The following is a 57,671-nucleotide window of genomic DNA, read 5'->3' as shown; positions in this document are numbered from 1 at the left end:
AAGTGGAGAGGAATGGTTTGGATTAGATGCATGCAGGAACTGTGAATATGAGTATAATCGATGAACTTTCGGAGTATATCACACTTCGCATGAGCTCTTATTTGGAACAAACGCACGAAAGCACTTGGACGGAGCACAAGTCTCATTCCGATTATGATCTGTGGTTCATTACAGCAGGCTCCGTGCAGATTACCATCGATGGAATCGAGCATAAGGCAGAACCGGGTGACGTGGTGTTTTTTTATCCGGATATGCCCTACACTGCTTCCATGACAGGAGAGTTGTGCCGATTCATATACATGCACTTTGATTTTAGCATTGCTGAGCAAAAGCGAATTCTCGGCGAGTTTCAACTCCCGGGCATTGTGCCTGGCAATCTGATTCAAGAGGAATCAACGCTGTTCACTTCGTCCTATCGAAGGTTCAAGCAGAGTAGCGGTGCTTCCGGAAGTCCACTTTACTTGAAAGCCTCTCTGCTTCTCGTCATCGCCAAAATTTTTGAATTACACAGGCAAGGCCTGTATCATGGTGTGTTTCTGAAAGACCGAAAATCGAGGAAAATCGAAGGAAGTTTGGAGGTTCTTCAGAACGTGTTTCCCTACGTGGATGCGAATCTCCATCGTGCCATCCGAGTTAATGAGCTTGCAGACATTGCCGGCGTCTCAGAGAAATATTTTATTTCTTTGTTCAAGAAAATTCTGGGTATTACACCGGGGCAATACATCAATCAGATCAAAATGAACCGGGCCAGAGACTATCTGTACGAAAAAAAATATACGATTCAGCAAATTGCCGGATTTCTGGGTTATCCCGATCCCTTTACGTTCTCCAAAGCATTCAAAAAATTTTACAACGTGCCTCCTTCCAAATTTGAATAACATGCCGCAGACAAACAAAGAGGCAACCGGTCGATCCGGCTGCCTCCACACTCGATGAATCCTTGGTTATTCAGGGTTTGGTTTACGTAAAGGTCCCTTCAGCGTTCCTCATACTCAAAAGGAGCTTCAGTGGAATACATCTCATGGAAAAATCCTTTGTACGGTATATCCTCTTCCAGACATTTAATGAGATACAACAGTTCTTCGTCAGCTTCCGGTTCTTCGCCAGCACGCTGCTTTTCCTCAAATTGACCTAAAATATTCTCCAGGAGGGTGACTTGAATAAATAAAGGCAGCTTCTCCAACATTGCATCTGCGATTCGGGTCTCGGAAGTATAACCGGCAAGTGCGGTTTGGAAATAGTGATCCATGAACACTTTGCGTTTGTCCGCATCCGGCTCAAATTGAACCCAACCAACTCCGTGCGTCCATAGATCAGCCAGATCATACATATACCAACCGAAGCATGAATTATCGAAATCATACACGGTAATCTGACCGGTATCAAAATCGATCGAGTAATTCCCATCGTTATAATCAAAATGGATCATACCGAATGTTTCATTATTTGTATCCAGAGCTTTTAATGTATTCAGAAGCTCGACCATCTTCTGCTTGAGCAAAGAGAATGGTTCAGGTACTACGTTTTCAATATATTTACCGTTGTAATTGTCAATCAAATGATGCCGGCGATGGACGGGAGTATAACTTTTCGATATGTGATGCATTTTCCCCAGGACTTTACCGCTATTATAATAGTATTCGGTAAGTGGAACCCCTTCACGGTACTGATAATGGTTCTCTACCAGCAACTTCCCTGTGGCCTTCACAAACATACAGACAAAGAATGTGTGCTCATCATAAGTGATCTCTTCTAACAAATAGCCCTTTTTCGAGCTAACTACATTCGAGACACTTGCACCGTGCTCAAATAAATACCGGACATACTCCAGTTCGGCAATGTAATCTTCTCGCGTTCTGTCAGGCAAAAAAGACACCCGTAGAATTAGCGATTCACGCCCCTCTTGCTCGCAAGTGTAAACAACATTACGTCCACCCTCATGAGGCGGAATAAGCTGAATGTTGTAACCCTCCAGGTCAAACAGCTCGGATACCAATGCCAGTATATGCGTATTGCTAATGTTAACAGCTTCGTTAAAATTAATAATAATCTCCTCCAGTAAACATTGTTTGGACGGTTTCCCGCACTGCAATGTCCACAAAAGGAATCCCTGTAACGCAAATATCCTTCTGTGAACCTAAAGCACAATCACCTTGTTAGACATTGAATTCACTCCTCTTGTTTGAATATCACAAGTTTACATAATTATCCCTGATTTTACTAGTGTAAAATAAAGAACCGCCCATAGGGGCGGCGTAAGAATTTTGTATAATTACAAGATTTCTCCGTTCGTTTCAATAACTTGTTTGTACCAGTAGAAGGAATCCTTGCGGGTTCTTTCCAATGAACCATTGCCGGCATTGTCTTGATCTACATAAATGAAACCATAACGTTTGCCCATTTCAGAAGTCGAGCAGCTAATGATATCGATAGGTCCCCAGCTAGTGAAACCCATCAATTCAACGCCGTCAGCGACAGCTTCTTTCATCTGTTCAATGTGGCTGCGCAAGTAATTGATGCGATAAGGGTCATGCACTGCCCCGTCCTCTTCCGGTGTGTCGATAGCACCCAGCCCGTTCTCAACGATGAAGAGCGGCATCCGGTAACGATCATACAATCGGTTCAGCGCGACGCGAAGACCAATTGGATCGATAGGCCATCCCCATTCGGTAGCTTTCAGATGCGGGTTTTTGATCTGACTGACCAGCATACCAGAGTTGCTGTTGTCATTGGGATCATATTTTCCGATATACGTCATGTAATAACTGAAAGCAATAAAGTCCACGGTATTGTCCCGGATAATGGCATCGTCCTCAGGAGCTTTAACCAGTTCAATACCGTTTTCCTCAAAATATCTTTGCATATAGGATGGATATTCGCCTCGTGCCTGCACCTCTGGGTAGAACAGGTTCATCTGATCTTCCTTCAGCGTCTGCAGAACGTCCTCCGGTTTACTAGAAGCAGCATACGTTTCCAGACGGCAGATCATACAGCCAATTTGTGCATTCGGCATTTTCTCTTTTCCGCTTTTGACAGCCAGCGCACTAGCTACAAACTGATGATGCGTTGCCTGATAAGCCACTTGCTCCGGGTTTCCCTTGATTTTATCTTCCAGAATGCCGCCGCCAGTATACAGACTTGTCAGCATCATGTTCATTTCATTGAAGGTGATCCAGTATTTCACTTTGTCTTTGTAACGGTCAAACAGCGTATTGGCAAATTTCAGATACAGATCGATCATCTCGCGGCTTTCCCAGCCGTTGTACTTGCGGGTTAACTCTACGGGCATCTCGTAGTGAGAGATCGTTACGAGCGGCTCAATGCCGTATTTCAAGAGTTCGTCAAGCACGTTATCATAGAAGGCAAGACCAGCTTCATTGGGAACTGCTTCTTCTCCTGTTGGGAAGATCCGTGTCCACGCGATCGAAAGACGAAACACTTTGAAACCCATCTCTGCAAACAAGGCAATGTCTTCTTTGTAGCGATGATAGAAATCCACGCCGTTCCGTTTCGGGAAATATACGTTGGTGTTACCGCTCAGATATTCTTCCAATTGAACAGAATCCACGTCGAAGGTAAAATCCTTGCCATTGCGCTCCTCATGTGGAACGAATGGAGCCATGTCTGAGGTAGATAGACCTTTGCCGTCTGCGTCATATGCACCTTCGAGCTGATTGGCAGCGGTAGCTCCACCCCATAAAAATCCTTCAGGAAATGAGTGTTTAATTGTTTTTGTCATGTTATTTCTCTCCTTTTTTTTGTATGTGGTATGCATGAAGCTGTCAACGAACGGTGAGGAGAAGCAATTCATTCATTGGAATCACCCCCTTCACCTGAACAGGTACTACATCGAGGTAATCCGGCGTATTGGTTACAATGACTGGTGTCACAAGATCAATACCCGCACCCTGGATGCCTTCCATATCAAATTCCAGAAGCCAATCACCCTTCTTCACTTCTTGTCCGGCAACAACCTTCACGTCAAAATATTTCCCTTTGAGCGACACACTGTTTAGTCCAACATGAATGAGAATGTCGATTCCACTGGATGATGTCAGCATAATCGCATGTTTACTTTTGGCAACCAACGTGACGGTTCCGTCAAAAGGAGCTGTAACACGTCCATCCTGCGGACGAATGGCAATACCTTTCCCGGTCAATTCCTCGGCAAACGTTTGATCCGGAAGCTCTGCGAGCGGCACCAATTCACCAGTGAGCGGGCTGAACACCTCCCCTTTTTTATCCTCAATGGAATGTACTGTGACAGGTGCCACCGTTTCTTGAGAAAAGGCAGTGGTTGTATCCTGTTCCTGTTCGGTTAATGTTTGTGCTGAGTCGGACATGGCAGAATTGTGTGCATTTGGCTCATCCCACTTGAGCAGCAAAGTCACCACGAAGGAAACGCTAAAGCTGATGCCAATTCCGATTAATGCATACCAGAAATTGGACATGCCACCATTCGGCCCAATGTATAACGGAAGTGAAAGCAATCCTGGTACAGCAAAACCGAAGCATTTCAGACCCACTGCGGTAATAAAGCCACCCCCTGCTGCTCCACCGATGAGTGAAGCGTAAAATGGTTTTTTCAGTTTCAAGGTGACACCGTACAGTGCGGGTTCAGTAATGCCAAGCAAGGCAGATATACCACTGGATAAAGCAATGGATTTCATTCTTTTATCTTTGGTCTTGAGGAAAACAGCCGTGACTGCACCAGCCTGGCTCATATTGGTTATCAGGTTGATCGGCAGCAAAAGTACGTCATATCCGAGTTTGCTCAGATTCTGCAATGTGCCTGGGAAGAACGCATAATGCATTCCCGTCATAACAATCAGAGGCATGAAGCCGCCAAGAATAATGCCGGTTAACGGACCCGAATGGGCAAAGAGCCAGGAAGTGCCCATTTCCAGATAGATGCCCATGTAATTCCCTAGGGGGCCAATCGCAATTAATAGAATCGGCACCGTGATGACTAGTACAATCATCGAGGTAAAGATGACTTTGACCGGACCGGGAATAAAACGATCCACCCAGCGATGTACATAACTCAGAAGCCACACGCCCAGAATAATGGGAATAACGGACTGGGTGTAATTCACAATGGACACGGGCAGCGAGAGAAAACGGATCGGTTCAAGCTGGTTTGCCAGATACGCATTCAGCATCGTAGGATACAATAACGTTCCTGCAAGCGTCAGGGCGATATATTCATTCACTTTGAACTTGCGGGCAGATGATAGAGCCAGAAGAAAAGGCAAGAAATAAAAGGCCGCGTTTGCGATGGAAGACAGAACTTGATACTCACCACTGTTCTCCTGTATCGCTCCAAGTGTAACGAGCAATGCCAGAATCCCCTTTAACATCCCGGTACCTACGATGGCAGGCAGAATCGGAGTGAAAATGCCGGAGATCGTATCCAAAACAGCATTAATCCCTTTAGAGCGTGGCGCGTCTGTTTCGGGCTTCGATATGCCACTCTGCTTCATCTGATCCTCGATCTGCTCATATACGGCTGCAACCTGGTTGCCAATGACCACCTGAAACTGATCGTTTTGAAACTGTGCGCCGAGCACACCATCGAGTGCTTTGATCTGTTCCAATTGAACTTTGTTTTGCTCTCGAACGTTGAAACGAAGCCGTGTGATGCAATGCCAGGCTTGGGTAATATTCTCTTGTCCTCCTGTTAACTGGATAATTTCTTTGGACAACTCCCGATGATTCATGCTGCTTCCTCCTTTTTTGGCGAAAAAAAAACCAAATGTAATACCGGCCCGCCGCAGATGCGGAGTCGGAAACATTTGGTGGTGCCTGATCGAATCAGTAACACTCCATATTCAATTCATATTGATGATGGTATAACTTCAAACAGGTTGTATGGAGATCAATCCGTAGCGGTACGGGATGTCACTCTCTCGATGTGGATCATGAGATATACCATCTCATCGGGAGTAATCACGAATCCGCGTTGCTGCTCCATCGCCTCCTTTATTTTGAGTGCGCATTGGAAACTGACAGGATATCGCTCCGACAATACATCATATAGAAATTGCTGATCTTTAAACGAGAGCACTTCCCGGTTCAACTGACGAACAATAAAGTATCTCAGATGGGTGATGAACCTGGAAAAATCAGCAGATTCCTGATTCAGTGCCATTCCAAAATGTTCTGTCATGATACCTAAAATGTCATTAATCATCTGTGTAATTTTAATCGTTTGGTTCATACTGCCCGAGTCGAATTGTGAGTTCACGAAATGAAGGGCAATAGAGCTTGATTCACCAGATGGCAATGAGACTTGAAAAGCATCATTGATTTTTCGAACTGCCCATTCTCCGGCACGGTATTCGGCAGGATATAGATGGCGAATGTCCCAATGAAGCGGATTTTGCACATCCACGCCTTTTTTGAAACGATCCAGCGCAAAATGAATATGGTCCGCAAGTGTTAACAGGATCGAGTCATTCAGCTTTTTTCCGATTATCGTCTTGCCTTCTTCAATAATCTGATCCGTAATATCGATGACTTGCAGTGGGATATCACTGAGAAATTGTTCAACTCGCTGATATTTATCATTCGAGCCAATTCGGAACATTTTCTGGATCTGGCTCTGCTCAATCGGCTGTCCCTTTACTTTTTTGAAGCCAACACCCGTTCCGATGACAATGACTTCGTAGCCTTCGGCGTCTTCCGCCAGTGCGATGTTGTTATTTAACGATTTTTTAAACCTCATGATGCAATCACCCCCAGTATGCAAAAAGCACCACCAATGTCCAATTCACAAGTAATAAACAAACTTGTGGAATCCAGACTTTGGTGGTGCCTGATCGAATCAGTGACACTCCTTATATAGCTGTATATTATATCAGCTATGTAATCGTTGTCAATACCATTACTCTGGAATTGTTCTGCAGGTGGTTCATCGTGGAACTTTCCCTCTATAAACTGACATCAAAACGAATAACCTATTCATCTGGAGTCTTGTTTTCCCGAGCATCATAATAGTATCGAATCAGAATATCCTGATCATAGTTGCCAAAACCTTTGCCAAACAGGGTAAGTCCGCCTCGGCCAGCTACTCCCTCTTCTGGCTTCAATCCAAAGGTCCAATAGGTGGATGCACCAAGATTCAGGTCTTGAACACGCACGTCCGAGATGCGCTGACCATCCATAAACGTGCCTTCCCCGTTAATACGCAGCATTTTCAATACACCATACTGGTTGACGTCCAATTTCCACCATAGTGGTGTATGTTTACCTTTCCGATCCCCGAAATCGCCAGGGCTTGTCCAAATCCCGAGGTCATTGCCGTTAAGGGTAAAGCGAATATCAGACGGCCAGTTTTCGTTCACCTTTGGCGCTTCCGAGCTTAGTTCAAGGGAAATTTCAATCTCCCGAAGATGCTGTTCTTTATTCAGATAATTGGGAATCTTATATTCAAGAAAACCTCGTGCCATCCAAAGGATTCCCGCGTTCACCCGATCCGGGTCCATAAAGCAGGCAGGTGTGTCGTACTGTCCAATCATCTGCGTAGTTGTCGCAATCCCGCAGGTCGGCGATGCTTCGTAATCTGTATATTGACCTACCGGTATGGATATTTCATGGTAAGGAGCGTCAACAGGTTCTGGTGACAGGTTAATAGTCATGAACTCTCGTACGATAAAACAGTACTTATAGGTTCCGCCGTTCTCCCGTTTCATTCGGCTGCCGACAATTCCGGCTTTTTGCAGCTTGCTGACATGTGTACTTACAATAGCTTTGCTCAGAAAAAGCTCTTGGGCAAGCGCATTGATATGCATTTCTCTGTTTTGTAGCAGCAGGCGCACAATGTTTAAACGGGCTTCACTTCCCAGTGCCTCGTAAATTAGCAATGAAGCTGCATCTGTCCCAAGCATCATGATGTTCACTTCCTTTTTGAGTAAAATCGATCTATTTCAATCTCAGAATTCGTTATTTAGCGAACTCATCAAAATGAACTTGCTCAATATATAAGCATTATGATACATATTAGATAACAAATCAATGAATTGATTTTGCTTTTAAGCGAATTCAATATCGCTGTTACTTCTTTCAAGAATATGAATTCATCCAATGGAGGTACTTACCATGCTTACATCCAAAATGCTTATCGATAAAGACTTTCAGATTGCTGAAGTAGATCCGCGTGTCTATGGTTCATTTATAGAACATCTGGGACGGGCCGTATACGGCGGTATTTATGATCCAGGTCATCCTACTGCAGATGCTCAAGGGTTCCGTCAGGATGCCATTGAAGCGATTAAAGCTTTGAACGTACCCGTCGTTCGTTACCCTGGTGGCAATTTCGTATCCGGTTACAACTGGGAAGACGGTGTGGGCCCGGTAGCGGAGCGCAAACGCAGACTTGAACTCGCTTGGTGGACGATTGAAACGAATGCAGTTGGAACAAACGAATTTGCAGATTGGGCCAAACTCGTTGGAACCGAAGTGATGATGGCTGTAAATCTGGGTACTCGCGGTATTGATGCGGCCAGAAACCTGATCGAATACTGCAACCACCCATCTGGCACATACTGGAGTGATCTGCGTATCTCTCACGGTTACAAGGACCCGCATAAATTCAAAACCTGGTGTCTAGGCAACGAAATGGACGGCCCTTGGCAGATTGGTGCAATGACTGCATATGAATATGGGCGTATTGCCAATGAGACGGCTAAAGCGATGAAATGGGTAGACCCGGATATCGAGCTTGTGGCTTGCGGCAGTTCCAGCCGTGACATGAGTACATTTGCAGATTGGGAAGCAACCGTGCTGGATCTCACCTATGAAAATGTGGACTACTTATCCCTGCATCAGTATTACAACAACAATAAAGAGAACACGTATGACTTCCTGGCGACATCGCTGGATCTGGATCAATTTATTGATAGTGTGGCTTCAATCTGTGATTTTGTACAAGCCAAGAAACGCAGCAAAAAGAAATTAATGCTGTCTCTGGATGAATGGAATGTCTGGAAATCCATCGGCACAAGCCGTATGGAAGAACGTTGGCAGATTGCGCCTCCAGAGTTTGAAGATGTGTATACACATGAAGATGCACTAGCTGTGGGTTGTTATCTGATTACCATACTTAAACACGCCGACCGTGTAAAAATGGCTTGCCTTGCTCAGTTGATTAACACCATTGCACCAATCATGACGGAAAATAACGGAGCGATCTGGTTCCAGACGACCTATTTCCCGTTCATGCATGCATCCAACTTCGGTCGTGGTACGGTGTTGCGATCCATCACAACTTCACCTAAATATGATTCCAAAGACTTTACAGATGTGCCTTATCTCGAAGCAATCAGTGTGCATGATGAAGAAAACGGCACGATCACGATCTTTGCGGTGAACAGACATCTGGATGAGAAGTTGGAACTGAATGTGGATCTGCGCTCCTTCGGAGAAACGACATTTGTGGAACATATCGTATTGGAGAACAACGACTTGAAAGCCACCAATACCAAAGAAAACCCACGTAACGTTGTTCCTCACAACGGCGGATATACAACGGTTGATCAAGGTAAAGTGCAAGCAGTCTTGAACAAAGCATCATGGAACGTCATTCGTCTGAAAACCAAACAGGCTTAAAGGCTTAATAACAGCGGAATAGAATCGGTTTCCACTCTGCAACAACAGCAATGCTTTTCGCACCGCGTGCAGCTCCCAGCGCGCGGTGCTTTTTGCTGTATGACAATGGTCGGTCGAACTACATGGTATCAAATTTAGATGTTAGACGAGTATTTGAAACCTCAGTTTTCATTCCTCGCAACGAAGGAATTTAACGAACACAGGAGAAGTTATGATGCAGAATCAGCCCCTTTTCACCTACATTTTGCAGCAAATAGGGTATGTCTTGTTCGTTAGAATTTTAACGGCTTGATATTGACCCGAATAAGGTTTCTGAAGTTCGTTAGCGCTGAGCAAGCATACTATATTGAGCTGGTTCGAACCTCATATACAGCATAAGCAAATAAGCCACCCTCCGTTTGGCTTACGGAGAGCAGCTTGCAATTAAGCATCTAGCGGAGAAGATAAGGAACAGACCAGATCAGAAAGAAATCAGATCACCCAACATACTAGCAATACTTCCTTCCCAAATGAAAAGAAGGTTGTATTCTATTTCACGATTTTCATTTCAAGTATTATCCTTGTTGTGCTTCCTCTTCACCTTCGGTTTCAGCCTGAGCTGCCTGGCTTGCTGGAGTCATCAGCCCTTGAACTGCCCCCATAAATGGCTGAATCTGCTTAATCATGCCATACCCCATTTTGACCACAGGTGTAAACCGCTGGATCATGCCAAACAACCGCATACCACCGCCTAACATACCTCCAATTGAGCCTGCACCACCAGCTCCGCCGAAGCCACCTAACAACGAGCCTAGCATAGGCATGAAAGAGGATACCTGAGCTGGCCGAGACGTTGAACGAGACATCGACCGGGATCGCACCTGCGACTTACAAGTACTGTTCACCCGTTTACGGTTCCGAGAGGAGGCTGTTTTTCTCTTCACCCCTGCTTTAGGTTTGGTTTTGCGAGCACTGCCTTCAGATGAGGTTGCTGTGATTGCAGCCTGAGTAAGCTTTCCGCCCCCGGTAAGCACTACGCCTTCGCTGTTAACGCCAGAGATGTACCCGACGTACGTTTCGCCATTATGAAGAGTCACGCAGACTGGGCGATCCTTGAGCCGTTTCACCCGGACGTGTATTTCATTGGTTTTAGCCATGGAATTCACCTCACTTGACTTGATCTACTTCAGTCTACGCAATGGGTGGACGACTTGCCTGTGCGATAGTACATCCGTGTGCCGAAATTGAAAAATGACCAGCGCTTTATTGGATAAAGTAAAATCGTTTGAGGGGTCTAACTCTTCCGGTAAGCAACCTTGTGAAAAGCATTGATATAACGAAACAGTGCCTCACCATCGTCAGGCACATGCGTACTTCTATCCAATGGCAGCATCATTGCCTGATATGGTTCTGGCACCATTCTATATTGATGGACATAGGAGGTCAGGATGAACCCGTTGCTTTGCCAGAACTGAATGCGTTCCTGATGAGCCCCCGTTGTCCCGGACTCCGCCTCGATAAGGATCCCTCTGATCTCATGTTCCCTTAACGCCCAGGCTCTGAGCTGCTCCAGCATCCAGGTTCCTATGCCCAACCCGCGCAGCTTCTGATCAACTGCGAGGTAGTCAATGATCAGAATGCGGTCCACAGCCTTCCCCTCTAGTCCAGTAACAGCCATCGCAACCACTTTTCCCTGATGCACGCCCGTGTGTAAATAACCAACCCCTCGGTCCAGCATACTGCGCAGAATCACTTTTGTCTTCGCACCGCTTTGAAAGGCCTCATGATAGATCCGCTCCATCCGTGCCCACATTGCTTCATCCCACTCCTCTATAGTAGTAAACTCTAATTCCAGCATCTCGTTCACCTCCAGAACTTTATTATACCTTCTAATACGAATCGATATAAAATCGGTGCTCAACCTGTTCTCTTTATAACGCCAATTTGGTCAGAAATTGTTCAATCTCGTCCATATACTCAGCGGTGGTAATACTTCTTGGAGCAAACAGGAATCTCAGCCCCATTCTCCATTCCGAGCCTGCAATGGATGCAGGAAGCATCGAATGCTCTGTGTTTTGGAAAATCTTCTCGTGAAGCAAATACGACGGCTTGACTTCCTGACGATATGCACGCTCGGTATCCTTGATATCGACATTGACGTCATCTTCTCCAAGCAATAGCAGGACTGGTGTTTTGAAATTGTGCAAATCCTCCGTTGCATCCACTGTGAAGTTTTTACTCACAAAGTTCCAACGATCCTTGTTCATCTGCTCCTCACCTTGACGTGCAAGCCTAATGTATTCCTCATAAGAACCATGACGTTTCAACACATCATTGATTTTGTTATCGTAATCCACCTGTGCTTGTATCTCAGCCCCCGAAAATCCATCCTTGGCCATTTGACTCCTTGTGTTGTATTCCCCCTGTCTCAGCCAATTGACCGCTGGAGAAACGAGAATACTAAATGCGAGATTTTCCTTGCCTGCAAGCTTGGGAATGACCCACCCCGCCTGACTTGCTCCCCATACACCAATTTTGGAACTATCAATCATCGGTTGCTCTTTCGCCCAAGCGATAGCCTGCTCGGCTTCAACTATCCGATCATCGATGCTTTGATTCAGCCAGTTGCCTTCGGAACCACCTATGCCGCGTTTGTCCAGCGACAACGAAGCGTATCCTATGGAAGCAAGGCGCTCCCACAATGGCTTATATCCATCACTATGTGTCGAATCAATCGGACCATCACCATGGATGAAAAGCACGAGTCCCAGCTTGCCTGATTCGTTCTCAGGCAGAGACAGTGTACCTGTCAGTTTGCCTTGTGGGGTTTGAATTTCGATGTGTTGTTCGACCATACTGTAGTCCTGTTGCACGACAATGTACGTTCCTGTACCAACAATTAATAAAATGAAGACGAGTAGTGAAATCCAAATTCTTTTACGTTGAAGCATGATCGTCTCCTTTGCGGGTCATATAATTCCATTGTTGTTCACCGAGAAGCATGCCGGTCATCCAGCTTTTTGTACTGTTTTGTGTGTGAAACTGCAGACGTTCGTACATCTGAATGGCTTTCAGGTTGTGACTTGCCACATGCAGACTGAGATACGACATCTGCCGGGATTGCAGCATGTATTGCTGCGCCCAGGCGAGTAATTGTCTGCCGATTCCCTTGCTCTGATGTTGTGGGTGCACAACGATATCCTCGATATAACATTCCTGCGTCACAGGTTCGTGTTTCAGCAAATGAATCCCCGTTAACATCAGAAGGCGTCTCCAAGCGCCGATGTGATTGCAAGCGTCCCACACCTGGGAACCTCTCACCTTTCCAGAGATCTGTTCATGAGAGCCTAGCTTCCACTTCAACGACATCGTGCCCACAATGACATCGTCTTCTCGTGCGACCACGCGCAGATTCCCAGTACCTTGGGGAACATGATGCAGCATCTGCTCAAAGGCTGTAGCCAGATCTGACAAGGACATTGCAGTGGATCTCTGGAATTTATGTCCAAATCCATAAGCCATTAGTTCGCTGGCTATTTTGTAACGATCAGGCTGGATGCGCTCAATCTGAACGAGATGTGTCATAAGGCAACCTCCTGTTCTGTTATGATCTGTGACAGTAATTCATAATGAAGCTTGTCGGGTGTGAACAACGATAAATACGATTTTTCCACCATGAGTAGTGGCCCCTGACAGACATATCCCACCTCTTCGGCGTTAGCATAAAAATGCTGAATGTGAGCAGCCAGTTGTTCTTCATTTTCCACAAAAAGATGACAGGACAGATACGTACCCGCTGGCAGCATCAGATGATGCATTCCTTTCTGAGTGGGAGTGTACATGCCTACGATGCCGGACGAATCGTAGACATAATGGAGATCTGCTTCAAACAGATTGGTGATCTTGCCTTTGTGCTGTACAAGTGTCTGCGCATTCAGCGTGGCAGTAGCCTCCATCTCAAACCATAGCGATAGCGGCGTGGCTTCGCACTGAATGATGTTATATGCTGCCTCCATCGGATCGGCAAGATGTGCTTTTTCCTCCAATAACTTCTCCATAAAATGCTTGGTCTCCTGAAGTTTCTTAATCTCGGCTTCGGTATCGGTCAGTGCCTGATGAAAGAGTGGTGTGATCTCTTCGGGAGTCAGACGTGTAAGACATTCTTTGATCACTTGAACGGACAGCCCCATCTTACGCAGCAATAAAATATGGGCAAGCCTGTACACTTCATCCATGCCATACATTCGGTACTGATTATCACCTGTGTAAGCCGGATGCAACACTCCCTTTTCCTCAAAATAACGAATTTGATGTACCGATACGTGCATCAGCTTGGCCAATTCGCTAATTGTAATTTCAGCATTCACTGTCATCTCCACCTTCGCTGTTCTTCCTGTACATAGCATAAACCTTAGGTCCAACCCAAGGTCAAGCCTCGTTTTCAATTCAAATCATTTTTTTCGCAGATGTACAAAAAAAGCAAGTCATATCGCTGACCTGCCAGAAATCTCATGATGAGCCAGTATCTAGCGATGGAAAGAACACCACTTATTTATTACTCAATGATACACAAAACGGGCAAGCCACATATGTGACCTGCCCGTTAGATTCACTCCATCTAGCCTGCAATATTTACAATCACACCGGATCGAGGCTCATCTCTATATACATCTCATTCAAAATATGACCCATACGATATGTGTGCTCTGCCAATTCAGATTTCACATATGATTCAATATCAGTCTTTTCGAGATTGTACATAACCTCCATTTCTCTAGAAAAAAGAAGGTGTCCCTTATCGATTTTCTGCTCCAACGAGGTTATCGGTTTGGGTTTCAGATCACCACCAAGCACCTGCTGAAGTGCTTGCACATATGTTTCAAGAGAACGCGCTCCGACAATTTTCAACCCTTGGTTCTCTTCATTCACAATGACTATTGATGGGAAACCTCTAACTCCCAAACTAGCGACACGCTCAAAGTCTTCCTCTAATAACTCTTGTGCAGATTGCTGGGCAGCCGCCTCAACCACTTCTTTTCCATTCAAGCCCAGTTGATTGACGATATCCGTTAGCACATCATCTTCTCCAATATTTCGATTAAATGCAAACACGGCTTCACGCGCACGTCTTAAAAAGTCATGTTCTTTCCCAGGGTGTGTACTCTGAATGACCTTAAATACGCGAGATGGCGGATAAGAAGAGAGTATTGGATTATCGTGCCATAAGGAACCGTCGATGGGCATGCGTGAATGCTCACCCACTTCCTTACAATGCTCTGCAACGTCCGAAGGTTTCTGAATCCCGTTAGCGCCATCTGAAAAACCATTCCAGTTAGCCAGTAGCCCACCCATTTTGACTTGCAGCGTAAAATAATGGCCGTATTCCTCAACAAACCGATGAAGCACAGGCTCAAGCGCCCAGCAGTGAGAGCAGATCGGATCTGTTGCGTAATAAAGAGTTATCCTTTTCTCAACGTGATTCAGATTGATTTCTTGCATCGCCTCTTCCTCATTCACACCACATACGCCTGTTTCCAGATCACACATCATAGATTCGTTACTCACGTTTATCCCGCCTTTATATTGTCTTATGAATTGATTTTCTTGTGTTAGTTTGATTATAATGTCTACAATCTTCTGAACAAGTACGATTCTTTTTCTGACTTAGTATCAAAAAGTATACTATTGGAGGGTATCAAGTGAAATACGAGTTTAATTTCGATCAGTTATGTCCAGCGACTTATGCATTTCAGGTCATTGGAGGCAAGTGGAATCTTCCGATCCTGGCAATCCTCAGTGAAAATGACTGTATACGTTACAATGAATTAAAAAGAAGACTGCCTGGCATTACCGGAACGATGCTAACGAACTGTTTGAAGGATTTGATTCATTACGGCATCGTGCATCGGGAGCAATATAACGAGGTGCCACCGAGAGTGGAGTATTCGCTCACAGAATCGGGCAAGGAATTGGTTCCCTTAATTGAATCCGTGGTACTGTGGGGTCAGAAAAATATGACAGCAGGCGTGAAGGAACAAGAAATATAACACCTGGCCTAATGTAACCCCTTAGCATAGATGTTCATTTTTGAATCGCTCTGCACACTTTGTTCAACGGCAAAAAGGCTATTTCACTGGACTATCACGTCCTTTGAAATAGCCTTTCATTTATAAATACAAGACGGTCGCTTGTTTACGATGTGTACACATCTAACTATTCAGGTCGTCATCTTCTTCATTTCCTAAATACATAACCGTTTTTTCTCCCTCAACCAATCTAACAATCTGCTTTCGTAATTTTGAAGGAAATAATGGCAGTTGGTTCAACTTATTAATTTCGAGCCACTCATATTCTATCTCGTTTTCGTCCATTGGCAGAATAGAATTGTCATGCTCTATTAAACCTATGTACTCGCACAAAAAAACAAAATCTACACGATGAAGAGCTTCACCGTATACACCTTCAATGACAAATTCCAGTGATAACGGTTCTACATCTATTCCGATTTCTTCCGCAACTTCACGCTTCACAGCATCCGTCAGCGTTTCACCTGCATTCTGGCTCCCACCAGGCAGGATGTAAATGACTTCATCATTATCATCCTGCTTCATTGCAAGCATTTTTCCGTCTTTAATGATCAATGCTTTTGCAGAATTTCTAATCTTTCTCTCCATTGCTAATCCCCCATATATATCTGTCTCAAGTTGTTGAAGGTTAATTCCGTTTAACTTCACGATTTACATGAAGAATATTTTAACATATGCGTCTAAACAAATTCTGAACAATCAAATTAACTCACTCTTGGCAACCTCCATGAAAGCAGCTATGGACGGAGAGATCCATTTTTCCCGATGCCAGAGCATTTGCGCAGAAAAGGACACATCTGATAAATCCCACGGCAGAGCAATCACTTCCCCTTCGCTCAACTCTTTCTTCAAAGCCATTTCAGGTAATAAAGCGATCCCCAGACCAGCCACAACACATTGTTTAATGGCTTCTACACTATGAAACTCCAGCTCTGTCAGAGCATCTGCACCTTTCTTCATTATGGATTGGTCAAAATGAGTACGATACGAACAGTTCTTTTCGGTCAGTAAAAAATGCTGTTTGTGGAAGTCATCAATGACCAACGCGGAACGCGATGCTAACATATGATCGGGAGAAACCACCATTTGAAAGGTCTCATCCTTTAAAAACTCTGAATGAAGGTCTTTGGAAGCAATAGGCTCATCCAATACAAAAACGACATCGGCATGTCCTTCTCTCAGACTGGATTTAAGCTCTTGGCCAGACAAGGGGCGGAACAATAACCGCACACCAGGATAGTCCGCTCGGAAGCGTTTGAACAAGGCTGGAAGAAGATATGCACATAGAACTTCATCTGCTCCGATTACAACCGTCCCCGCCAATTCTCCGTCCTGACTAGATATACATTTTGCTTCCTCTACATCGTTTAAGATTTTAGTGGCATACGGCAAAAATTGATGGCCTGCATCCGTTAATACGACCTTTTTGCCTAAACGATCCAACAATTTCACGCCAAGCTCTTCTTCCAGGGATTTGATTTGCATCGTTATGGTAGACGGTACATAACTCAATAATTCAGCAGTTTGATGAAAGCTGCAGGTCGAAGCAAGTGTCCAAAAGGTTTTTAGTTGGCGTATCTCCATGAATCAGGCACCTCCTCTGTTCAAAATAAATGAATGATACGTTCGATAACGTTTCGTTGAATTGATGATATGCCTATTGTAGAGTGAAATCAAGTTATTACTTTATTTTAAAGGAGAATCTATCCATGAACGATTATGATACATATAACCTTGGAGACACATTACTTCAATCGGGGCAACTGCTGCCTCAAGCTTTTATTGCTTACAAGACCTATGGAACCTTAAATGCCGCAAAGGACAATGTTATTGTCGTTCCAACGTGGTTTGCTGGGCTTCACACAGATAATGAGTGGTTAATTGGAGCGGGCAAGGCACTGGATCCCAGTCGGTATTTTATCATCGTGCCCAATATGTTGGGTAACGGATTATCGTCCTCTCCCAGCAATACCCCTGCCCCATATGATAAGGAAAACTTCCCTCTCATCTCCATGTATGACAATGTACGTTTTCAACATCAACTGCTCACTCAAAAGTTCGGTATCACCAAAATCAGACTCGTTGTGGGCTGGTCTCTGGGAGCCATGCAGGTTTTTCAATGGGGAACAAGTTATCCCGAGATGGTTGAACGGATTGCGCCCTTTGGAGGAACTGCAAAGAGCAGACCGCATACACAACTGGTATTCGAAGCCATGATCGCGGCGTTAACGGCAGATTCAAATTTTAAAAACGGAAGATATGAGCGCCCACCGGTTGCTGGTCTCGCAGCGATGGGTAGAGCTTATGCTCCATGGGGGTTCTCGCAGGCGTACTATTTGGAGAAAATGTATCAATCTGAGGGTTACGACTCCTTGAAATCTTATGTAGAAGATTACTGGGATCAGGTATTCCTTCCCTTCGATGCTAACGACTTGATTACCATGCTTCGTACAGGAATACATGGAGACATTAGCGATAATCCCGTAGATGAACGTAGCTTCGAACAGGCGCTAAGCAAGATCACCTCTCCTGCACTCGTTATGCCAGGGTCAAGTGACTTGTTCTTCACGCCAGAGGACAGTGCGTATGATGTTCAGCACATGCCGAATGCTGTTTTTCAACCTATAGAGTCCAAGTGGGGACACTGCTTTGGGATCGGAGCCAACGAAGCGGACTCACTTGTTATCGATCGTCATCTCAAGCGATTTTTGGAGACATGAGTAAAAAAAGAATGAGTAAAAGGTAAAAAAAGTGCACTGAACTCGTGAATCTTTTCTCCGCTACAACTCGAAAGTAAAAAAACATACGGATTCTCGTCAATAACCTTTATATCCCCTTTCCCCTTTCTCGTTTAGAATATTTTCAAGAAAGCGTTATTGAAATATGACTGATAAGGGGGAAAAGAAATGAACAAGAAAACGAAAACTTTAGTCTTGTCTTTATGCATGTCAACCTTATTACTCGCAGCCTGTAGCAATGGAAGCAACACGGAGAAAGATGCTACTACGGACCCGGATTCCAACGAGGCTGGAACGACAACCATCCACACCGTGACGTCGGAATATTCTTCTGCCAAGTATCCGAAGGGTGATGATATCACAAACAATGTGTGGATTAAGCGCTACAAAGAGAAGTTCAATATTGATGTCAAAACAGACTGGGTCAGCGATGAGTATGATACAAAACTGAATTTGGCTATCGCATCGAACGATCTACCTGACGTCTTCAGGGTTAATCCCTCGCAACTGAGGCAGTTGGTCGAAGCCGATATGGTCATGGATCTTTCCGAGGTTTTTGATCAACACGCTTCCGATCGCCTTAAAGGTTATATGGAAGCGGATGCAGATAGTTACGAGTCTGGAAAAAAGGATGGCAAGCTGTACGGGATACCGCAGATGCACTGGGGATTAATTGAACAACCAGACTTCATCTGGATTCGGAACGACTGGAAAGAAGAATTGGGGCTCCAAGATCCAAAATCTGTGGAAGACATCAAGAATATCGCACTGAAATTCATGGATAAGCACGGCGGTTATGGTATAGCCGTAGATCAATCATTGGATTACCTGAACTTGCTCGCCATTGCATGGAATGCGCACCCGGATATGTGGATCGAGGATAACAGTGGACAACTCGTGTACGGCTCCGTCCAGCCTGAGATGAAGAATGCGCTGGCTGAGTGGTCAGAATGGTACAAACGGGGCATCATTGATCCTGAATTTGCAATCAAGGATTTCAACGCGATGAACGCGGATATCGTCGCAGGCAAAGTGGGAATGCAGCCTTATTACCAATGGTGGGGTTATAATCCGGGTGTCGATACGGTATCCAATCTGGGTAAGGACGCCATCTTCTACCCTTATATCATCCCTACCGTCGATGGAAAGGAAGCAAAACAATCCATTTTCTTCGCCAACAACAATTATATCGTCATGAAAAAGGGATTCAAGAGCCCTGAAGAAGTGATCAAGATTTTGAACGACTATGCTTATATCGTGGATGAAGGCAATGGCAAGGAATCTCCAGAAACGCTATCTGCCTTGCTGGATAACGATATTGCCCATGTTGTCGGTGCGTTCCGTGTACTTAATCCAAATTCGGATTACGAGCAATTCGAAGCTGTGTCAGCAGCCCTTGAATCCAAGGATACCAGTGGACTCACGACTTCGGGAATGTGGCAAAAGTATAACAACAGTGTTGAATTCATGGAGAATGCAACACCAGGAGCGGTCGGTGATTATTTGCAACAAGGTGCTCCAAAAAATGCTTATGGTCTGGCCAAAAAAGTACTCGACAGCGAGAACTATACGAAGACAGCCTTATGGGGTGTTACGCCAGAGATTCTGTCGAGCTATGGAACAACCTTGGATGATATCCTCACCGAAGGCTTCACCAAGATCATTATGGGTAGCGAAAGTATCGATTATTTCGATGTGATTGTCCAGAATTGGCGAGCAGCCGGAGGCGATGACGCAACCCAGGCAGTCAATGACGCATACGGAAAATAATAAGACAGTTGCCAATAAGGGGTGGGGATGTTCTCATCTCTTGTTGGTAGCGGTTACAACTTGATCTCGTCAAGAACGGAGGAATATGAATGCTGAGAAAATGGAAGCAGCAGAGTCCCTACCATCTCATGTTGATCCCAAGTCTGGTCCTGGTCTTCATCTTTAGTTACATCCCTTTCTACGGACTTATTATTGCGTTTCAAAAGTACAATCCGGGCCTCGGTTTCAACTCCCCATGGGTAGGATGGGATAATTTTACGCACATATTTAATCAGCCGAACTTCGTAAGAACGATCTGGAATACACTGTACATGTCTGTCTTCAAAATTATCGGCGGTATTATCGTACCCGTTATTTTCGCATTACTGCTTAACGAAGTACTACACAGTGGAATCAAACGCACATTCCAAACGCTGGTATACATTCCGAACTTCCTCTCTTGGGTCATTATGGCCGGCATCATGCTGGATATCCTTAGCTCTGATGGCATCATCAATACGTTTCTAGGCGTATTCGGGATTGCACCGATCTCCTTCCTTGGCACACCCTCTATTTTTCCTTGGACGATGATTGTGAGTGACATATGGAAGGGCTTCGGGTTTGGTACGGTGGTATACCTGGCAGCCCTAACCAGCATTGATCCGGGGCTGTACGAGGCTGCAGTGATTGACGGAGCAAAACGGTGGAAGCAGACCATCTACATTACGTTGCCCCTTCTCATGCCCACGATTGTCTTAATGACCGTATTGTCGCTTGGAAACGTACTCAATGCTGGCTTTGACCAGATCTATAATCTCTACTCCCCTGTCGTCTATCAGACCGGTGATATTATTGATACCTATGTATATCGGTTGGGAATTCAGCAGGCCCAGTATTCAATTGGTACCGCTGTTGGATTATTCAAATCCATCATTTCCAGTGTTCTGGTTGCCGTATCGTACATCCTGGCCTACAGGGTGGCTGGCTATCGCATCTTCTAAGAAGGAGGAACTCACCGTATGATCCATGATAAAAGTATGAGCAGGCGTGTGTTTCTAATCATAAACTACATCATATTACTACTGATCTCTCTGCTCTGTATTCTGCCGTTTATCAACCTGTTGGCAGTTTCATTCAGTAGCAGTTCAGCTGTATCTGCAGGCAGTGTTACGTTCTGGCCTGTCGAATTCACGACAAAGGCTTATGAATTTGCATTAACTGGAGGGTCATTTTTTTCCTCTCTCTGGGTTGCCATTCAACGAACCGTTCTCGGGACATTGGTGAATCTGGTTTTGATCGTGCTCACCGCTTACCCCCTTTCCAAATCGAAGCAAAAATTGATGGGGCGTAATATTTATATGGGATATTTTATTGTGACCATGTTATTTAGCGGAGGATTAATTCCAACGTATCTTGTTGTCGTCAAAATGGGACTGATTGATTCCATATGGTCTCTGATCCTGCCTGGGGCTCTTCCCGTATTCAGTATGATTATTCTGATGAATTTCATTAGGGGCTTGCCAGAGGAGATTGAAGAATCAGCAATCATCGACGGGGCTGGGCCTGTACAGGTATTGCTTCGTATTCTACTCCCGCTTCTCAAACCCGCTCTCGCAACGGTTGGTTTGTTTAGCATCGTTGCCCATTGGAATTCATGGTTCGATGGCATTATCTATATGAACAATCCAGCCAATTATCCATTACAAAGCTACTTGCAGACCCTCCTGCAGAGCTTTGAGCAAATCATGCTGAAATCTGGATCAGATTATACCCAACTGTTATCCATGATGAACGCCAGAACGGGACGTGCCGCTCAAATGTTCTTGGGTGCCATTCCGATTCTGCTCGTGTATCCGTTCTTACAGAAATATTTCACCAAGGGTTTGGTGCTAGGTAGCGTCAAAGGGTAAACAAAAGGGCTTGCAGTTTATACTGTAAGCCCTTTTGTTTATATCTAATCTTAATTTGTGGTCGCTGTACCACGTTATGACATGCATGAATGAAAGCATGGATGACTATTTCGCTTCTATGATGGCAGGTAGCAGAATGAAGAAAATGGTACCTTCATCTATTTTACTCGCAACTTGTATTCCATAGGGTTTACCAAAATGAAGTTGAATCCGTCGCTGCACGTTATGCAATCCAATCCCATTCGTTCCGGTACTGGTACTGGACTTTTCTTCCATCAAGTTCTGCATCGTATGATGATCCATACCAACGCCATTATCGCAGACCTCGATCACAACTTCATCCAGCTGTGATTGAATCCGAATGGTGATGATTCCGTCTTCTTCCAGTTCGGCCAGACCATGAAAAATTGCATTCTCCACAATTGGCTGCAGGATCATTTTGGGCATGCGATAATCCAACAGTCTATCCTCAACCTCATATCTCATCTGAATACAACCATAGTATCTGACATTCTGAATCGTTACGTAATTGGCGATATTATCGAGTTCTTCACGAATGGTTACGAGGGTTCCATCGGATTTTGTTGCATAGCGGAGCATCGAGATTAGTGCATCGGTCATTTCCACGATTTTATCAGCCTGCTGCATCGAGGCGATCCATTTCACCGATCCAAGGGTGTTATACAGAAAATGAGGTTTGATCTGGTCATGGAGCGCACGCATCTCGGCTTTGGCTTTCTCTATTTCTTCCTGCTGCATCCGTTCGACCATTCTCTTCAATTCATGCGACATCCTGTTGAACCGATTGGATAAGTGTCCAATTTCGTCTCTTGAGCGAATATGTTCAACTTGTTCGAACTGGCCTTTCTCGACCAGAGCGATATTCCGGAGCAGTTTCTTAATGGGAGTTGTGATGACATGAGATAGAAATATGGATATGACGGCAGCAAAAAGAACCATGACAATGGCCAGCGTCACCAGATTACGGCCCAATATTTTGCCATCGGCAGTCAGCTCATCCAAAGGCATATATAAATACGTTGTCCATTTTTGTTGACTAAGCGGGCTGGTCACCACGACATTCAATGCTTCAGGTGGACGAACGTTGTCCCGGAACAGTGTACCAATTAATCGGTCGTTCACGTTGTATACGATCTTGTCATTTTCATCGACAATCATGAATCTGGAGCGTAGCCCTTCCTGTAAGTTGCGATTCACAATTTCGATGAATTTGATGTCAATACTGACCACGATTACCCCAAGCAGTTTCCCGCTCGCCACATCATGAATTTTGCGTGCATGTGACACCGCCAGTATTTTATTCTTCAATTGCTCATCGATTCGCGTTGTGAGCGTAATGGTTCGATCATTTTCGTGCATGAACTTTTTGAACCACAATTCGTTCGCCACTTTGAAGTCTGGGTCAATGGGCTGGTGTGGGCTGACGAACAGATCCTGTCCCCCGTTCATATTGTAGAGGTAGATGGAAAATACGCGGTCTTTCATCATGATATAATTCATCAATATATTGTATGCGGCAATCTCATTTTGTTCGTTACCCTCTCGCAGGAAATCCTGGATCGGAAAACTTCCTTCATGGGTCGCAGATAGATTGTTGCTAAGGCCATTGCTGGCTAACAGCGTGATTTTCTCAATCTCCTTCAAGAATTCGTCAATACGAATATTCGTCTGCTTGGCCAGATCGCTTAACAACGTTGTATAGTTCTGTGCCAATAATCGCTCTGAGGAGTAATACGAATTGATTGTCATTACAAATACCGGAAGGATAATCACCGTCATACAGATCACCATAATTTTGTGCTTGATTTGGAAGGGTTGGACAAGCTTCATATGCTGCACCTCTATTCACCGATTACACTCATGCCTGCTGTAGTACTCGATATTCCTCCGGAGTGACGCCTACCGATTTTTTGAAAATCTTACTGAAGTACGTGTAATTATGGTAGCCCACCTTTTCTGCAATTTCATACACTCTCAGTCCTTTGCTCAATAGATAAGACTTCGCATGTTCAATCCGAACACGAGTCAAGTACGTGATAAAGTTCTCTCCTTTTTCCTGCTTAAACAATCGGCTGAGATACGAGGGGTTGACACTGATTTGGCTAGCGATACTTTGCAGTGAGATGTCTTCCGCATAATACTTGTCGATCAACGCAATGGCGAGGTCAGCGTAGGTACTTTCCTGGTTCATTTCGGAGTCGGTTTGGAAGTAATACGCAATATGAGCAAGCATATCCTGATGGATATCCTCCCAATACTCACCCTTTAGAACGGTTTCATAAGGCGATTTCTTTGTAAAAGAAGGCGTACCTCTTTCCGCAGCTCGTGACAGATGGGAGTGTATCGTTTCCATTACCATGATATATTGCTTACGAATGCTATTCTCATCCGCCCGCTGGGCTTCCAGATCCGAGCGAATTCCTTCAAGGAACTCTTCTGCCTTTTGGTTGTCTTTGCTTACCCACAATTTCAACAAATCTCGTTCTTGTTGTGGACTCAGAGCTCCCTTAACTTCATTTCGATCTGGGGATTGAACCATGTCCTCGTAATACAATACCTGGTTACTGCCTTTGAAAAAACCTTGTTGCAGAGCCATTTCTGCCTCTTGGCAGGCCTTTCTAATGTAGGGGAAACTGGGAACGATTGTACTCACACCGGCCGTTAGCGATAGATTCATAAAATCCTTGATGGAAGAGAGCAATTTGTTACACAGTTTGTTCAAATCGGCGTGCACAGATTGGCTCTCAGGAAGTACATTAACGATAACCCAATATTCAGAAGAACTTTCAACAAAGATCTCTTTCTCCCATTTCGAAGGAATAATCTCTTCCATAATATTAAGAATCGAAAATCGGAGCAGCTTTTCCCCCTTCTCTACATATTTCCGCTTCGCATCCTCGTAATAGTTCACAATAAACTTGATGACGACCAACTGGTCTGATCGTATACGGAAATGCAGTTCTTCCGCTTTGGCAACGATATCCTTCTCACTAGTGAATCCGCTTACAACATCTTGGAAGAGGCTATCCTTTAAATGTCTTAGGGTCTTGGAGTAATCTTGTGTCATAGAAGGTGTGTTGGTCGGGCGAACATGTTCGCTTTGCAATTTCTGTCCCACTGTGCTCAGGAGCTCGATAAGGGCAGTTTCTGTAATCTCGCTTTTAATCAAGTAGTCTGAAGCGCCAAGTTTCAATGCCTCTTTCACATAGTGAAATTCGTCAAAATTACTCAGGATGACATACTTACAGGTGTTCAGTACGCACGAGGCCTCCTGTATCAGCTGTAGCCCATCCATAATCGGCATCTTGATATCCGTAATAATTAGATCAGGCATCACTTCAAGCGCAAGACTCAATGCCTCTTTACCATTTCCTGCTTCACCAACAACATAGAAATTGTACTCTTCCCAATTCAGCATGGAACGAATTCCAACCCGCATGAGTAATTCATCATCTACGATCATCAGTTTATACATGCGCATCCCCCAACATGAACCATTTTTAGATATTTTACCATTAAACGAACCATTGCAAAGATGTCTAGCGAACCTTCTTGAATTGCGGGTCTCATAAATACCACTTTTACAGAACGTATGTTCCTGTTATAATGAGATTATCGTATTTTGTGTAGCATAAAATACCCGCTTGGAAAGGATACATATCATGAATTTATACAAGTTTGAATTAACGGTGAATGGATATCTGTTGCGCGTTCATTTCAGTGCATCTGAAGAAAGCGGACTGAAATGGTGCAAACGAATTGCTTCTGAATTCCAGAGTAACGTTGCCAATCTGGAGATAAAGGTTGATATACATAAGAAGCAGACACAAAAGCATGCACGAGAATATCACGGAAAACCATATCTGTATGATCGGACACTCAGGAAAAAGCCGCTTGCCAAGAAAAATAACGCGTCTGAATCATCTGCTGTTATGTAAAAGTGTTTACAAGACGTAAGAAAAGACAAGTGAACTGGAACACATTCAATCGTTGTTTGATTTTCATGTTGAGTACAATTATGAGGTTTTCTTCTCCTGTTCGACATAAGAACTAGGTTTCTTAAAACAAAAAAAGCCGCAATCTATGCGACTTTTCAAGCAATAATCTGTTTTATAGTTCCCCAGCTTCTCTATGTTTCCTTTCTCAATGCCTCCACGATACTTGTTTGATTCAATCGATACATCGGCCAGGCTGTGGCGACAAGCGTTGTTGCTATGGCACCCACAAAAGCAAGCACAATGCTGCCCCATGGGATCGTCCAAGCTACATCGAAAGCACCTTTGAAGAGATGATGTATCCCATAGCTTAGTGCTGTTCCGAGTATACTACCGTATAGCGCAGAGTACAGGCCGTATAAAACGCCTTCCAACAGGATCATTTTCCCTACATTACGCTGTGTCATGCCGATAGCTTTGAGCACCGCAAATTCTTTGGTTCGTAGAATGAGATTGGTGCTGACGGTGTTCAGTATATTTAGGAACGCAATCAGGACAATGACACCAATAAATCCATATAAAAAGATCTTGGCGGTTGTCGCATCGTTTTTGGCTTGGGCAAGTTGCTGCACCTTATCTGTGTAGCTGTAACCGGCATCTTTTTGGGTCAGGGATTTGAGATAGTCCGTGATCGGTTTGTTGGAAATATCGGTCTTGGCAAGAATAAAGATTCTGGAGTACGTATCGTTACCTGTAACCTTCTCTACGACTTCGGGCGTAGTGATGAATTCAATAATAGCACTCTCATTATAGCTGCTCGACAACAAGCCTTGATCAATAATTCCAGTTACCGTCAGTGTTGTGTATCCTTGACCCTTTCCGTCCGAGTCTAAGGCACGTACTTGGATGTGATCCCCAACCTTGAATTGGGTTTGATCGATAATGATCTGTCTGCCTTCCTCTGTTGTCATTATTAATTTCTGATTGACGATAACACCATTTTCCCGGTTCATCTTCTCTTTGTCGATCGTACCAGCCGTTAGTTTGGATTTCAGAGCATCGAGTCCGTTATCTCCGTAAGATTCGAGGTAATTGTTGTCTGTTCGGTACCCCTCTCCTTCTTCAACAGAATACATTCCCGGACGGAGTTTATAATACTTGGGATTCACTTTTTCTTTCGGAAACATAGCCATCACTTGATTATTGTAAAACGGATAGGCATGTTCTACTGCATCAAGCTTAACAATGTCAGAATATACGTAATCATCGATCCGTTTGGAAGGTCCTTCATAGATAACCGAGTAGGAATAATCGATTCCTGATTGCGATGTCTGCCCCAGCAAACCAGCTATTCCGCTAAAAACAATAAATAGAATCATGCTGACCACTATGGAAAAGGCAGTGATGCGGAAGCGCTTTTTGTTCCGCCTGATGTTTCGACTAGCAAACTGTCCTTCGATACCCAACAGTTTTCCCAGCAGTTTTGATTTCCGGACAGATGTTACGTTCTCCACCTTCGTGCCTCCCGAGCTATGAACCGCCTCAAGTGGGGATACCTTCGCTGCCAGTCTCGCAGGTCCGATAGCAGACAGATAAACAGTCAATAATCCCAGTACACCAGCTATGATCAGGATTGGAAGCGAGATGACCATTTGCATATCATTCAGAAATCCCAACGCCAAAAAGCTGATGTTGTAAAACAGAAGTTTCATAAAAACAGTTCCCATCAATAATCCAACAGGAATAGCAATTAGACTCAGTATTGTAGCCTCTTTGAGAACTAATTTACGTATTTGTGATGGGGTAGCCCCAATGCACCGCAGCATTCCGAATTGCGAGGTCCGCTCCAGAACAGAAATATGAAACGTATTATATATCACTGCACTCGTACAACCCATAATAATAATGATGATTGCTGCGAATGCATATAACAAACTATGGTTTACACCTTCATAGGTGCTTTTGCCATACAACTTAAGCAGTTCATTATTATATTCGACACGAATATTTTTATATTGAATATCCTTATCCAAGGCTACGGCAGAGCCTTGATCCACTTGGTTTAGCTTCAATGAAGATATTATCGCTTCTGCCTTCGCCTGAATCTGATTCATCGATTTCATTTTGACATAAATAAAATAATTTTTATCCGCATCGATTTTTTCATTATCTTCATACGTGATGGCTGGTAAAATGAAGCTGGCAGACCACGAAGCGTTAGTACCTGTCTTCATAAACCCTACAACGGTGAATTCTCTCTCTTTTTGGGGACGAAAGTCTTCATCAAGATCCCAGCCAAAGTCACCCAGACCATGGATAGGTTTGATCTCCCCGGTTGATGCGACAGTACGCTCGCCAAGACTTAGGGTAAGTGAATCACCAAGTTTCGGTTTGGTCGCAAAACTATCCAGACTCCAGGTCGAAAGAATAATTTCATTTGGATTCTTGGGCAGTCGGCCCGAATCCAAATGAACCTGGAGCTTGTTCATCGCATGGGCATCATATCCTTTGAGATTCAAATATCGATAAGGTGCAGCAAATGGATTTTCATGCTTTTCTTTCTCACTCGTTTTGCTGATGACCGAATAACCTTCTCTGCTGATAATTCCAGCACTCTCTACGGATGCATTATTGACGACTCTTGAGACTGCTTCTCCGGGTAATCCGTTAAAAGAAACATGGTAATCCCCATACTCTTGAACGGTTTGCCGAACCACCTTGTCTCTGAAGCTAAGGCCAATGGTTCCCATGGCTGTAAGTAGGGTCACAGACAATATAATGCCAATGATCGTTAGTATTGATCTTTTTTTCTGCCCTAGCAAATATTTTTGGGTAAGACTAGTATACCTATTCACGATCTTTCACCCCTGTTTGCTGCAAGAGTGTACCATCTTTTATATTTACAACACGGTCCGCTCGCTGGGCCACATTCAAATCATGTGTGATCATAATCAAGGTTTGATTGTACTTTCTGACGGAGAAGGTAAGCAGATCCACAATCTCTTTACTGTTCTTGCTGTCCAGATTGCCGGTTGGTTCATCCGCCAGAATAATCGATGGTTTATTAATCAATGCACGTCCAATTGCAGTTCGCTGCTGTTGCCCGCCTGATAATTGGGACGGAAGATGCTGCCTTCGATCGCTGAGTCCCAGCACGCTCAATAATTCCTCAAGATAACCCTCGTCCACATGTTTATTCTCAAGCAGCATCGGCAATTTAATGTTTTCTTCCGCAGTTAACACCGGGATCAAGTTATACGATTGAAAAATAAAACCGATTTTACGTCTTCTGAACACAGCCAATTCATTTTCACTTTGAGAATACAGGTCCATACCATCAATAATGACTTGGCCACTTGTCGGTTGATCAACTCCCCCGAGCAGATGCAGCAATGAGCTTTTGCCAGATCCACTGGCGCCCACGATCGCAACGAATTCTCCTTGATTGACGGACAGATTAACATCTCTCAATGCTTCCACCCTAGCCTCAGCACTTCCGTATATTTTACATAAATGATCGGTCTTCAAAATTTCCACCCTGTTGTACCTCCAATTGTATGATTAACATTGCTTGATTGTCATTATAGGTGTGGAAGCTTACGTTGAAGTGAAGAAGAAGCTTACATTATCGTAAGCTTCTTCTTAAGTCCACTCTTTTTTGAAAAACAAAATTCTGAATGTTGTCCCTTCTTGAGGCACACTCTCCACCGTAATGATCCCTTGTTGTTCCTCAATGATCGATTTGGTCAAAGCCAGACCAATCCCTATACTGTTGGGCTTGTTATGGTTCTTGCCTTTATAGAATCGTTTGAAAATATGAGGCATATCATCGGGATGAATACCTTCGCCGTTGTCATGGATAATGATCGTATCAAACAGTGCGTTTTCTTCCAAATGGATTTGAACCTCACCCTCTGGCGGGGTGTGTTCCAGTGCATTTTTAATCAAATTCATAACAGCTTCCTTGAGCCATTCTTCATCTGCCTGCACAAACGCATTTTCACTACCGAGGATGGAGATCGTCTGCCGTTTCTGGTCTGCTACCGTCCGAAGTGAATAGACAGCGCTCTCCACCATCTCCCTTAGCTCGATCCTTTCTTTTCGAAATCCAATTGCTCCCGCTTCGACTCGTGCCAGCTTGAGCAAGCTGATGATGAGCCATTCCATTCGGTCAAGCTGCTGCCGACTTCGTTCCAGAAACGTCATTCTCATTTCTTCTTTCATCCCGGGATCATTCAGCAGATTCTCATTGAACACAATCAGAGAGGCCAGGGGTGTCTTGAGCTGGTGAGAAATATCGGATAACAGATTGCGCAGAAAGGTTTTTTCCTGCTGGAGTAGCTCCAGGCTGTTGGTTAGTCTTCCAGCCATCGCATTGAAGCTCCGGCCAAGTGAGCCGAAGTCTCCATCCTCCGTCTCAGGCAGTTTTTTATCGAATTGCTGTTCCACAACCTGCTCCGCTGCATGAGAAATCGTTCTGATTTTTACGAAAAATTTACGATACTCCCACAGAAGCAATACCATGAGTGGGATCAGGAACAACAATACTTGAGTCGCTGTTTTTAAGGGTAATGCTAGTCCTGAAAGAGCTGGCTGATCTTCTAAAGACATACCCGCCTGATATCCGTATTGTGCAAGGATACGTTGCCCCTCAGCAAGTTCATCGGCCTGGGCACCTTGGGTAACAAAGTGAATCACCTCATTCTCCAACTGGGGATCTTTCATTAACAAATGCCCGATAGGGCGCTATTCTGATTCACAATGGTTGTATTAATGCTACCGACTTGATGCTGCATGTAAAAGAACATCACGAACGACAAAAGAACTTGCAGAGCAAGTACTTTAATGGCGATGGATTTCCACTCTGGATTTCGCATGACTTCAAACATGTTCATCTCCCTATAACTTCCACGTTCCATTTATATCCGATCCCCCGAACGGTTACGATATACTGTGGTGCTGCAGGAATATCTTCGACTTTCTCTCTTAACCTGCGGATATGGACAGAGAGCGTATTATCATCAATGAAGTCGCCCGACAAATCCCAGAGATGATTCAGAATTGAACTTCTGCTGCATATCTGCTTCGGATGAGAGATCAACATCAATAGTAGTCGATATTCAAGCGCCGTCAGTGTAATTTCACTATTGTTTTTGAGTACAGTTCCTTCTAAAATACGCACCTGGATATTATCGGATATCCATAAGCTTACTTCTTGTTTTCCCCTGTTGTTACGTCGTAATACGGCTTTAATTCGTGAAATAAGTTCTTTGGTTCGAACAGGCTTGGTTACATAGTCATCTGCTCCGAGATCAAGCCCTGCGACTACGTTTGCTTCCTCATCCAAAGCCGTCAAAAAGATAATGGGCACTTGCGACGTTACCCGAATCTCACTGCATAGTTGATATCCCGACCCATCAGGCAAAGTGACATCCAACAAAATCAGATCGATCGTCTTTGCCTGCAGTGCCTGTCTAGCTTCTTCCAAGTTCCCCGCCACAACGACCTCATATCCTTCATTGGACAGTGTATATTGAATACCAAACACCAGATTTTCATCATCTTCTACGAGTAATAAGCGATTCATCGTACACCTCAGATCATGCTATTTTGAATTTGTATTTATTTCATTTTAATTATAGAGTTCCTGCGTCATTATACATCAATTGAGTTTCTACGCTATAACATTATGATTAATGGGATGTTCAATGAGGCTATCTTCACGAGTATACAAGTTTAGATTTTCCTCAGACAGGCTAACTGGTTAGGGTACATTTTAATTCAGGTGTTCTCTGTTCTGCCAAACCGTTTAGCTACTCTGTATACTCTTATCCTTCAATACAAAAGATAAGAGCTTGCTCCACATAGGAACAAGCTCTTATCCATGTCAGTTGTAATTTATTGCAAGAAAGATTTTTAGTCACCGTTTAGTATCTCTCTGATTCCTTAAATATCATATAACGATGGACGCCTCTGACGGCACGCATTGCTTCTTGAGCTTGCTGAATCGCAATTTCGCGGTGACCCGATTTTAGTTCGATAGCTGCAAGAAGCGTGGATCTCATCCAGAGCTTACTAATGGATTTCAAGTGTTCCCTCGCCTGATCACTTCTTCCTTCTTCCATAAGCAAATACGTTTCATAATATGTACGATAATCCGATCTACGCATATTCTGCACCGCAGTACGAACAGCTACCAAGTCATTGCGATAGATGCCGTAAGCTGCATTGTAGACTGCTTGTGTCCTTTTATTCGTGTCTTCATTTCTGATGCGCTCTATTGTGTGTTCCAATTCATCATCAAGTCTGTTTGCGAGAACGTAATAGATGTAAAGCCTTGGATTATTTTCCTGTCTGCGTAAAAAAGCCTCGACACGTTCCATGCGTGTTTCCCAACCCAGAGGATAGAAAATACGAATGGTAAACATGATCAGAGTCGCGGTGAGAACGACCCCTAGTATCAGAAACAGAGATTGGTCATTCATCTTCATGTACACAACAAATAAAAATACGGCCAAATAAAAAACAATATCCCACTTATATTTTCCCATCATCCATCTCCTTTATAGACATAAAAAAACTATTATATCAAAACAAACCCCAAGGAGTATATGCACTGCATCCTTTGGGGTTTAGTTAAATTTATAAAAATTGATTTATTGAAATTTTCTTCAATCTCGAAGACCGACAGAATTTTTCACTTAATAACTACATTCTCACGCCCCGATGTCTCCAATCATTTGTCGTTCAATTTGCTTCATTTCATAAAAATAGCCTTTTTGCTCCATAAGCTCGGAGAAGGAACCCGATTCCACAATCTTGCCTTGGTCCATGACCACAATCCGATCCATCTCTTCCAATCCGGTCAGCCGATGGCAGATCAGGAGAAGTGTATCTTCGGCAGCTTGTGCAAGAAGATGCTGGAGCACATGTTTCTCTGTGACGTAATCTAGCGAAGAAGTCGGTTCGTCCAGAAGCCATAACCGTCCTTTGCTCAGCATCGCCCGTGCGAGAGCCAGCCGCTGCTTCTCGCCATCCGACAGGTTCTCCCCTTTTTCATAAACCATATCAGTCAATGATTTATTGGGCAGTTGTACTTTATCCAGCATAGCCGACAATTGTTCATCCGTATGTTCTTCTCCGTTCAGAAGAAGGTTGTCCCGAATGGTTCCCCGGAAGAAATGACTTTGTTGCAACACCACATTCGCGTTTTGCCAGATACTTTCTTCATTTAGTTCTTTTACCGGAACATCGTTTAAGCTTATATCGCCAGACGTTGGTGCACGCAACTTGAGTAGCAAATCGATAATCGTTGACTTGCCTGAACCGCTTGGCCCGACAATTGCTGTTTTGGTTCCTGCTGCAAGTTGTAGGGATATTTCCCTCAGCGCCGGTCTCCATTCCCCTTCATATTGAAAGCTAACACCGGATAGTTCAATCGAAACCGCCTGATCGGCAGACATTTCACCGCTTGGCTGCGAAGGATTTACATCGGAGGTCGGCACTGTTTTCGACAGTCGCTGAGCGGCGTGTTCACTATCTTGCTTATATAGAGGTAATATAGCCATTGCGGCAGCTTCTTCGAACACGGTCTGCGTGGCCAGGATTAGCATGGCGAGGAATACACCGGCAAACGCTCCATTCACAATTAAAAAGGCGCTCAGTGCCAGCACACCCCATGTAACGAGATACGTCACAAAAACGTGCATGGATTGCCCACGCAGCAAGTGCGAAGCGGCTTGCTTCTGTTCCATTGCCAATGCAGCTGAAGCCTGCTGAAGTTGCTGCTCGCGCTGTTCCAATTGACCGTATACTTTCAAATCCCTGAAACCATACAACACTTCGGTTACTTCCGTGGACAGCAAGGCCCGTTGCTGGCGGACACGTCCGTGTATTTTTCGCTGACCTAACAAGACAATCCCTGGTACAACAAATGCCGTGATCAGCATACCTAGTACTAACAAACACGCAATCCAGATCGAAAAGGCCGAAGTGAACAGCATGGTAGCCAAAAACACCATAACGACCATGATTGGTGGATACGCGACCCGCAAAAAGTAATTTTGCAAGCTTTCCACATCGCCCACGATCCGCGCAAGCAGATCCCCGCTTCGGTTTTTGTTCAATATACCTGGCGTTACCGGGATCAGTTTGGCAAAAAAGGACGTCCGCAAGCGGCTCAGCATGGAGAATGTTGCCCTGTGGGAATACAAGCGTTCTCCATAGCGGCTCGCCGCTCGAAGGAAACCAAGCAGTTTGACCATGGAGGTGAGTACAATTAAGGTGTACAACGGTGGCGCAAATACCGTTTGAGATATCATATAACCACTCGCGGAAAAGAGAGCTACCCCTGCTATGCCGGCGATAAATCCGCCCAATATCGAAAGCAAGATATCCTTGCGCTCCTGAATCATCGCTTTTGACAGAATCATCAGCTCATTCATGCTAACCCTCCTTTCCGTTGTACATCCACCATCTCCGCATATTGAGGCAGGCGCGCCAGAAGCGCTTCATGATGTCCTGAATCCACCAACACCCCATTGTCCATAAACAAAATGTTGTCCGCATGTTGAATCGTATATAAACGGTGTGCCACCGTAATCATCGTTGCCGTTTTGGCTAATGACGCAATGGATTGTTGCAGTACCCGCTCAGTGTGCAGATCCAGTCCGACTGTGGGTTCATCGAATAAAATGACGGATGGTCTCTTCAGAAAAGCACGTGCTAAGGCAAGTCGCTGCTTTTCCCCACCAGATAAACCCCGGCCACCTTCACCAACAAACGTATCCAAGCCTTGCTCCAATTGTGCGACAACTACAGCAAGCCCTGCTTCCTCTGCCGCCTGCTCAATTTCAGCTCTGGAGACGTTCCGACCCGCGCCAATCGCAATATTTTCGGCAAATGTACCTGCAAAAATATACGGATGCTGTGTAATGTAGCTAACACGTTCAAACCATGCACCCTCCTCATATGGCGAAAGCTGGCTTCCGTTAACCAGAACCGCTCCCGAATCAGGTTTCAGCAAACCGGCAATGAGATGAAGCAGCGTTGTTTTACCTGAACCACTTTTGCCTACAATAGCGATCTGTTCTCCCGGTCCAATCGAGATCTGTCCTGTCTCAAGTCCAAAGGAATCAGGAGCGTACTGGAACCGGACATGGTCCAGTTCAATGGTTGGTGGCATTGGAATCAACTCTGTACGAGGGGCATGTACCCCAGTCTGCTGCACCATTAGATCATTAGTATCACTGGTATGTGTAGCCTTCTCAGCTTTCTCATGCTCGGTTGGCATGCTTGTGACACTTGTGTCCTCAAGCATCTGTTCCACCTTGCGAATCGCTCCCATACTGGTACGACCGCTGTGAAAAGCCGTCCCCGTATTCTTCAACAGACTGTAGAACTCGGGCACGAGCAACAACACGAGAAAGGCCGTGTGGAAGGTCATCGATTTGAAAACAAGTAACTGGATCGCCATTTCAAGCGCGACAATACCGATGCTTAACATCACGATCGATTCCAGCATAAACGTATTCGTAAACGCAATCTTCAAAATGCCCATTGTGGCATCACGATAACCCAGGCTACTGCGTTCAATCTCCTGCTGCTGACGTTTAGCCCGTCCGAATATTTTCAACGTAACCAGCCCCTGAAGTGAATCCAAGAATGTACCGGAAAACTCGGCCAGCTGCGCGTATTTCTCCTCTGATTTGTTCTTCGTCTGGAGTCCCACCAAAATCATGAACAGCGGAATAAACGGTGCCGTAAACAGCATAATGTAGCCTGTGTTGGCGTGCTGCGTAAATGTAACAACCAGAATCAGAATCGGGATCATCGCGGCTTCCATCATACGCGGCATATATTGACTGAAATAACTGTCAGCCTCATCCACAGCATCAAGAGCAAGACTGACCTTTCCTCCCGTCTGTCCACTCAGGGTTGAAGGCATGGAAGCGCGGGTTAGGTTTTGCAACACAGATGCTCGCATATTCGTCTTGGCACGGGCGGCCATATGCAAGCCCACTTTCCCGTTTCCATACGACAACAATGCACGTACAGCCATGACAGCCAGCAATAGGCCCAGTAACAGAACCACGGATGAAAAGGAAGCTTTCTCTACAAAGATTCGCTGGACTGCTTCAGCCACCAATGTGGCCTGGCTTACAATAGCTACACCAAGAGCCAGCGAAATCATCGCAAGGAGAAGCCTGTTTTTTCGTTGTAAAGACATTTGCTGAGAGATCAGATTGGATTTAGCTTTCCTTTTCACAGAACGCTCCTCCTTTATTTTTTCCCTTTCACATAATCCGCATCAAACAGGAAAAGTTTGAAGACCAGAATAAGAGAAGGAATTAACAGGCACAGACCACCGATAAACACAACGACGAGTGCGAAGCCCATTGCAGGTGATGTTGCGCTGCTCTGAATCGTGATGTATGGATCAAGAATGTAAGGATATTGCCCAATCCCGTAAGCGAAAAAGGCTGTGAAAAATTGCAGCATGATGCATATAAAAGCTAAACCGTAACGGCGTCCGTTATATAACAGCCACATGGCGATCATGAAAAACGCAACGGAAAGCGCCAGCAGCCACCATAAATCCATCATGTTTTGAAAATGACGCTCATTGTGTTGACCCAAATATATAAATGCAGTCAGCGCGAGAATAATGGTCGGTGTACTCCAGAACAAAGCATAGTTCCGCATCAGCTTCAATGCCGAATGATCCTCTGCCCGAGAAGCGTAAAATGTTAGAAATGACCCGCTAATGAACAATACGGATACGATGGCCAGTCCAACGATGCTCCACGATAACGGATTGGTAAATAACGCCCAGTAATCCAGGGAAACGGTATCTCCCTGCTTCAAAATAAAGCCACCTTCAGACAATGTCAGTGCCACTGACAACGACGCTGGAATAAGCAACCCGGTAGCTCCGTATAAAAACAGATATACGATGTTATTTTTGGAACCATAATTCTCAAAGGCGTAGAATGAACCCCGAATGGCAAGTAAAATGACGGCAATACTTCCCGGAACAAGCAGCGCAGAGCCATAATAGTAAGCGGTATCCGGGAAAAACCCGACGATACCAATATAGAAAAAGACAAAAAATACATTGGTGATCTCCCAGACCGGTGATAGATAACGGGAGATCAGACGATTAATCAGGTGATCCTGCTTCGTCAGGCGTGCATAAAAGGCGAAGAAACCTGCTCCAAAATCAATGGAAGCTACAATAAGATAGCCGTACAAGAACAGCCAGAGTACCGAAATACCAATCAATTCATAACTCATCAGGCCTGCTCCCCTTTCTTGGCTGATTGATCATGCTTCTCTTTCAACCATTTCTCCATCTCAAGGTCCGCAGGATTGTTATTGAACAAACGTCTCAATACGAGAACACAGATGACGCCGAGCACGATGTATAGAAGCAAGAAGACGAAAAATAAAATTCTTACACTCGGTGAAGAAGTAGCGGCCTCTTCTACTCGCATATAACCTCGGATGATCCATGGCTGCCGCCCGATCTCTGCATAGAACCAGCCCATCTCAACGGCCAGAAAAGCGAGCGGTGCACTGAGTGCAACCATACGAAGCATCCACTTGTTCAGTTGGTTGCGCTTCTTCCAGAATACAAAGAGGAAATACAGGGATGAGATCGCGAGCAGAGCGAATCCGATTCCAGCCATTAGATCAAATAAATAATGCACAAGTAAGGGCGGATGCTCATCTGGTGGGAATTCGTTCAGCCCGGTTACCTCGGCGTTAAAATCTCCAAAGGCAAGGAAGCTGAGTACCTTCGGCAAATGAAGTGCGCCTATAATTTCATGTTCAGCATTCAGCCATCCTAATAAAATCAGATCCGCGCCGCTTTCCGTCTCGAAATGCCACTCGGCAGCTGCGAGCTTCTCCGGCTGATGCTCAGCCAAAAACTTGGCAGATACATCTCCAGCTAAGGAGTTTAATAAACTGAATACCAGCACAACGGCCATCATGAGGTTCAGGCCTTTCTTGTGGTAGGCTGACACCCCTTTTCTCAGCATCGCAAAGGCTGCTATTCCTGCTAACAGAGCAGCTCCTGTCAGATAAGCCGAGCTTAATACATGGAATACTTTGGAGAAGGTCGCCGTATTCAGCATCGCTTGCACGGGGTTCACTGCCATGAATTGGCCTGCTTCCATCACAAAGCCTTCAGGCTGGTTCATGAATCCGTTCACTGTAGTAATAAAAACAGCAGACATGCCTGCCCCTGCGACAATTGGAATGGTCAGCAACCAGTGGATATACGGATTTTTGAACCGATCCCACGTATATAGATAAATGCCCAGGAAGATGGCTTCAAAAAAGAACGCGAATACTTCCATAAATAGTGGCAGTGCAATGACATTTCCGGCCAGTTTCATAAAATTCGGCCATACCAGAGCCAATTGCAGCGATATCGCTGTGCCTGTCACGACACCAACCGCGACAGAAATGACAAACCCTCGTGACCACCTCTTTGCCATAAGTATGTAATGGTGATCTTTCTTCCGAATGCCGATGAACTCTGCAATCGCGATCATCAGAGGCACACCGACACCAAGTGTTGCAAAAATAACGTGGAACCCGAGCGTCAAACCAGTCACCAGCCTGCTCCATAACACCGTATCAATAGCCATTCGTTATACTGCCTCCCTTCAAACTCTGTTCATTTTGAAACATTCAATATCAGCTTCGGCCAAGCTCAATGCAGAGTTGCGAAAAATTTCACAAAGTTAGGTATGACGATATCTTGCCACACCTTTAATGCGTTTACTCCTGTTGGCTCCCGATTATAGCAAGCGCTGGATGCCTATGAAAATCTGATATTGATGCACTCAAAGTACTAATCAAGCCTATTAATCAAAATTATTATATCTTTATTTTTACCTAATTCAATCAAAGACACGTCTTCTACCCTAAACGTTCAAGAAAGGATCAACTCTTTCTGACAACTTGGTGAAAAACAAAAAATACACCCAAAGGAGCTATTGATTCATTGGGTGTAAACGTGCTATTGCACGGCAGATTCGCTATTTTACTTGTTTACTTGCTCCGGACTCACCGCACTTCCCTCGCGACGTACGCTCATGATGATCAGTAATGCAGCTAATACCGTAAGGATGATTCCAAGCATCTGAAATCCTGTCACATTGAATGTATCTCCCATAACAATTCCAATCAATAACGACGATAAGATGGTCCCCAGGTAGCGTGATGTATTAAAAATACCCGATGCGACTCCAATCATTTCTTTGGGTGTGCTTTTGAACAGAGCTGCTTGCATGCCGACCGCGTTTAGACCGTTACTTATTCCAAATAAAGCTAAGGCAACAATGACAATGAAGATTGGAGAAGTTTCATTCATAACAACGATCAATATAGAGCCAAATGTCATTAAAGCAGCGGATACGATCAGAGCTGGCCGTGTTCCTGATCTGTCAATCCAGCGCCCTGCTATCGGAGCAATAATGACTGAACATAACCCCAAAGCTAGCATGCTTATACCTGTATGAACTTCGTTGAGATGACGTACCTGCTTCAAATACGTAGGAACTCCAAAAAAAAGTGCGTAAAACAGGATGTTCACCAGCATGTATTGCACATTAACCCAAGTCATCTGGGGATATGTGGCAAACGTTCGCAGAGGGATGAAAGGCGTGGCTGCTTTTAATTCATGTCGGATGAACAAGACTAATGCGATTAACCCGCCCCCTCCTGTCAGCAGATGCCATGTTGAAATATCTCCTGTGGAATTTACTGAAAGTAAACCGATGAGCAGAGTCACCAAGGCTACCGTAAACATCAGGATGCCTGGTGCATCAATTAACGCAAGCCATTGCCGAATGGACATGTGACTAGAGATCGATGGAGATAACTCGTCCTTCGGAATTGTTTTCCAGGCGAACAAAAAGCTTGCCATGACAAACGGAATATTAACGAAGAATATGCTGTGCCAGTCCCACCAATGAATCAATACTCCACCAATAAAGGGCCCGATCGCAGCTGCTCCGGAGAGGAATATCGCTAAAGTGGACAATGCGGAGGCTTGCTTGTCAGTCACGTTAATTCTTACAATCGCCATTCCGACGGCCACCATCATGCTTGTACCAATCGATTGAACGATCCGGAATACGATGAGCGACGAAAAACTGGGAGACCACGGAGCTAACATAGACGATACGAAAACAATAACAAGACCCATGAGGAAGATCTTCCTGCGTCCAAACAAATCACTACACTTGCCCATGACCGGTTGAGCAACAGCACTGGCAATGTAAAATGATAAAATAATCCACGAAACGGCTGTAAAATCAAGTCGATACACTTCTTGTAGCCTGGAGATTGCCACAGAAATCATGGAGGAATTCAGCGGATTCAACATAATTCCGAGTCCCACAGCTAACATCAATCCTTTATTTCGAACGTTCATGGGTGCATCACTCCTTCTTCTGCTGTCATCTTACTTGAAAGCATTCATTTATTCCAACGCATTGTATGTTATGATTTGATGAACTACAAGGAATGAAGGAATGGTGCAAATGGAGCTTCTTCAACTAAAATATTTCCTGACGGTGGCCCGATGCGAACATGTTACGGAAGCTGCGGGAATGCTGCATGTCACGCAATCCTCCCTGAGCAAAACGATACAACGATTAGAGGACGACCTGGGAGTCCCTTTATTTGATCGAATCGGGAGAAAGCTGCGACTAAACGACTTTGGTAGAACATTTCTTCAGCGAACGGAAAAAGCCTTATTTGAATTGGAGCAGGGACAGCGGGAAATTGGAGACCTCTCCAATCCGGATCAGGGTACACTGCAATTGGCGGTGACTACGGCAAGTACTTTGCCAGGTATACTACGGGAATTTCGAAAAAATAAACCGGACATTCAGTTCCATGTGCAAATGGTTTCGTTAGAAAACATGTCCAAGCTTCTACATCGGGGCGAGGTGGACTTTTGTCTCTCCTCCCCTCCGATTCAAGGTGACGACATCGAATGTCAGATCCTATATGACGATCCGATCGTAGTCGCTGTTCCTATGGGTCATCGATATGCAGACCGAAGCAGCATTCAATTAACTGAGCTTAAGGACGAGTGGTTTGTTGGGGTAAAGCAAGGCTATGGTGTTCGTGATATGGTGGATTCCACATGTCAATCCGTTGGTTTCCTACCGAAGTATGTGTATGAAGGTGATGAGCCTGCAAGATTAACCGCCCTTGTTGAAGCGGAGATCGGTCTCGCGTTTATACCTAGTACAGCCAGAAACCCGCATGAGCGCATTAGATATCTTCAGGTAGAGGAACACCAACTCGTTCGGGAAATCGCTCTACTTTCGCACAAAAACAGGTATATTTCAAAAGCCGCTTTAGAGTTTCGCAGTGTGGTTATGGACTATTTCAGTGCTATGTCATGAGGGAAATGGATATGAGTGAATGTATACTGGAGTGGTTAAGGGTTTATACACGAGCATAATGAGTGGACAGATCACTTGGTGTATTACAAAAATTCTAATTAAACGGTTCATACAACTCACTCTAAAACAAGGGAACTCCATATCAAGAAGCTCCCTGTTTTCTATGTTTGTTGAATATTCTTCTTTTTGCGTTGAAGGGTTACTACTCCAAAACTAGCTACTGAAATCCATAATAGGATTATTGCATTGCTGGAGACTAATGATTGCACTGTATCTAGTTGCAATAGTTGCGTAATTAACCTTCCTTCATACGGTGAAAGTGTGGCTCCCAAGTTATACGCGATCAGAACAATGGTGGTACCCAACTTTGCCATTTTGGCGATTTGTTGTGTAAAAGTATGCAATAAATAGGGCATAATACAGCGGAATGAAAACCCGATAATCATTGAGCAAATGGTAGTAAGAATGATACTCTGCGAGATTGTCGTAACGAACATCGAGCTTCCAAGTAACAGAATTGATAATGGAACGATATAGTTACCTAATGTTTTGTATACTTTTCCAAAAGAAAAGCCGGCAACAAAAGCTCCTAAACCTATAAATGCAATCATATTGCTTCCGTTTGTCGCAGTTCCAATATTTTTTTCCAAAATCAAAGGAGTAATCTGTAAATTATAATTGATGAAAATAGCTACAATCACAAATAATAAGAGACCATAGCCAATCATGACTTGAATGGCTTTTTTATTATTATTTGTGTGGCTTGAATTCGTTGTGACCTCTTCTCTTCTATTTAGCTCTTTTTTATCAGAAGGAACGAAAATCAGGAACGCGATGAAAATAGGAAGTGCCAGGGCGTAGACATAAAATGATGTGTGCCAGCCCATTTTCAATAGTTGACCAACGAGTAGTGTCAGGCAAATGCCGCCTAATCCCTCAAAGGCACTTTCTAAGCCAATTACGGTTGCTTGTTTACCTGGATTCTCATGATACATATCACTGATCATCTGAATGATGAGCCGGTTAAACAAACCTACACCTAACCCAAACAAACAGCGAGAAATGAACAGTAACGAAAAAAGGTCATGACACAATGCAGGGAATACTCCCGCAATAAGAACAAGTCCTAATCCAGTCAATATAGTTGCTTTCTTCCCGATAAGAAGTTCAAGTCGATTAGCAATTAACACACCAAGAATGACAAATAATGAAGGGATGGTCGTTAATAATCCTACGTGTGTTACCGATATCTCCGGAAAATCATTGGTTATTGCAGGAATGTTAGCGGCAATCACTGGACCTGAAGAAATTAATAACGCAACGGACAATAACGAATATGTTTTAAGCTTCTCCATGGATATTATAAAAAGCCAACTCCTTTACTGTCTGTTTTTGCTCCAAATGGCTAGTAGTTAGAGCTTGACGCTGCGATAAATGGATAAAGCAGTAACGCAGAAGTCGATGACTTCATACGTTACTGCTCAGTCGATTAGAGTTCTTTACCGTTACTTTGAATAACTTTTTTGAACCATTCAAAGGATTTTTTCTTGCTGCGTTTCAACGTACCATTTCCAGCGTCATCTTTGTCGACATGAATGAAACCGTATCGTTTACTCATCTCTCCAGAACTTGAGCTTACTAAATCAATACAGCCCCAGGACGTGTAACCCAACAACTCTACGCCATCTTCTTCCACTGCTGTTATGAAGGCTTGGATGTGTTGACGCAGATACTCGATTCTATAGTCATCAGCAACATATCCGGTCTCATCAGGAGTATCTATCGCTCCTAGTCCATTTTCAACGATGAATAGTGGCTTTTGATATCGGTCATACAAGGAGTTCATTGTAATTCTTAGACCCTCAGGATCGATTTGCCATCCCCATTCACTCGTTTTCAAATGAGGATTGCGCAGTGTCGGAAATAGGTTAGCTGCCGTTTGTGTGTTTACTTCCGGGTCTGCACTGGTTAATCGTGAACCATAATAACTGAACGAAACGAAATCAACCGTATTATTTTTCAAGCATTCCTCGTCCCCGTCTTCCATGGCTAAATGAATATTCATTCGTTCTAACATTTTCTTGGCATAGTTTGGATATTCTCCCCGGGATTGTACATCGACGAAGAAGTAGTGCTCGCGATCTCTTGTCATGGCTTTCCAGACATCATCTGGTGCACATGTATAAGGGTAAGTGTTGGCGCCCGCTAACATACAGCCAATCTTAAATGCCGGGTTAATTCTACGCGCAATTTCAGTTGCTTTTGCACTTGCGATCAATTGATGATGAGCCGCCTGATACTTCACAGCATCCTCATTCTCACCTTCTTCAAACACTAGACCTGAACTTCCAAAAGGTAAATGCAACAGCATGTTGATTTCATTAAAGGTAAGCCAATACTTCACTTTATCTTTATAACGGGTGAAGATCGTTTCACACAATCTCTCATAATAATCCACCATTTTTCGACTTCTCCACGATCCAATGGTTTTTACCAAATGAATAGGGACATCAAAATGGGTAATGGTGACTAACGGCTCAATGCCATACTTCAAACATTCATCAAATACATTTTCATAGAATTTCAAACCCTCTTCGTTGGGCAGCTCGTCATCTCCATTAGGGTAGATCCGAGTCCATGCCAAAGATAAACGGAAACACGTAAAGCCCATCTCTGCAAATAAAGCAATGTCTTCTTTATAGCGATGATAAAAATCAATAGCCTCATGACTCGGATAAAAATGCTCTTGATCACACTCCAACATTTTCAATTGCCCTCGCATGACAGGAACACGATCTTTCCCTGCCGGGATTACATCAACTGTGGATAGTCCCTTGTTGCCTTCTGCATATCCACCTTCACATTGGTTAGCAGCAACTGCCCCACCCCACAAAAAGTCTTTTCTTAAAGTCATTAAAACACACTCCTAACTTGTAGTATTGTTAAGCTTTGACAACCAACAATGTGTTGTTAAAATCAATATTTTGTGGACTAGACTCTGCGATCACATCCGAGTAACTGTACGTATTCGTTACAATAACAGGCGTTTGAGTGACGTATCCTTCTTGTCTGATTTTTTCCAGATCAAAAGTCAGCAAGGTCTGTCCCTTCGTGATTCTCTGACCTTCTTCAACGAAAGCCTCAAAATATTTTCCGTTCAGCTTCACTGTATTTAAGCCGACATGAATAAGAATTTCGACTCCTTCATCGGATAATAATCCAATAGCGTGTTTCTTAGGAAATAGGGATACAATCATGCCATCGAATGGAGCAATGACTTTCCCCTCGCTGGGTTCAATAGCAATTCCTTTACCCATTGCCTCTGAGGCAAACGCTGCATCTTGTACATCCTGAAGTTGAATAAGCTGACCTTTAAGCGGAGTTGCAATAACGGAATCTTTAATTGTAATGACTTCATCCGCACCCCCACTCACTTCGTTCGCATTTGAAACAGTGTTCTGTGAAGGTGCGTCTTTTTCATATTTCAAACTGAGCAAATAGGTAAGAACAGCAGTTACGACAGTTGTTATAACAAGTGCGATCAAAATGTTATATAGATTCCAGATATTTTCACCAATGTACAGGGGAATCGCAGGGATTCCTGAAGCGCCTGTTGCGTAACGAGAAACATCCATTAGCCCTGCAAAGAGTCCCCCACTGGCAGCTCCAATCATACCCGCGACAAGTGGGTATCTCTTCGGTAAGTTTACGCCGTAAAGAGCTGGTTCCGTGATTCCCATCAACGCTGTGATCCCACTGGAAGCTGAAATTTGTTTTAATGCTTTATCCCTGGTTCTCATCCCTACAACTAATGCCGCGACACCTTGACCTATACAATTGATCATCGCTCCAGGACCGAGGATATTCTCATAACCTGATGTGGTGATTTGAGCAATGGATAGAGGAACAATATTATGGTGTAGTCCAAACATAACCAGTATTGGCCAGAAGGTTGCTACCAGGAAGATAACCAGCCAGCTACCATGTGCACCCAAGAATTCAAAGCCCATCGCTAAATACGTTCCAAAAAATGACCCCAGTGGTCCCAATACGGTTAAAGCCAGAATTCCCGTTACTAAAATAGTGCACATGGGAACAAAAATAACTTTCACTGCATTCGGAATGATCCTTTTAAACAACGATTCAATATATGATTGTGACCAAACTATTAAAAGAATTGGAACTACAGATGAACTATAAGATACAAGAGTTAGTGGAATTCCAAAAACACTTACGTCAGTTCCATCTAAACGCAATTGCGTCAAGTTGGGGTGGAGCAAAATACCGGCTAAAACGAGTGCTAAGACAGGACTACATTTTAGTTTGTTTGCAGCTGAAAACGCCAACAAGAATGGTAAAAAGTAGAAAATAGCATCTGACATAAGACTTACGACATAGTAGGTTTGGGAATCTTTTGAAATCCAGTTGAACAAAATAAGTAGAGCGAGTAATGCCTTGATCATACCAGCCCCAGCTATAGCAGGGACAATCGGACTAAATGTCCCCGAGACGAAATCGATTAATTTCCCCAAAATACTAACTTTCTTAACATCAGTTGGTTCACCCGATGAACTTGCGTTAGGTTGAAGATGCTTGATCACTTCTTTGTAAACGTCTTCAACATGTGTGCCGATGACGACTTGAAATTGTCCGCCGCTCTCAACCGCATCAATAACACCATCAAACGATTTAAGCGCTTTTTGATCTGCTTTATTAGTATCATTCAGTGCAAATCTAAGCCTAGTCATACAGTGAGTCAGAGTGGATACATTCTCACTACCGCCCACTTTCTCTACAATATCTTGAGCCAACTTCTCGTATTTCTTGCTCATCCAATAATGCCCCCTCTTGTTGTTGCCATCTAAATGAATGAGACCAAAAGCGCTCTAAATAACTTCTCTTTGCAATAAAAAAAGCTATTTATCTGAAATACATAAAGGCTGCATTCATTACACCTTTAAAATATCATCTGATAAACAGCTATAGCCAATACCTATAATTCATACTTTATTATGCCTGAAAGGCATGCCTGATATGTTCCAAAAAACGTACCTCCGTTTGACTGAATACCTTATGTTTTTTCCAGACAATCACTGTTGGAAACTGAAGTTCCGGTTGAAAAGGTCTGAAGCATAATGTGTCAGACTGCTTCATTGCAAGCGCACCCTCAATACAGATGGCCGTCCCTAACCCCTCCTCTACGAGGTTAAGTATGTTAGATATTAAATTATAGGTCGCAACAAAGTTTAAATGTGCATACTCATCGGCAAACCAGCTTGCAATCTCATTCTGTACGACAGATCGGCTGGATATGAGCAGAGGCACTCCGGCTAAATCGGTTGAAGTGACATATTCTTTCTGGGCAAGAGGTGATGAGGTCTTCATAAGGACTCCCCAGCGTTCCTTCTGGGGCAGTCTGATGAAATCGTATTTCTCAATGTGAATGGGCTCTAACAAAATGCCCACATCGAGCAGTCCTTTATCGATTCGCTCCTTTATATCATCCCCCGTTCCACTATAGATGTGATATTTAACCTGCGGATACTCCATATTGAAGTCTTTTAATAATTGTAAAATAACATTGGACGTTAATGATTCAACACTCCCGATCGATATGGTTCCTCCAACCAGGTTGTTCTGATCTTTAAACTCTTTCTCTGTTTTATCCGCAAGTGTGAGAATTTCTTCTGCTCTTTGACGTAGAAGCATGCCTGCATCTGTAAGTGTTATTTTACTTTTCCCGCGTATAAACAATTGAGTTTCTAAATTTTTTTCCAGATCAGCCAACTGTCTGCTTAACGTTGGCTGTGTCACATGTAAGATCGTTGCAGCATGTGTGATATTTTCTACTCGAGCTACTGTCAAAAAATATCGAAGTACTCTTAACTCCATAATTCCTCCTGATTTACGTTCATTTAAGTGTCTACTGAATCATTCATTTCTTTACTATACCTTCCTGTTAACCAGAAGAAGACAGTTGATTGGGATAATCAACTGTCTGTTGTTTCAAATAAAGAAGATTATTTCTCTGGAATGATTTCATTAACGCAGGCTAAAGCATTTAGTGTTCGAGGAAATCCCATGTAGGGAAGGCAGTGAGTTAGAGCGGTGATCATGGTTTCTTTATTATTGCCAACATTGATGTTACCCTGAACGTGTGCTTTGACTTGACTATCCGCACCTCCGAGTGCACTTAGTATACAAAGAGTAAGCAGCTCTCGTGTTTTCAGATCCAGACCACCGCGGGTATAGAAGTCACCAAAGCAAAATGCTGAAAGATAGTCCTGGATATGCTTCTGATTTGACGGGGCATTTTCCCGGTTTTTCTCAATAATATCGCCAAAAATCTCTTTTTGAATACCAAGTCCTTTGTCAAAGCGATTATCTTCTTCAACCCGTTTTTGACTTTCAAGAGGCAGTGCAACATTTCGCTCTTTGAACACTTCATTCATTTCCGATATGGCATTTAAGGTTTTGGGGAATCCCAAATAAGGTGCGCATTGATAGATTGCTTCTTGGATCTCCGTTGGAGTCAACCCAACATTTAGCGCTGCACGAGTATGTGCTTTGAGCTGTGGCAACGTTTGATTAGTAGCCAGTACGACCAAAGTAATAAGCTCACGTTGCTTATCGTCAAGAGTACCTTGATCAAAAATTTCACCAAATATGAAGCGACTTAATATGTCCTGTAACTCAGGATCAGTAGCATATGCCGCTGGAACTCCCTCGCCGAATAGTCTTTTATATGTTTCCTGGCTCTTTTCGATTCGATTCATATTCATCTAACCTCCTGTTTCTTTTTAGTTAAAACTAGGTGTACCCATTTTACATTGAAAGGGGAAAGAATCCATATCCTATTCATATCATTTTATTGCCTAATCCTATCAAATGATTGTTTGTTGATGAAAAAAGCGAACAAAGCACTTGCGTGCCCTGTTCGCTCTTCTTGGTTAAGCCATATTACTGTCTTCACCTTACTCGCCCAAGCTGTTCCAGAATGATTGGAACGCGCCTTTCTCCACTTCCAGGAATGCCGGAACATTACCATAACGAACCAGACCTTCTTCACCAAACAGAACCAGTGGGACCTGCGTTTTGTCTTCCAGCGTGAGATAGATGATCTTGCGATCTTCATTGCTGTAGAGGTTCTCTTCCAATTCCGGACTCGTTGCAATCGGTTTGGCAGCAGATAACGCAGAGACGAAGCTCTCCAGTGATTCGTCCGCTGCTAACGGCTGAAGCTGCTGCAATCCGTTGTTCCAGCTGTCGAACGTCTCCCATTGCGCAGAAGTGATGTTGCCTTCGAGATGAAGCTTTCCGATCAAGTCTGCTCCGCTACTGATGGTGATCCCGTTATTTTTGTCGAATAGTTGAGCATACACCTGACCATCGATCTCGGTGTATGACATGATGCGGAAGTCCTTGTCATAGCCATTGACCGCATAGATGTCCGCTTCGCCAATGTTGGAAGCAAGCTCCGTGTATTTATCCTGGCCGCTCCACTCATCAATGCCGCCAGTAGTGGTACCGAGTTTTTCGCCGCGCAGGTTGAGCGCACTGGTGCCTTCAAGTAAAGTTGCGGACTGTAAATAGACGTTCCCCTCATAGACAACCACTGGCAACATGCTCGCCTTGGCACCTTTGCCGTTTGAATCCGGCAACTCCATCTTCGGAATCACAATCGGGTCAAACGACGCGCCTGGAGTCACCGCTGCCACCTGTGGTGTTGGTGCGGCTGGTCCATTGAATTGTTGCCATACACTTGGCGCAGCCAAGCCAATGCTGGCAGCGATAACGACACTTGCTGCAATGTATAATGGTTTACGTTGACGTTTTGGTCCCTGATGTTGTGAGTTTAAGGATTGCTCTACCCGTTTCTTCATTTGTTCGTTTGCTTTCATATGATCCACCGCTTTCTTGTAGTTTTGTTTGAATTCTTCTTCGTTCATTGCTGTTCCTCTCCTTCAAGCTCCAGTTTTAACAGCTGTCTGCCACGTTTCAATCTCATTTTCACCGCTGACTCGCTAATCTCCAGGATCTCGCTGATTTCTCGGATCGGATAATCTTCGTAATAATACAGATGAACCACTGATCTATACTTGACAGGCAGTGACAGCACGAGTTCGATCAGCGCGTGATCTTCAGGGTTGTCTGTTGTAAGGGGATCGACTCCCTCCAGCTTGACCTCCCGTTTACGCCAGCCTCTGCCTAATATGGATTTGCAATGATTGGTGATGACCCGAATCAACCATGCTTTCTGATGCTCCGCATCGTTGAATGTAGGGGCTTTTTCTATTAGTTTGATGAAGGTATCCTGAGTGGCTTCCTCCGCGTCTTCTCGTCTGCCGAGGTGCACCATGGCAATCCGGAACAGCGTATCCGCGTATGTCTCGTAGACTTTCATCACATGTTCGCCCAGCTGGGGCACTGATCGCTGCATGGTTGTTATGCCCTCCTTTATACCTCTAACACTCTTAAGGACGGCATCTGGTCACATTTTGTTTAAGAATTTTTTTATTGGTCCATATCATTCAAAATGCAAAAAAGAAAGCAGCTCCATGGAGAGGAGTTGCTTTCTTCATCCAACCAATTAGAATCTCTTCTGTAAAAGCTCGATATTGTCTTCCAAACTGCTGTCCAAGCTTACGCCTACCTGAGCAAAACGAAATACACCAGCCGTGTCTTTTTGCTGAATGGACTGGTCGGTAGACACGATCAACTCTTTGACCAGAGGTGCAATGATACTCTGCGGTAGATCCGTTGACGTTAAAGATGGACCTTTTTCCTAGAAATCATTGATATTGTCAATGCTCTTGTACCATTTTAACTGATTAGCCGTGAAATACCGCCCAAATTCGAAGTCACCTTATCCTTTAATATTCGAAGTAATGATGTACAGTTCATTAAAAGTTTACATGTAAAAATTGACGTAAAGTTATAATAACGACAAAAAGAGCCGCTTATTAAGCGACTCTGACTCTGCTTTATAAAAGGCTATCTTGCTCCGCCATACACGAAGAAAATAATAACTGTTTGCCCCGCATTACAGCAGTTTTCTATATATTTTTATGTCTACTCCGGACTCCGTTGGATGACCTTCTCCAACAAGTGTCTCACGGTTCAAAAAGGATAAGGCTTTGCTGTCTGTTATCATTTTGGGGGAAGTGCGAAATAATGCCGTTTTGAGACTTTTATCCATATTTCCGTTATTTTCGATATAGATTTTGCAGGAATGCCCTGTGTCGTCGGTTCCTTGGAGCATGTATCTTGCCGATAGGGTATGCGGTTCCCCATTCTTCCCAATGATCTGAGTATCCACTCCTCCACCCAGCACGATTCCTTCAAAGTACTTTCCGGTTACGCTGCCTGAAAAAGTAATCATTACAACCGAATGATCTTCGCTATTCTGCAATTCAAATGTGTTCTCGATATCCACATGTACCGTGAACAATTCTTCTAAATTCACGTGTTTCCACCTCCATATGAGGTCAATTATAACTCTATTCATTATTTTGGTCATGACCGAAGCATCAAAAAAAGCTTTTTAAAAACCTATCATTAATTGGACTGTACGGAAATACGCAAGATCGGTCCATCAATACTACTTTCATTAGAGACTAGAGATTCGACTTTTTGAATGTTCTCTTGACCATCTGGAATAATGATCGGACTGAGCACCGGGTAACCCGCGTCTTGAATGGCAGGAATATCAAATTCCAACATCAACTGTCCCACCTGAACCATATCGCCTGATTGTACATAACTCTGGAATCCATTCCCCTTCAGGGAAACCGTATCTATACCTACATGAATGAGTAACTGGACACCTGAAGCATGTTCTATAATAACAGCGTGCTTGCTCTTTTCCATGATGTGCATGACCTTACCTGTAAATGGTGCAGTCACTTTTCCTTCAGATGGCATGATTGCAACGCCATCCCCCATTGCTTTACTTGAGAAGGCTTCATCCGGTACAGACTCGAGAGATACAACATTTCCTTTTATTGGGGAAGCGATCTCAATTACTTCGATATTCGACTTCTTTTTACCGTTGGCGACGGGATCTGTGTCATCGCCTGAGTTTCGATAGCCTATCGTGTAAGTCAGACTAAATGAAACCGCAAAAGCAACGGCATTGACCAGGATATACAGAGGTAATTGATTATTCAAATAAAGCAATATCCCCGGAATACCTGTTAGCGACATGCCTGTAGCTTTTAATTGTAAAATAGAAGCTAGAAATCCACCGACTCCTCCACCGATCATCGACATAATGAAAGGCTTCACTAGAGGTAACGTTACACCAAATACTGCAGGTTCCGTTATCCCCAGAGCTGCTGAAAAACTAGAAGGATATGCAATTTGTTTTAACTTTTGTGATCTTGTTTTGATCGCTACTGCCAATACAGCTCCTGCTGCCGCAACATTCCCTGGTGAAATCGGATTCAACATATTCCAACCTGTTTGCGTGAGCATGTTAATTTCCAGAAAACTTATAATATGATGAATCCCAAAAATACCTAACAATTGACTGAAGCTACCATAGAGAAGGCCTCCCAGTCCAAACGGTAATCTGAGTAAGAATTCAACTCCATGCAAAACAAATATTTCAATCTCATGGAAAATCGGACCAATCATAAACAGTGCGAGTACAATGGAAATAAGCAGTGTTAAGAACGGTGTTAAGATAAGGTCAAGTGAATTTGGAATTTTCGTTCGTAGGAATTTTTCTATTTTAGAACCCACGATACCTATAATAAATGCGGGCAATACGGAACCCTGATATCCCAACACTTTAATAAAATCGAAAAATACCAAGGGTTCTGCCAAGTTCTGTCCTACAGCGTAAGCATTAGGCAAGGCCGGATTAACAAGCATCAACCCGAGCACGATCCCCAGAACCGGACTTCCACCAAACACCCTAAATGTGGACCAACAGATTAAGGCTGGCAGAAAGGCAAATGCAGTATCTGTGAGAATCTGTGTAAAAAGCAACAATTCCTCTGGAACATTCTCAGGTGTTAAACCAATTAAACCTAATACGGCGGCCTGAGTCAGCAAACTTCTTAACCCCATAAATAATCCTGTCGCTACGAGAACGGGTATAATAGGAACAAAAATATCCCCGAATATCCGAACTGCACGCTGAAAGCGATTCCCCTCTTTTTTTACGGGAGCCTCTGCTGGTATTGTACCATCCATTAACTTCATCACTTCTGCATAAATTTTATTAACTAAGCCAGTTCCAAGAATGATTTGATATTGACCTGAATTAAAAAAACTACCCTTTACCCCTTGAAGATTTCCCATTTCTTCATCATTAATTTTATCCTTGTCCGCGATCATGATTCGCAACCGTGTAGCACAGTGTTCAACCGAATGAATATTCTCTTTGCCGCCTACTAATTCCAAAATCCTTTTGGCTAATTCCTGATCTTTCATATGAGTTTCTCCTTAGATTGAGTAATATATAAGTTTGCCATTATGCTGCAACCCTTGATATTCAACACGTAACTGATGTTCCTCGGTAAAATACCTCGATGAGAAAACGCATTCACCATGATTCACGAAAACCTCAATGGTCGAGTTATCGCTATAAAGGCTCATTTGTGATAAGTTCTGAATCTTGTTTACTTTCGTTTCTCTTGTGTGGCTGACCCAGTTTTCTCTCGTAATTGAAAACTCATTATTCTCTCCAATATAACGAATCTCAATCGCGCCATTTCTTAGAGAAAGATAAAAATCACTTGTACTATCCTCTCTTCGCAATTCCAGTTCAAACCGTCCGCTATCCAACTCAAAATTTCCTAGACGAGAAGTAAATGTATTTTCCGTTTTTCTTAGTTGTTTCACTTCTTCGATAGGAAGCTGTATTAGTCTGTCATTCTCCCAAGTTATAACCCTAGGTAAGGTCAAACAATGGATATAACCGTATTTTTTAGTAGGGCATTGCTGTTCTTCTTCCTCAGACATCCGAGACATCCACCCCACCATGATTCGTCTGCCTTTATGGTCAGTAAATGTTTGGGGTGCATAGAAATCAAAGCCATAGTCAATCAATGCTAACGATCCATTCGGCTTAAACTGCTTGGTTTGCTCATTAAATTTCCCAGACAGGAAGGCTGCATAACTTGTTATGCCTGTTGCGACTTCTTCTTCTGGAATTACCTGTGGACAACAGACCAATATATCGATCCTATCGTGCAAGGAGAATAAATCCGGGCATTCACACATGTTGTCTAACTGTTGATCATATAAAATGTTTTCATACGTCCAATCTGACAAGTCACCTGAAGAAAAGAGAGCGACTGCGCCTTTTCGCTCTTTCGTTTGAGCACCAACGATCATCCACCATCTGTCACTTCCTCTCCATACCTTAGGATCACGAAAGTGTTCTGTGAACGCTGTCGGCGTTTCGATTACCTTCTCTTCTTTCACAAAAGTCTGACCATTCACGGATTTACTCACACACTGATAGCTCTTTCTGACTCCGTTATTCTTCACGTTACCTGTGTAGAACAGGTACATTTCATCTTCATGTTCTATACCACTGCCTGAATACACTCCATTACGATCCCATTGTCGATCCGGGAGAATAGCCGTATTTTGATTCGTCCAATCGATCATGTTCGTTGATGTGAACAATCCCCACTCTTTGTATCTATGGTTCGTATCAAATCGATTCCATTGATGAAAAAAATAATACGTACCTTTGAACCAGATCAGACCATTTGGATCATTCAACAAACCTCTTTCCGGCTCAATATGATAAGTCAATTTATAAGGATTTCTCAAAACAACATCCCACTTTCCAAATTTAAAATGGTTTACACGGTTTTTTCAAATCATTGGATCATTCTTGCTTTTTGAATCTCCAGAAACGACTAGTGAAGTCTTGTTTCTTTCTCGGAAATGTGAGGCCTACGTTCATCAACTCATCTCCCCCGAATAGCTCTCCGGTTTCGATATTTTCGTAGATAAATTCCGGGTTAAGCCCTTTGCATTTAACGGTCTGGACTGGAGCCGCCGGCTGAGATAATACTGTAAAATAACTAAGTGCAAACTCGGTTTGATCTTTTGAAACAAAGCTCCATGCAGCTTCATTCCCATCAAAAGGACTAACGATTCTGTGGAATCTGCCGAATTGAATGAGTGATCGAATTTCTTTATACAGGGCAATTTGCTGCTTAACTGATTCTTTTTCGTGCTCTGTTAACTTCGTCAAGTCCAGCTCATACCCAAAGTTTCCAGCCATGGCAACATATCCTCTGGTATCGAGAGGTGTTATTCTACCTACTTGATGATTAGGTACAGATGAAACATGTGCCCCCATGGTTATTGGCGGATATACAAGACTTGTCCCATACTGGATTTTCAATCGGCTAATCGCATCAGTATTATCACTTGTCCACGTCTGGGGCATATAATACAGCATGCCTGCATCGAAACGTCCACCACCACTTGAGCAACTTTCAAACAACACATTTGGAAATGCTGCAGTGATTTCCTCCATGATTTGGTACAATCCCAACATATAGCGGTGAGCCGTTTCCCGTTGTCGCTCAGGCTCTAACGCGGATGATCCGATATCTGTCATGTGACGATTCATATCCCATTTGACATAGGTTATCGGAGCACTTGATAGAATATCTGTGAGGGCTTGAATTAAATAATCGCAGACTTCCTGTCTTGATAAATCCAAGACGAGCTGATTCCGGCCTAATGTATGCGGGCGATCTGGTACATGCAAGCACCAATCAGGATGACTTCTATATAAATCGCTATTCATTGAAACCATCTCCGGTTCAAACCATATTCCGAACGCCATACCCAGGTTGCAGACTCGGTTAGCGAGGTCTAAAAGACCCTGCGGCAGCTTTTGTGAGTTGACTACCCAATCGCCTAAAGAACTTTTACTGTCGTTACGTTCTCCGAACCAGCCATCATCCAAAACAAACAGCTCGATTCCTACCTCTTTTGCCTCAGTTGCAATTTCCTCAATCTGATCTGCGGTAAAATCAAAATACGTCGCCTCCCAATTATTGATGAGTATTGGCCGTAATGTGTCACGATACGTGCCCCGAACTAATCTCTGGCTATATAATTCATGATAGATTCTGGACATATCACCCAATCCACTCGCTGTATAAACCATGACAACTTCCGGAGTTTGAAAGGTCTCTCCTGGTTCCAGTAACCATGAGAAATCGAAGGGGTTTATCCCTATGGACACTCTGGTAGTACGGTATGGGTCAACCTGAACCTGCGCTGTAAAATTCCCGCTATACACGAGATTAAATGCATAGACCTCTCCATGATCTTCGTTGGTATCCTTTTTTACCAATGCCATAAATGGCGCTTGTTGAGGGCTACTGGCGCCACGGCAGCTGTCGACCATTTGAATTCCAGATACGATTTTGCGTCTTTCTATATTTTTTTCATTTTGAGCAGCTCCATACAGTGTCATAAGTTCGTATTCATCATCCCGAAAATCCACACTTGCGCTTAAGGCCCGGAGCAATTTCATATTCTGTGTCCCTTGATTTTCAAACTGCACAGACCTGGTGATTACATCCCGTTCCTCGTATAGACTATATGTTAACGTGACTATTAGCCCCAATAACTTGTCTTCCATAACCACTTCCAACGTTTCAGCCTCGTTGTCCGTCTCGACATAAGTAGATGGTAGCCCTTCCAATTTTGGTTTCCCTCTATACGTTCGGTGTTCTTTGTAACGTAGGTCTGTGATAGTCGAACCATTCTCTTGTTGTATTTGATAAGAGGGAACCCGAAAGTCACCATTGCCATAAGCAGGATACTCTTGAGGAAGCGTATCCAACGAAAATGTCCGATCAGAACTATCCGGATTAGGTGAAAATACTCGATCAATATAGATAATCTGATTACTGCCTCGATAGGTTTGGATACCTTTCCCCCAATATAAATGGGTTAAATATCCCCCTTTGGTGACCTGCACAACATAGCTGGTCTTCTTGCTTTTCAAATGAAATATGAGATGTTCTTCATCGATGTAAATAGACATAATTTCCTCCCATATATTTAACTGAACTTAATAAACGATTGAGAAATATATATTGCTTATACATGTATACTAATCGTTTTAAATGTTCACTTATATGGAAGCATGTAGACTCATTATGGTACGATGTGATAACATGTAACCATTTTCAACATTCGAGGTGATATGATGCTGTTTAATTTTTCCAATCAATATCTCAACAATCTGGATCTTAATTTATATACATGTGGAAGAGAGGAATGTGTCAGTAGTTACTCCTATGGTCCAGCAATTCGAAGCGGATATATTGTTCACTATATCCTTAAAGGAAAAGGAATATATAAAGTTGGGGATCGGACCTTCCATTTGGAGAAAAATGACGGGTTCTTAATAACACCCAACCATTTGGTTTATTATGAGGCAGATGCTGCAGACCCATGGGAATATGCCTGGATTGGCTTCAGTGGAGTGAAAGCAAAAGAATATTTAAACCGGTCTAGCCTATCCATGGACCATCCGATTTTTACGTTCAATGAAGATCATGAGCTTATTCATTGTATAGACGGTATCATAGCGGCATCCAAACAGATTGCTAATAAAGATCTGTTATTAACATCCAAACTGTACGAATTTCTATTTTTACTCTGTGAAAGTTACCCCAATCGCGAAGTTACCAGTGATGTCAAACAACAAAAATATATTGAAGATGCATTGCTATTCATTGAACAAAATTATGCGCACCATATTACAATCCATGATATTGCTAAGTACATTTCTATTGACCGATCCTATCTTCATCGCTTGTTTAAGCAGAGTCTTCATAAATCACCACAAGAGTTCTTGTTAAATCTGAGAATGGATAAAGCATGTTTTTTGTTGACTAATTCCACTTTTAAAATCGGTGACATCTCTCGATCCGTTGGATATAAGGATGTTCTTTTATTCTCGAAAACGTTCAAGCGGATTAAAAAATGTACCCCTTCAGAATATCGAAAAACTCAAGAAGAATTGCACAACAAGGAATAGGAAGTTACCCCTCCCTGACTCAAACAATAAAAAAACAGGCAGCCCTAGTTATGAAGTGCTCCCTGTCAAGTAGACAGACTAAAAAAACAAAATCATTAGTATTCAATATCCCCTCGGTTATATTGAGGGGATTATTTTCTTAATTAAACTGCTCGTCGATAT

The 57,671-nt window shown here is 43.7% G+C and carries 48 protein-coding genes; 10 read left to right on the top strand and 38 right to left on the bottom strand.

Features of this window, described 5'->3' with window-relative positions:
- Window positions 1-26: 26 nt before the first annotated feature.
- The gene (locus WFI24_RS00240) at window positions 27-878 is read left to right on the top strand and encodes an AraC family transcriptional regulator (protein ID WP_442956176.1); all 852 of its coding nucleotides are present in this window, start codon (window positions 27-29) and stop codon (window positions 876-878) included.
- A gap of 98 nt (window positions 879-976) precedes the next feature.
- On the opposite strand, the gene WFI24_RS00235 is transcribed toward WFI24_RS00240, so the two are convergent.
- From WFI24_RS00235 to WFI24_RS00215, 5 genes are all read right to left on the bottom strand, one after another.
- Window positions 977-2,101, bottom strand: a complete 1,125-nt coding sequence (locus WFI24_RS00235) for a phosphotransferase enzyme family protein (protein ID WP_336757869.1) — start codon at window positions 2,099-2,101, stop codon at window positions 977-979.
- Between the two features lie 171 nt (window positions 2,102-2,272).
- Window positions 2,273-3,739, bottom strand: a complete 1,467-nt coding sequence (locus WFI24_RS00230; RefSeq protein ID WP_336757867.1) for a glycoside hydrolase family 1 protein — start codon at window positions 3,737-3,739, stop codon at window positions 2,273-2,275.
- 43 nt (window positions 3,740-3,782) lie between these two features.
- Window positions 3,783-5,720, bottom strand: a complete 1,938-nt coding sequence (locus WFI24_RS00225) for a beta-glucoside-specific PTS transporter subunit IIABC (protein WP_336757866.1) — start codon at window positions 5,718-5,720, stop codon at window positions 3,783-3,785.
- A 158-nt stretch (window positions 5,721-5,878) separates the two neighbouring features.
- Window positions 5,879-6,727 (bottom strand): BglG family transcription antiterminator LicT, encoded by an 849-nt coding sequence (gene licT / locus WFI24_RS00220; protein ID WP_336757865.1) that lies wholly within the window; start codon window positions 6,725-6,727, stop codon window positions 5,879-5,881.
- Window positions 6,728-6,959: 232 nt separating this feature from the next.
- Window positions 6,960-7,892: an ArsR/SmtB family transcription factor gene (locus WFI24_RS00215; protein ID WP_336757864.1), complete on the bottom strand. Its 933-nt coding sequence runs from the start codon at window positions 7,890-7,892 to the stop codon at window positions 6,960-6,962.
- A 208-nt stretch (window positions 7,893-8,100) separates the two neighbouring features.
- Between WFI24_RS00215 and arfA the strand changes: the two genes are divergently transcribed.
- Entirely contained in the window at window positions 8,101-9,609 is a 1,509-nt protein-coding gene (gene arfA / locus WFI24_RS00210) for an arabinosylfuranosidase ArfA (protein ID WP_336757863.1), read from the top strand.
- A 554-nt stretch (window positions 9,610-10,163) separates the two neighbouring features.
- On the opposite strand, the gene WFI24_RS00205 is transcribed toward arfA, so the two are convergent.
- From WFI24_RS00205 to WFI24_RS00180, 6 genes are all read right to left on the bottom strand, one after another.
- Window positions 10,164-10,745: a hypothetical protein gene (locus WFI24_RS00205; RefSeq protein WP_336757861.1), complete on the bottom strand. Its 582-nt coding sequence runs from the start codon at window positions 10,743-10,745 to the stop codon at window positions 10,164-10,166.
- A gap of 137 nt (window positions 10,746-10,882) precedes the next feature.
- Complete coding sequence (locus WFI24_RS00200) at window positions 10,883-11,446, bottom strand: GNAT family N-acetyltransferase (protein ID WP_336757859.1); 564 nt, start codon at window positions 11,444-11,446, stop codon at window positions 10,883-10,885.
- A gap of 73 nt (window positions 11,447-11,519) precedes the next feature.
- Complete coding sequence (locus WFI24_RS00195) at window positions 11,520-12,539, bottom strand: alpha/beta hydrolase family protein (protein ID WP_336757858.1); 1,020 nt, start codon at window positions 12,537-12,539, stop codon at window positions 11,520-11,522.
- Window positions 12,526-13,173, bottom strand: a complete 648-nt coding sequence (locus WFI24_RS00190) for a GNAT family N-acetyltransferase (RefSeq protein ID WP_336757856.1) — start codon at window positions 13,171-13,173, stop codon at window positions 12,526-12,528. The genes WFI24_RS00195 and WFI24_RS00190 overlap by 14 nt, the downstream gene beginning before the upstream one ends.
- Window positions 13,170-13,961: a helix-turn-helix domain-containing protein gene (locus WFI24_RS00185; RefSeq protein WP_336758740.1), complete on the bottom strand. Its 792-nt coding sequence runs from the start codon at window positions 13,959-13,961 to the stop codon at window positions 13,170-13,172. The genes WFI24_RS00190 and WFI24_RS00185 overlap by 4 nt, the downstream gene beginning before the upstream one ends.
- A 265-nt stretch (window positions 13,962-14,226) precedes the next feature.
- Window positions 14,227-15,153 (bottom strand): DsbA family oxidoreductase, encoded by a 927-nt coding sequence (locus WFI24_RS00180; RefSeq protein WP_336757854.1) that lies wholly within the window; start codon window positions 15,151-15,153, stop codon window positions 14,227-14,229.
- Between the two features lie 134 nt (window positions 15,154-15,287).
- On the opposite strand from WFI24_RS00180, the gene WFI24_RS00175 reads away from it, so the two are divergent.
- Window positions 15,288-15,635 (top strand): winged helix-turn-helix transcriptional regulator, encoded by a 348-nt coding sequence (locus tag WFI24_RS00175; protein ID WP_336757852.1) that lies wholly within the window; start codon window positions 15,288-15,290, stop codon window positions 15,633-15,635.
- 162 nt (window positions 15,636-15,797) lie between these two features.
- Here the strand turns inward: WFI24_RS00175 and WFI24_RS00170 are convergent, their stop codons facing one another.
- Window positions 15,798-16,262: an NUDIX domain-containing protein gene (locus tag WFI24_RS00170; RefSeq protein WP_336757850.1), complete on the bottom strand. Its 465-nt coding sequence runs from the start codon at window positions 16,260-16,262 to the stop codon at window positions 15,798-15,800.
- A gap of 111 nt (window positions 16,263-16,373) precedes the next feature.
- Window positions 16,374-17,258: a LysR family transcriptional regulator gene (locus WFI24_RS00165; protein WP_336757847.1), complete on the bottom strand. Its 885-nt coding sequence runs from the start codon at window positions 17,256-17,258 to the stop codon at window positions 16,374-16,376.
- Between the two features lie 125 nt (window positions 17,259-17,383).
- On the opposite strand from WFI24_RS00165, the gene WFI24_RS00160 reads away from it, so the two are divergent.
- From WFI24_RS00160 to WFI24_RS00145, 4 genes are all read left to right on the top strand, one after another.
- Window positions 17,384-18,394 (top strand): alpha/beta fold hydrolase, encoded by a 1,011-nt coding sequence (locus tag WFI24_RS00160; protein ID WP_336757845.1) that lies wholly within the window; start codon window positions 17,384-17,386, stop codon window positions 18,392-18,394.
- A 186-nt stretch (window positions 18,395-18,580) separates the two neighbouring features.
- Window positions 18,581-20,182 (top strand): hypothetical protein, encoded by a 1,602-nt coding sequence (locus WFI24_RS00155; protein ID WP_336757844.1) that lies wholly within the window; start codon window positions 18,581-18,583, stop codon window positions 20,180-20,182.
- An 89-nt stretch (window positions 20,183-20,271) separates the two neighbouring features.
- Complete coding sequence (locus tag WFI24_RS00150; protein ID WP_145326031.1) at window positions 20,272-21,162, top strand: ABC transporter permease; 891 nt, start codon at window positions 20,272-20,274, stop codon at window positions 21,160-21,162.
- Window positions 21,163-21,180: 18 nt separating this feature from the next.
- Window positions 21,181-22,071, top strand: a complete 891-nt coding sequence (locus WFI24_RS00145; protein WP_336757841.1) for a carbohydrate ABC transporter permease — start codon at window positions 21,181-21,183, stop codon at window positions 22,069-22,071.
- 105 nt (window positions 22,072-22,176) lie between these two features.
- Here WFI24_RS00145 and WFI24_RS00140 read toward each other — a convergent pair whose 3' ends face one another.
- Entirely contained in the window at window positions 22,177-23,922 is a 1,746-nt protein-coding gene (locus WFI24_RS00140; RefSeq protein ID WP_336757840.1) for a cache domain-containing sensor histidine kinase, read from the bottom strand.
- Between the two features lie 28 nt (window positions 23,923-23,950).
- Window positions 23,951-25,567 (bottom strand): helix-turn-helix domain-containing protein, encoded by a 1,617-nt coding sequence (locus WFI24_RS00135; RefSeq protein WP_336757838.1) that lies wholly within the window; start codon window positions 25,565-25,567, stop codon window positions 23,951-23,953.
- Between the two features lie 187 nt (window positions 25,568-25,754).
- Between WFI24_RS00135 and WFI24_RS00130 the strand changes: the two genes are divergently transcribed.
- Window positions 25,755-26,030 carry a hypothetical protein gene (locus tag WFI24_RS00130; protein WP_145326023.1) on the top strand — a complete coding sequence of 92 codons (276 nt, stop codon included), beginning with the start codon at window positions 25,755-25,757 and terminating at the stop codon, window positions 26,028-26,030.
- Between the two features lie 191 nt (window positions 26,031-26,221).
- Here WFI24_RS00130 and WFI24_RS00125 read toward each other — a convergent pair whose 3' ends face one another.
- The 11 genes from WFI24_RS00125 to WFI24_RS00075 form a co-directional block, all read right to left on the bottom strand.
- The gene (locus WFI24_RS00125) at window positions 26,222-28,882 is read right to left on the bottom strand and encodes an FtsX-like permease family protein (RefSeq protein WP_336757836.1); all 2,661 of its coding nucleotides are present in this window, start codon (window positions 28,880-28,882) and stop codon (window positions 26,222-26,224) included.
- A complete protein-coding gene (locus WFI24_RS00120) occupies window positions 28,875-29,564 on the bottom strand; it encodes an ABC transporter ATP-binding protein (protein ID WP_145326019.1) in 690 nt (229 codons plus the stop codon). Before WFI24_RS00120 ends, WFI24_RS00125 begins: the two co-directional genes overlap by 8 nt.
- Before the next feature lie 105 nt (window positions 29,565-29,669).
- The gene (locus WFI24_RS00115; protein ID WP_336757832.1) at window positions 29,670-30,752 is read right to left on the bottom strand and encodes a HAMP domain-containing sensor histidine kinase; all 1,083 of its coding nucleotides are present in this window, start codon (window positions 30,750-30,752) and stop codon (window positions 29,670-29,672) included.
- Window positions 30,752-30,916: a hypothetical protein gene (locus WFI24_RS00110; protein ID WP_336757831.1), complete on the bottom strand. Its 165-nt coding sequence runs from the start codon at window positions 30,914-30,916 to the stop codon at window positions 30,752-30,754. The genes WFI24_RS00115 and WFI24_RS00110 overlap by 1 nt, the downstream gene beginning before the upstream one ends.
- A gap of 2 nt (window positions 30,917-30,918) precedes the next feature.
- Window positions 30,919-31,614 (bottom strand): response regulator transcription factor, encoded by a 696-nt coding sequence (locus WFI24_RS00105; protein WP_336757830.1) that lies wholly within the window; start codon window positions 31,612-31,614, stop codon window positions 30,919-30,921.
- Window positions 31,615-31,954: 340 nt separating this feature from the next.
- Window positions 31,955-32,581: a hypothetical protein gene (locus WFI24_RS00100; protein ID WP_336757829.1), complete on the bottom strand. Its 627-nt coding sequence runs from the start codon at window positions 32,579-32,581 to the stop codon at window positions 31,955-31,957.
- 162 nt (window positions 32,582-32,743) lie between these two features.
- On the bottom strand, window positions 32,744-34,471 hold the full coding sequence (cydC, locus tag WFI24_RS00095) for a thiol reductant ABC exporter subunit CydC (RefSeq protein WP_336757828.1): 1,728 nt from the start codon (window positions 34,469-34,471) through the stop codon (window positions 32,744-32,746).
- Window positions 34,468-36,255 (bottom strand): thiol reductant ABC exporter subunit CydD, encoded by a 1,788-nt coding sequence (gene cydD, locus WFI24_RS00090; RefSeq protein ID WP_336758739.1) that lies wholly within the window; start codon window positions 36,253-36,255, stop codon window positions 34,468-34,470. Before cydD ends, cydC begins: the two co-directional genes overlap by 4 nt.
- A 53-nt stretch (window positions 36,256-36,308) precedes the next feature.
- The gene (locus WFI24_RS00085; RefSeq protein WP_336757827.1) at window positions 36,309-37,322 is read right to left on the bottom strand and encodes a cytochrome d ubiquinol oxidase subunit II; all 1,014 of its coding nucleotides are present in this window, start codon (window positions 37,320-37,322) and stop codon (window positions 36,309-36,311) included.
- Entirely contained in the window at window positions 37,322-38,686 is a 1,365-nt protein-coding gene (locus tag WFI24_RS00080; RefSeq protein ID WP_336757826.1) for a cytochrome ubiquinol oxidase subunit I, read from the bottom strand. The genes WFI24_RS00085 and WFI24_RS00080 overlap by 1 nt, the downstream gene beginning before the upstream one ends.
- A gap of 398 nt (window positions 38,687-39,084) precedes the next feature.
- Window positions 39,085-40,479 carry an MFS transporter gene (locus tag WFI24_RS00075; RefSeq protein ID WP_336757825.1) on the bottom strand — a complete coding sequence of 465 codons (1,395 nt, stop codon included), beginning with the start codon at window positions 40,477-40,479 and terminating at the stop codon, window positions 39,085-39,087.
- A gap of 109 nt (window positions 40,480-40,588) precedes the next feature.
- On the opposite strand from WFI24_RS00075, the gene WFI24_RS00070 reads away from it, so the two are divergent.
- Complete coding sequence (locus WFI24_RS00070; RefSeq protein ID WP_336758738.1) at window positions 40,589-41,464, top strand: LysR family transcriptional regulator; 876 nt, start codon at window positions 40,589-40,591, stop codon at window positions 41,462-41,464.
- 161 nt (window positions 41,465-41,625) lie between these two features.
- Here the strand turns inward: WFI24_RS00070 and WFI24_RS00065 are convergent, their stop codons facing one another.
- From WFI24_RS00065 to WFI24_RS00010, 12 genes are all read right to left on the bottom strand, one after another.
- Window positions 41,626-42,819 (bottom strand): MFS transporter, encoded by a 1,194-nt coding sequence (locus tag WFI24_RS00065; protein WP_336757824.1) that lies wholly within the window; start codon window positions 42,817-42,819, stop codon window positions 41,626-41,628.
- A gap of 134 nt (window positions 42,820-42,953) precedes the next feature.
- Window positions 42,954-44,378, bottom strand: a complete 1,425-nt coding sequence (locus tag WFI24_RS00060; protein WP_336757823.1) for a 6-phospho-beta-glucosidase — start codon at window positions 44,376-44,378, stop codon at window positions 42,954-42,956.
- A gap of 28 nt (window positions 44,379-44,406) precedes the next feature.
- A complete protein-coding gene (locus WFI24_RS00055; RefSeq protein ID WP_336757822.1) occupies window positions 44,407-46,296 on the bottom strand; it encodes a beta-glucoside-specific PTS transporter subunit IIABC in 1,890 nt (629 codons plus the stop codon).
- A 178-nt stretch (window positions 46,297-46,474) separates the two neighbouring features.
- Window positions 46,475-47,356, bottom strand: a complete 882-nt coding sequence (locus WFI24_RS00050) for a LysR family transcriptional regulator (protein WP_036615799.1) — start codon at window positions 47,354-47,356, stop codon at window positions 46,475-46,477.
- Window positions 47,357-47,484: 128 nt separating this feature from the next.
- Window positions 47,485-48,240 (bottom strand): carboxymuconolactone decarboxylase family protein, encoded by a 756-nt coding sequence (locus WFI24_RS00045; protein WP_100526281.1) that lies wholly within the window; start codon window positions 48,238-48,240, stop codon window positions 47,485-47,487.
- A 198-nt stretch (window positions 48,241-48,438) separates the two neighbouring features.
- Window positions 48,439-49,413, bottom strand: coding sequence for a hypothetical protein (locus WFI24_RS00040; RefSeq protein ID WP_336757819.1), 975 nt, complete (start codon window positions 49,411-49,413; stop codon window positions 48,439-48,441).
- Entirely contained in the window at window positions 49,410-49,904 is a 495-nt protein-coding gene (locus WFI24_RS00035) for an RNA polymerase sigma factor (protein ID WP_336757817.1), read from the bottom strand. The genes WFI24_RS00040 and WFI24_RS00035 overlap by 4 nt, the downstream gene beginning before the upstream one ends.
- Window positions 49,905-50,054: 150 nt before the next feature.
- On the bottom strand, window positions 50,055-50,177 hold the full coding sequence (locus WFI24_RS00030; protein ID WP_336757815.1) for a hypothetical protein: 123 nt from the start codon (window positions 50,175-50,177) through the stop codon (window positions 50,055-50,057).
- A 330-nt stretch (window positions 50,178-50,507) separates the two neighbouring features.
- Entirely contained in the window at window positions 50,508-50,930 is a 423-nt protein-coding gene (locus tag WFI24_RS00025) for a DUF3237 domain-containing protein (protein WP_336757814.1), read from the bottom strand.
- Window positions 50,931-51,022: 92 nt separating this feature from the next.
- A complete protein-coding gene (locus WFI24_RS00020; RefSeq protein ID WP_336757812.1) occupies window positions 51,023-52,906 on the bottom strand; it encodes a PTS beta-glucoside transporter subunit IIBCA in 1,884 nt (627 codons plus the stop codon).
- Window positions 52,907-52,918: 12 nt separating this feature from the next.
- Complete coding sequence (locus WFI24_RS00015) at window positions 52,919-54,259, bottom strand: glycoside hydrolase family 32 protein (protein ID WP_336757810.1); 1,341 nt, start codon at window positions 54,257-54,259, stop codon at window positions 52,919-52,921.
- Between the two features lie 58 nt (window positions 54,260-54,317).
- Entirely contained in the window at window positions 54,318-56,507 is a 2,190-nt protein-coding gene (locus tag WFI24_RS00010; protein WP_336757808.1) for an alpha-galactosidase, read from the bottom strand.
- Between the two features lie 162 nt (window positions 56,508-56,669).
- On the opposite strand from WFI24_RS00010, the gene WFI24_RS00005 reads away from it, so the two are divergent.
- On the top strand, window positions 56,670-57,509 hold the full coding sequence (locus tag WFI24_RS00005; protein ID WP_336757806.1) for an AraC family transcriptional regulator: 840 nt from the start codon (window positions 56,670-56,672) through the stop codon (window positions 57,507-57,509).
- Window positions 57,510-57,671: the final 162 nt, after the last annotated feature.

The organism is Paenibacillus sp. USHLN196, assembly GCF_037144955.1.
Taxonomy (GTDB): Bacteria; Bacillota; Bacilli; order Paenibacillales; family Paenibacillaceae; genus Paenibacillus; species Paenibacillus xylanexedens_C.
This window is presented reverse-complemented; position numbering and strand designations above follow the sequence as displayed.

Coding starts and splice junctions, on each gene's coding strand:
- WFI24_RS00240 (WP_442956176.1), top strand. CDS start 27: ATGCATGCAGGAACTGTGAATATGAGTATAATCGATGAACTTTCGGAG.
- WFI24_RS00230 (WP_336757867.1), bottom strand. CDS start 3,739: ATGACAAAAACAATTAAACACTCATTTCCTGAAGGATTTTTATGGGGT.
- WFI24_RS00225 (WP_336757866.1), bottom strand. CDS start 5,720: ATGAATCATCGGGAGTTGTCCAAAGAAATTATCCAGTTAACAGGAGGA.
- licT (WP_336757865.1), bottom strand. CDS start 6,727: ATGAGGTTTAAAAAATCGTTAAATAACAACATCGCACTGGCGGAAGAC.
- WFI24_RS00215 (WP_336757864.1), bottom strand. CDS start 7,892: ATGATGCTTGGGACAGATGCAGCTTCATTGCTAATTTACGAGGCACTG.
- arfA (WP_336757863.1), top strand. CDS start 8,101: ATGCTTACATCCAAAATGCTTATCGATAAAGACTTTCAGATTGCTGAA.
- WFI24_RS00205 (WP_336757861.1), bottom strand. CDS start 10,745: ATGGCTAAAACCAATGAAATACACGTCCGGGTGAAACGGCTCAAGGAT.
- WFI24_RS00200 (WP_336757859.1), bottom strand. CDS start 11,446: ATGCTGGAATTAGAGTTTACTACTATAGAGGAGTGGGATGAAGCAATG.
- WFI24_RS00195 (WP_336757858.1), bottom strand. CDS start 12,539: ATGCTTCAACGTAAAAGAATTTGGATTTCACTACTCGTCTTCATTTTA.
- WFI24_RS00190 (WP_336757856.1), bottom strand. CDS start 13,173: ATGACACATCTCGTTCAGATTGAGCGCATCCAGCCTGATCGTTACAAA.
- WFI24_RS00185 (WP_336758740.1), bottom strand. CDS start 13,961: ATGACAGTGAATGCTGAAATTACAATTAGCGAATTGGCCAAGCTGATG.
- WFI24_RS00170 (WP_336757850.1), bottom strand. CDS start 16,262: ATGGAGAGAAAGATTAGAAATTCTGCAAAAGCATTGATCATTAAAGAC.
- WFI24_RS00165 (WP_336757847.1), bottom strand. CDS start 17,258: ATGGAGATACGCCAACTAAAAACCTTTTGGACACTTGCTTCGACCTGC.
- WFI24_RS00160 (WP_336757845.1), top strand. CDS start 17,384: ATGAACGATTATGATACATATAACCTTGGAGACACATTACTTCAATCG.
- WFI24_RS00155 (WP_336757844.1), top strand. CDS start 18,581: ATGAACAAGAAAACGAAAACTTTAGTCTTGTCTTTATGCATGTCAACC.
- WFI24_RS00150 (WP_145326031.1), top strand. CDS start 20,272: ATGCTGAGAAAATGGAAGCAGCAGAGTCCCTACCATCTCATGTTGATC.
- WFI24_RS00145 (WP_336757841.1), top strand. CDS start 21,181: ATGATCCATGATAAAAGTATGAGCAGGCGTGTGTTTCTAATCATAAAC.
- WFI24_RS00140 (WP_336757840.1), bottom strand. CDS start 23,922: ATGAAGCTTGTCCAACCCTTCCAAATCAAGCACAAAATTATGGTGATC.
- WFI24_RS00135 (WP_336757838.1), bottom strand. CDS start 25,567: ATGTATAAACTGATGATCGTAGATGATGAATTACTCATGCGGGTTGGA.
- WFI24_RS00130 (WP_145326023.1), top strand. CDS start 25,755: ATGAATTTATACAAGTTTGAATTAACGGTGAATGGATATCTGTTGCGC.
- WFI24_RS00115 (WP_336757832.1), bottom strand. CDS start 30,752: ATGAAAGATCCCCAGTTGGAGAATGAGGTGATTCACTTTGTTACCCAA.
- WFI24_RS00110 (WP_336757831.1), bottom strand. CDS start 30,916: ATGTTTGAAGTCATGCGAAATCCAGAGTGGAAATCCATCGCCATTAAA.
- WFI24_RS00105 (WP_336757830.1), bottom strand. CDS start 31,614: ATGAATCGCTTATTACTCGTAGAAGATGATGAAAATCTGGTGTTTGGT.
- WFI24_RS00100 (WP_336757829.1), bottom strand. CDS start 32,581: ATGATGGGAAAATATAAGTGGGATATTGTTTTTTATTTGGCCGTATTT.
- cydC (WP_336757828.1), bottom strand. CDS start 34,471: ATGAATGAGCTGATGATTCTGTCAAAAGCGATGATTCAGGAGCGCAAG.
- cydD (WP_336758739.1), bottom strand. CDS start 36,255: ATGTCTTTACAACGAAAAAACAGGCTTCTCCTTGCGATGATTTCGCTG.
- WFI24_RS00085 (WP_336757827.1), bottom strand. CDS start 37,322: ATGAGTTATGAATTGATTGGTATTTCGGTACTCTGGCTGTTCTTGTAC.
- WFI24_RS00080 (WP_336757826.1), bottom strand. CDS start 38,686: ATGGCTATTGATACGGTGTTATGGAGCAGGCTGGTGACTGGTTTGACG.
- WFI24_RS00075 (WP_336757825.1), bottom strand. CDS start 40,479: ATGAACGTTCGAAATAAAGGATTGATGTTAGCTGTGGGACTCGGAATT.
- WFI24_RS00070 (WP_336758738.1), top strand. CDS start 40,589: ATGGAGCTTCTTCAACTAAAATATTTCCTGACGGTGGCCCGATGCGAA.
- WFI24_RS00065 (WP_336757824.1), bottom strand. CDS start 42,819: ATGGAGAAGCTTAAAACATATTCGTTATTGTCCGTTGCGTTATTAATT.
- WFI24_RS00060 (WP_336757823.1), bottom strand. CDS start 44,378: ATGACTTTAAGAAAAGACTTTTTGTGGGGTGGGGCAGTTGCTGCTAAC.
- WFI24_RS00055 (WP_336757822.1), bottom strand. CDS start 46,296: ATGAGCAAGAAATACGAGAAGTTGGCTCAAGATATTGTAGAGAAAGTG.
- WFI24_RS00050 (WP_036615799.1), bottom strand. CDS start 47,356: ATGGAGTTAAGAGTACTTCGATATTTTTTGACAGTAGCTCGAGTAGAA.
- WFI24_RS00045 (WP_100526281.1), bottom strand. CDS start 48,240: ATGAATCGAATCGAAAAGAGCCAGGAAACATATAAAAGACTATTCGGC.
- WFI24_RS00040 (WP_336757819.1), bottom strand. CDS start 49,413: ATGAACGAAGAAGAATTCAAACAAAACTACAAGAAAGCGGTGGATCAT.
- WFI24_RS00035 (WP_336757817.1), bottom strand. CDS start 49,904: ATGCAGCGATCAGTGCCCCAGCTGGGCGAACATGTGATGAAAGTCTAC.
- WFI24_RS00020 (WP_336757812.1), bottom strand. CDS start 52,906: ATGAAAGATCAGGAATTAGCCAAAAGGATTTTGGAATTAGTAGGCGGC.
- WFI24_RS00010 (WP_336757808.1), bottom strand. CDS start 56,507: ATGTCTATTTACATCGATGAAGAACATCTCATATTTCATTTGAAAAGC.
- WFI24_RS00005 (WP_336757806.1), top strand. CDS start 56,670: ATGATGCTGTTTAATTTTTCCAATCAATATCTCAACAATCTGGATCTT.